The sequence below is a fragment of the Psychroflexus salis genome (assembly GCF_014640175.1).
Lineage (GTDB): Bacteria > Bacteroidota > Bacteroidia > Flavobacteriales > Flavobacteriaceae > Psychroflexus > Psychroflexus salis.
The window spans coordinates 115,343-173,013 of sequence record NZ_BMGL01000007.1; the positions used below are offsets into that span (position 1 = coordinate 115,343).

General features: G+C 33.2%; 51 protein-coding genes and 1 tRNA gene (2 of these 52 running past the window's edge). 14 read left to right on the forward strand and 38 right to left on the reverse strand.

Going from position 1 to position 57,671, the window contains the following annotated elements; genetic code table 11:
* The 4 genes in view from IEV63_RS07055 to IEV63_RS07070 are tightly spaced (at most 18 nt apart) and all read left to right on the forward strand, a layout consistent with a single transcriptional unit that may run on beyond the window.
* A protein-coding gene (locus tag IEV63_RS07055; RefSeq protein ID WP_188406094.1) for an efflux RND transporter permease subunit crosses the window boundary here: on the forward strand, positions 1-2,090 show its 3' portion. Its footprint begins 1,825 nt before the window's first position; only the last 2,090 of its 3,915 coding nucleotides appear in the window; the start codon falls outside the window, past its left edge; it ends in the stop codon at positions 2,088-2,090.
* An 18-nt stretch (positions 2,091-2,108) separates the two neighbouring features.
* Entirely contained in the window at positions 2,109-3,359 is a 1,251-nt protein-coding gene (locus IEV63_RS07060) for a TolC family protein (RefSeq protein ID WP_188406095.1), read from the forward strand.
* A gap of 11 nt (positions 3,360-3,370) precedes the next feature.
* Positions 3,371-4,594, forward strand: coding sequence for a permease (locus IEV63_RS07065; RefSeq protein WP_188406168.1), 1,224 nt, complete (start codon positions 3,371-3,373; stop codon positions 4,592-4,594).
* A gap of 11 nt (positions 4,595-4,605) precedes the next feature.
* Positions 4,606-6,282: an efflux RND transporter periplasmic adaptor subunit gene (locus IEV63_RS07070; RefSeq protein WP_188406096.1), complete on the forward strand. Its 1,677-nt coding sequence runs from the start codon at positions 4,606-4,608 to the stop codon at positions 6,280-6,282.
* 236 nt (positions 6,283-6,518) lie between these two features.
* On the opposite strand, the gene IEV63_RS07075 is transcribed toward IEV63_RS07070, so the two are convergent.
* The gene (locus IEV63_RS07075) at positions 6,519-6,968 is read right to left on the reverse strand and encodes an Lrp/AsnC family transcriptional regulator (RefSeq protein ID WP_188406097.1); all 450 of its coding nucleotides are present in this window, start codon (positions 6,966-6,968) and stop codon (positions 6,519-6,521) included.
* Between the two features lie 115 nt (positions 6,969-7,083).
* Between IEV63_RS07075 and asnB the strand changes: the two genes are divergently transcribed.
* Entirely contained in the window at positions 7,084-8,661 is a 1,578-nt protein-coding gene (gene asnB / locus IEV63_RS07080; protein ID WP_188406098.1) for an asparagine synthase B, read from the forward strand.
* A gap of 87 nt (positions 8,662-8,748) precedes the next feature.
* Here asnB and IEV63_RS07085 read toward each other — a convergent pair whose 3' ends face one another.
* From IEV63_RS07085 to hemF, 8 genes are all read right to left on the reverse strand, one after another.
* A complete protein-coding gene (locus tag IEV63_RS07085) occupies positions 8,749-9,282 on the reverse strand; it encodes a thioredoxin family protein (RefSeq protein WP_188406099.1) in 534 nt (177 codons plus the stop codon).
* 46 nt (positions 9,283-9,328) lie between these two features.
* Positions 9,329-11,431, reverse strand: a complete 2,103-nt coding sequence (locus IEV63_RS07090) for a peptide MFS transporter (RefSeq protein WP_188406100.1) — start codon at positions 11,429-11,431, stop codon at positions 9,329-9,331.
* Between the two features lie 289 nt (positions 11,432-11,720).
* Positions 11,721-13,655, reverse strand: coding sequence for a peptide MFS transporter (locus IEV63_RS07095; protein ID WP_188406101.1), 1,935 nt, complete (start codon positions 13,653-13,655; stop codon positions 11,721-11,723).
* Positions 13,656-13,679: 24 nt separating this feature from the next.
* On the reverse strand, positions 13,680-13,886 hold the full coding sequence (locus IEV63_RS07100) for a hypothetical protein (RefSeq protein ID WP_188406102.1): 207 nt from the start codon (positions 13,884-13,886) through the stop codon (positions 13,680-13,682).
* Positions 13,886-16,060 carry a S9 family peptidase gene (locus IEV63_RS07105; RefSeq protein ID WP_188406103.1) on the reverse strand — a complete coding sequence of 725 codons (2,175 nt, stop codon included), beginning with the start codon at positions 16,058-16,060 and terminating at the stop codon, positions 13,886-13,888. The genes IEV63_RS07100 and IEV63_RS07105 overlap by 1 nt, the downstream gene beginning before the upstream one ends.
* 193 nt (positions 16,061-16,253) lie before the next feature.
* Positions 16,254-17,108, reverse strand: a complete 855-nt coding sequence (rfbD, locus tag IEV63_RS07110; RefSeq protein ID WP_188406104.1) for a dTDP-4-dehydrorhamnose reductase — start codon at positions 17,106-17,108, stop codon at positions 16,254-16,256.
* Between the two features lie 32 nt (positions 17,109-17,140).
* Entirely contained in the window at positions 17,141-17,995 is an 855-nt protein-coding gene (rfbA, locus tag IEV63_RS07115; protein WP_188406105.1) for a glucose-1-phosphate thymidylyltransferase RfbA, read from the reverse strand.
* A gap of 39 nt (positions 17,996-18,034) precedes the next feature.
* Positions 18,035-18,934, reverse strand: coding sequence for an oxygen-dependent coproporphyrinogen oxidase (hemF, locus tag IEV63_RS07120; RefSeq protein WP_188406106.1), 900 nt, complete (start codon positions 18,932-18,934; stop codon positions 18,035-18,037).
* A gap of 138 nt (positions 18,935-19,072) precedes the next feature.
* Here hemF and IEV63_RS07125 point away from each other — a divergent pair, with 138 nt between their 5' ends.
* On the forward strand, positions 19,073-20,215 hold the full coding sequence (locus tag IEV63_RS07125) for a cystathionine gamma-synthase (RefSeq protein WP_188406107.1): 1,143 nt from the start codon (positions 19,073-19,075) through the stop codon (positions 20,213-20,215).
* Positions 20,216-20,289: 74 nt separating this feature from the next.
* On the opposite strand, the gene IEV63_RS07130 is transcribed toward IEV63_RS07125, so the two are convergent.
* Positions 20,290-21,102 (reverse strand): THC0290_0291 family protein, encoded by an 813-nt coding sequence (locus tag IEV63_RS07130; protein ID WP_188406108.1) that lies wholly within the window; start codon positions 21,100-21,102, stop codon positions 20,290-20,292.
* Between the two features lie 242 nt (positions 21,103-21,344).
* Here IEV63_RS07130 and gdhA point away from each other — a divergent pair, with 242 nt between their 5' ends.
* The 3 genes from gdhA (at position 21,345) to recO (ending at position 25,812) form a co-directional block, all read left to right on the forward strand.
* Positions 21,345-22,688 carry an NADP-specific glutamate dehydrogenase gene (gene gdhA, locus IEV63_RS07135; RefSeq protein ID WP_188406109.1) on the forward strand — a complete coding sequence of 448 codons (1,344 nt, stop codon included), beginning with the start codon at positions 21,345-21,347 and terminating at the stop codon, positions 22,686-22,688.
* A gap of 101 nt (positions 22,689-22,789) precedes the next feature.
* Positions 22,790-25,090, forward strand: coding sequence for a type IX secretion system anionic LPS delivery protein PorZ (gene porZ / locus IEV63_RS07140; protein WP_188406110.1), 2,301 nt, complete (start codon positions 22,790-22,792; stop codon positions 25,088-25,090).
* Positions 25,090-25,812 carry a DNA repair protein RecO gene (gene recO, locus IEV63_RS07145; RefSeq protein ID WP_188406111.1) on the forward strand — a complete coding sequence of 241 codons (723 nt, stop codon included), beginning with the start codon at positions 25,090-25,092 and terminating at the stop codon, positions 25,810-25,812. The genes porZ and recO overlap by 1 nt, the downstream gene beginning before the upstream one ends.
* Here recO and IEV63_RS07150 read toward each other — a convergent pair.
* The gene (locus IEV63_RS07150) at positions 25,802-26,491 is read right to left on the reverse strand and encodes a head GIN domain-containing protein (RefSeq protein WP_188406112.1); all 690 of its coding nucleotides are present in this window, start codon (positions 26,489-26,491) and stop codon (positions 25,802-25,804) included. The genes recO and IEV63_RS07150 overlap by 11 nt on opposite strands.
* Before the next feature lie 198 nt (positions 26,492-26,689).
* On the opposite strand from IEV63_RS07150, the gene IEV63_RS07155 reads away from it, so the two are divergent.
* Complete coding sequence (locus IEV63_RS07155; RefSeq protein ID WP_188406113.1) at positions 26,690-27,451, forward strand: UDP-2,3-diacylglucosamine diphosphatase; 762 nt, start codon at positions 26,690-26,692, stop codon at positions 27,449-27,451.
* A 141-nt stretch (positions 27,452-27,592) separates the two neighbouring features.
* On the forward strand, positions 27,593-28,528 hold the full coding sequence (locus IEV63_RS07160) for an SPFH domain-containing protein (RefSeq protein ID WP_188406114.1): 936 nt from the start codon (positions 27,593-27,595) through the stop codon (positions 28,526-28,528).
* A 14-nt stretch (positions 28,529-28,542) separates the two neighbouring features.
* Here the strand turns inward: IEV63_RS07160 and IEV63_RS07165 are convergent, their stop codons facing one another.
* The 11 genes from IEV63_RS07165 to IEV63_RS07215 form a co-directional block, all read right to left on the reverse strand.
* Positions 28,543-28,986 (reverse strand): GNAT family N-acetyltransferase, encoded by a 444-nt coding sequence (locus IEV63_RS07165; protein ID WP_188406115.1) that lies wholly within the window; start codon positions 28,984-28,986, stop codon positions 28,543-28,545.
* Position 28,987: 1 nt separating this feature from the next.
* Positions 28,988-29,887 carry a cation diffusion facilitator family transporter gene (locus tag IEV63_RS07170; protein ID WP_188406116.1) on the reverse strand — a complete coding sequence of 300 codons (900 nt, stop codon included), beginning with the start codon at positions 29,885-29,887 and terminating at the stop codon, positions 28,988-28,990.
* 99 nt (positions 29,888-29,986) lie between these two features.
* Positions 29,987-30,418, reverse strand: coding sequence for a ribose 5-phosphate isomerase B (rpiB, locus tag IEV63_RS07175; RefSeq protein ID WP_188406117.1), 432 nt, complete (start codon positions 30,416-30,418; stop codon positions 29,987-29,989).
* Between the two features lie 136 nt (positions 30,419-30,554).
* Positions 30,555-32,996 carry a ribonucleoside-diphosphate reductase subunit alpha gene (locus tag IEV63_RS07180; RefSeq protein WP_188406118.1) on the reverse strand — a complete coding sequence of 814 codons (2,442 nt, stop codon included), beginning with the start codon at positions 32,994-32,996 and terminating at the stop codon, positions 30,555-30,557.
* Positions 32,997-33,118: 122 nt separating this feature from the next.
* The gene (locus tag IEV63_RS07185) at positions 33,119-34,099 is read right to left on the reverse strand and encodes a ribonucleotide-diphosphate reductase subunit beta (RefSeq protein WP_188406119.1); all 981 of its coding nucleotides are present in this window, start codon (positions 34,097-34,099) and stop codon (positions 33,119-33,121) included.
* Positions 34,100-34,365: 266 nt separating this feature from the next.
* Positions 34,366-35,652, reverse strand: a complete 1,287-nt coding sequence (locus IEV63_RS07190) for a hemolysin family protein (RefSeq protein WP_188406120.1) — start codon at positions 35,650-35,652, stop codon at positions 34,366-34,368.
* A gap of 11 nt (positions 35,653-35,663) precedes the next feature.
* A complete protein-coding gene (locus IEV63_RS07195) occupies positions 35,664-35,861 on the reverse strand; it encodes an LPXTG cell wall anchor domain-containing protein (RefSeq protein WP_188406121.1) in 198 nt (65 codons plus the stop codon).
* The gene (lptC, locus tag IEV63_RS07200) at positions 35,851-36,408 is read right to left on the reverse strand and encodes an LPS export ABC transporter periplasmic protein LptC (protein ID WP_188406122.1); all 558 of its coding nucleotides are present in this window, start codon (positions 36,406-36,408) and stop codon (positions 35,851-35,853) included. Before lptC ends, IEV63_RS07195 begins: the two co-directional genes overlap by 11 nt.
* A 1-nt stretch (position 36,409) precedes the next feature.
* The gene (locus tag IEV63_RS07205; RefSeq protein ID WP_188406123.1) at positions 36,410-37,780 is read right to left on the reverse strand and encodes a tetratricopeptide repeat protein; all 1,371 of its coding nucleotides are present in this window, start codon (positions 37,778-37,780) and stop codon (positions 36,410-36,412) included.
* Between the two features lie 11 nt (positions 37,781-37,791).
* Positions 37,792-39,042, reverse strand: coding sequence for a BamG family beta-barrel-assembly machinery protein (gene bamG, locus IEV63_RS07210; protein WP_188406124.1), 1,251 nt, complete (start codon positions 39,040-39,042; stop codon positions 37,792-37,794).
* Complete coding sequence (locus IEV63_RS07215) at positions 39,026-39,775, reverse strand: type III pantothenate kinase (RefSeq protein WP_188406125.1); 750 nt, start codon at positions 39,773-39,775, stop codon at positions 39,026-39,028. The genes bamG and IEV63_RS07215 overlap by 17 nt, the downstream gene beginning before the upstream one ends.
* Before the next feature lie 94 nt (positions 39,776-39,869).
* On the opposite strand from IEV63_RS07215, the gene IEV63_RS07220 reads away from it, so the two are divergent.
* A tRNA-Phe gene (locus tag IEV63_RS07220) sits at positions 39,870-39,942 on the forward strand.
* Positions 39,943-40,018: 76 nt separating this feature from the next.
* Positions 40,019-40,360 carry a GIY-YIG nuclease family protein gene (locus IEV63_RS07225; protein ID WP_262890057.1) on the forward strand — a complete coding sequence of 114 codons (342 nt, stop codon included), beginning with the start codon at positions 40,019-40,021 and terminating at the stop codon, positions 40,358-40,360.
* Between the two features lie 75 nt (positions 40,361-40,435).
* On the opposite strand, the gene IEV63_RS07230 is transcribed toward IEV63_RS07225, so the two are convergent.
* From IEV63_RS07230 to IEV63_RS07305, 16 genes are all read right to left on the reverse strand, one after another.
* The gene (locus IEV63_RS07230; RefSeq protein WP_188406126.1) at positions 40,436-41,299 is read right to left on the reverse strand and encodes a hypothetical protein; all 864 of its coding nucleotides are present in this window, start codon (positions 41,297-41,299) and stop codon (positions 40,436-40,438) included.
* 179 nt (positions 41,300-41,478) lie between these two features.
* Entirely contained in the window at positions 41,479-43,002 is a 1,524-nt protein-coding gene (locus IEV63_RS07235) for a class I SAM-dependent DNA methyltransferase (protein WP_188406127.1), read from the reverse strand.
* Between the two features lie 2 nt (positions 43,003-43,004).
* Entirely contained in the window at positions 43,005-43,976 is a 972-nt protein-coding gene (locus tag IEV63_RS07240) for a virulence RhuM family protein/type II toxin-antitoxin system death-on-curing family toxin (protein ID WP_188406128.1), read from the reverse strand.
* 38 nt (positions 43,977-44,014) lie between these two features.
* Positions 44,015-45,415: a restriction endonuclease subunit S gene (locus IEV63_RS07245; protein WP_188406129.1), complete on the reverse strand. Its 1,401-nt coding sequence runs from the start codon at positions 45,413-45,415 to the stop codon at positions 44,015-44,017.
* Positions 45,416-45,427: 12 nt separating this feature from the next.
* Positions 45,428-46,258, reverse strand: a complete 831-nt coding sequence (locus IEV63_RS07250; RefSeq protein ID WP_188406130.1) for a DUF8757 domain-containing protein — start codon at positions 46,256-46,258, stop codon at positions 45,428-45,430.
* A gap of 2 nt (positions 46,259-46,260) precedes the next feature.
* Positions 46,261-47,115, reverse strand: coding sequence for a DUF488 domain-containing protein (locus tag IEV63_RS07255; RefSeq protein WP_229737204.1), 855 nt, complete (start codon positions 47,113-47,115; stop codon positions 46,261-46,263).
* A gap of 87 nt (positions 47,116-47,202) precedes the next feature.
* The gene (locus tag IEV63_RS07260; RefSeq protein ID WP_188406132.1) at positions 47,203-50,016 is read right to left on the reverse strand and encodes a type I restriction endonuclease subunit R; all 2,814 of its coding nucleotides are present in this window, start codon (positions 50,014-50,016) and stop codon (positions 47,203-47,205) included.
* A gap of 192 nt (positions 50,017-50,208) precedes the next feature.
* Positions 50,209-50,856, reverse strand: a complete 648-nt coding sequence (locus IEV63_RS07265) for an NUMOD1 domain-containing DNA-binding protein (RefSeq protein WP_188406133.1) — start codon at positions 50,854-50,856, stop codon at positions 50,209-50,211.
* Entirely contained in the window at positions 50,843-52,291 is a 1,449-nt protein-coding gene (locus tag IEV63_RS07270; RefSeq protein WP_188406134.1) for a primase-helicase family protein, read from the reverse strand. The genes IEV63_RS07265 and IEV63_RS07270 overlap by 14 nt, the downstream gene beginning before the upstream one ends.
* A gap of 143 nt (positions 52,292-52,434) precedes the next feature.
* On the reverse strand, positions 52,435-53,190 hold the full coding sequence (locus IEV63_RS07275; RefSeq protein ID WP_188406135.1) for a hypothetical protein: 756 nt from the start codon (positions 53,188-53,190) through the stop codon (positions 52,435-52,437).
* A 171-nt stretch (positions 53,191-53,361) separates the two neighbouring features.
* Positions 53,362-53,607, reverse strand: coding sequence for a hypothetical protein (locus IEV63_RS07280; RefSeq protein WP_188406136.1), 246 nt, complete (start codon positions 53,605-53,607; stop codon positions 53,362-53,364).
* Between the two features lie 43 nt (positions 53,608-53,650).
* Positions 53,651-54,637, reverse strand: coding sequence for a DUF3871 family protein (locus IEV63_RS07285; RefSeq protein WP_188406137.1), 987 nt, complete (start codon positions 54,635-54,637; stop codon positions 53,651-53,653).
* A gap of 9 nt (positions 54,638-54,646) precedes the next feature.
* Positions 54,647-55,492: an AAA family ATPase gene (locus IEV63_RS07290; RefSeq protein ID WP_188406138.1), complete on the reverse strand. Its 846-nt coding sequence runs from the start codon at positions 55,490-55,492 to the stop codon at positions 54,647-54,649.
* Positions 55,493-55,590: 98 nt separating this feature from the next.
* Positions 55,591-55,935, reverse strand: coding sequence for a hypothetical protein (locus IEV63_RS07295; protein ID WP_188406139.1), 345 nt, complete (start codon positions 55,933-55,935; stop codon positions 55,591-55,593).
* A gap of 233 nt (positions 55,936-56,168) precedes the next feature.
* Positions 56,169-56,783, reverse strand: coding sequence for an SH3 domain-containing protein (locus tag IEV63_RS07300; RefSeq protein WP_188406140.1), 615 nt, complete (start codon positions 56,781-56,783; stop codon positions 56,169-56,171).
* Between the two features lie 55 nt (positions 56,784-56,838).
* On the reverse strand, positions 56,839-57,255 hold the full coding sequence (locus tag IEV63_RS07305) for a hypothetical protein (RefSeq protein ID WP_188406141.1): 417 nt from the start codon (positions 57,253-57,255) through the stop codon (positions 56,839-56,841).
* Positions 57,256-57,588: 333 nt separating this feature from the next.
* Between IEV63_RS07305 and IEV63_RS13130 the strand changes: the two genes are divergently transcribed.
* On the forward strand, positions 57,589-57,671 hold the start of the coding sequence (locus tag IEV63_RS13130) for a helix-turn-helix domain-containing protein (protein ID WP_188406142.1). Its footprint extends 148 nt past the window's final position; 83 of the gene's 231 nt are visible here — the first part of the coding sequence; the start codon lies at positions 57,589-57,591; its stop codon lies off the right edge, out of view.

The following is a 57,671-nucleotide window of genomic DNA, read 5'->3' on the forward strand; positions in this document are numbered from 1 at the left end:
TCATTTTTGTGGCTATTTTAGTGGGTGTTTTGTTAGGATTCTACCTTTTGCTACAAAATTATTATGCTCAAATTTTAGCATTTTTCTTGAACCATCTCAAAGGCTTTTTAATTCTTCCAATACTGTCTATTTTAATTGGACTCATGATTTGGTTGGGCTTTTCAAGTGTTTTTAATTGGTCAAAACAAGCAGCTAATGCTGTTGGATTTTCAATTGAAAAAACAGGGATTTGGAACGCTATGGATGAAACATTTCCAGGGATTGGAAAAGAATTTATGCCGAGTTTAGCTGAAGGTAGTTTTATTTTAATGCCAACTAGCATGACGCATTCCGGGATCGAATTCAATAAAGAGAAACTGCAACAAATGGATATGCTGGTGAATCAAATCCCAGAAGTGGAAACCGTGGTTGGTAAATTAGGACGGGTAGAATCTGCTATTGACCCCGCGCCGATTTCGATGTTTGAAAATCTAATTACGTATAAAACAGAATTCATTTTAAATGAAAATGGCAAACGCCAAGCCTTTCAAGTGAACAATAATGGAAACTTTAAAGTACAGGGTTTAAAAATTCAAAATAATCAGGTAGAAATTACCAATACTACGGAAGATGTAATTTGGTTTGATAATGCTGAATTTGTGTTTCAAGATGAAACTGGAAAAGCTTTTTCAGAAGCTATACAGGCTAAAATTTTCTACGAAGTTGATTCTAATTTTGAAGATTTTTTAGTTGAAGATAAAGATGGTAAATACTTTAGAAACTGGCGGAAGCACATCCAATCGCCAGATGATATTTGGAATGAAATTTCTAAAGCTACTAAAATCCCGGGCATCACTTCAGCACCCAAATTACAACCCATCGAAACCCGCCAAGTAATGCTGCAAACTGGTATGCGTGCACCGATGGGTATTAAAGTGTCTGGGCCAGATTTGCAAACCATTGAAGATTTTGGGCAGGAGTTTGAGCGCATTTTAAAACAGGTTTCAGAAATTAAAACTCAGGCGGTGTTTGCCGACAGAGTTGTGGCAAAACCCTATTTGCATTTACAACTTAACCGAAAAAATCTTGCCCGCTACGGATTAAGTATTAACGATGTGCAAAATTTCATTTCGGTGGCAATCGGTGGCCAAGCTTTAACTCAAACCGTAGAAGGTCGAGAACGTTTTAACGTGCTTGTGCGTTACCCGCGAGAATTAAGAAATACGCCAGAAGCTATCGAAAATATGTTGATTTCCACAACTTCTGGTACGCAGATTCCACTAGGTGAATTGGTTAATATAGAGTACGAGCGCGGTCCGCAAATGATTAAAAGAGAAGAAACATTCCTTAATTCCTATGTGTTGTTTGACCGTGCTGATGGTATTGCTGAAGTTACCGCCGTAGAAGCTGCCAGAGATGCTATTTTAACTGAAATTGATAACGGAAGTTTAAAAGTACCAAGCGGTGTAAGTTATCGTTTTGCTGGAAGTTTTGAGAATCAAGTGCGTTCAGAAAAACGCTTGTCGATGATTATTCCTGTGGTGATGCTCGTGATTTTCTTGATTTTATATTTTCAATTTAAATCGGTTCGCATCAGTTTGATGGTGTTTTCATCTATTGCTTTAGCTTTTAGTGGTGGTTTTATTATGATTTGGTTATACGGACAAGATTGGTTTTTGAATTTTAACCTGTTTGGTGAAAATTTACGTGATATTTTTCAATTGAAAACTATTAATTTGAGTGTTGCGGTTTGGGTAGGATTTATTGCTTTGTTTGGTATTGCTACCGATGATGCTGTATTAATGGCAACTTACTTAAAACAGTCGTTTAAAAGGAATCCTACTCAAACCAAAGCCGAACTTCGTGAAGCGGTTATGGAAGGCGGATTAAAACGCATTCGCCCTGCAGTAATGACTTCAGTTACCACAGTTATTGCCTTATTGCCTGTTTTATCTTCTACTGGAAAAGGCTCAGACATTATGGTACCTATGGCAATTCCTGCTTTTGGCGGAATGCTGATGGCCAGTTTAACCTATTTCTTACTGCCGATATTGTTTTATGTAGTGTACAGCAAAGCATTAAAGAATACTGATGAAATTGAATTGAACTAAATTAAATTCAACAAAAGCATGATTAAAGATATATATAAAAACTCAAACTTAATTTTTACTAAATTCATTTTAGTCGGAGTCTCGCTTTGCTTTAACGCAAACGCACAAGAATTAGATAGTTTGAAAATTGAAGCCGCAGAACATAACTTAGAACTCAAAGCTCAATACAAAAGCTTTGAAGCCCAATTAGAAGCTGTAACCCAAGCCAAAGCCTGGCAAGATCCGAATTTAAGTTTTGGCTATTTCATTAGTCCAATCGAAACTCGTGTAGGCCCACAAATTGCCAGATTTTCGTTGACTCAAATGCTACCTTGGTTTGGCACTTATAAAGCCAGAGGCAATATTGCTTCTTATCGAGCCGAAGCTGAATTTGAAAAATTTCAAGATCAGAAGTTGAAATTATTTTTGAAAGTAGCAGAAAAGTACTACGACATCAGTGTTTTAAGGTTTATTGCTGAATTGGAATTAGAACAATTTAAAATTTTAGAAGATTTGAAATCTATTGTAGAGTCAAATTACGAAAATAATAAGGCGAATATGGTAGATATTCTTCGGGTGGAGCTTCAAATAGATAAACAATTGAATGTAATGCAGGTGTTGAAACAACAAGACCAAGTATTGGTAACACAGTTAAATCAATTAATCAATCGTTCATTAAAAACACCTATTTTAATTCTTAATCCACAGCAAATTTTAGAACAAAATAAATTTATAGAAATAGAAGCTATTCATAAAAATCATCCACGGCTAGAAGCAATTCGCAATTTGCAGGAATCTAATCATGCTGAAAAGGATTTAGCTAAAAAACAAGCTTTGCCACAGTTTGGCTTGGGTCTAGACTATGCTATTATTCAAAATCGCAATGTAATGGCAACCGATGCGGGACAAGATGCAATTATGCCAATGTTGTCTGTGACTTTGCCAGTTTTTGGAAAAAAGAATAAATCTAGAAAAAAAGCTGCTGTACTGCAGGGCGAGTCACTTCAATTTAAATTAGAACATGAACAATTGCAATTAGAATCGGAAATTCAAGTAGCAAAATACAAACAAAATGAACTGTTGAGTCTTCTAGGTTTATATAATAAGCAATTGGAACGATTAGCAGATATTTTACAACTATCAGAAGCAGCATTAGCCAACGCTAAAATGAATATTGAAGAAGTTTTACAACTTCATGAAGAGCGATTACTCTACGAAAAACAACGCGCTAAATCCTTGGCAGAAATACAAAAAAACAACGAAACTTTAAATTACCTAACTTCAAATTAAGAATTATGTGGATAGATAATTTTTTAGAAAACTGGGGAAATGCAGCTCAAACAGCCTTAGGCTTTTTTTGGATGGCACTTTGGGCTTTTATTCTGGGGTACGCATTAAGTAGTATGATTCAGGTATTTATTACCAAGAAAAATATGCAAAAAACCATGGGTTCGTCTGATGCTAAATCTGTTCTTTTTGGAACCTTTTTTGGGTTTTTAAGTAGTTCCTGTAGTTTTTCGGCGCTTGCTACTACCAAATCTTTATTCCAAAAGGGAGCAAGTTTTGTATCCTCTATGGCATTTATGTTGGCATCCACCAATTTAGTTATAGAGCTTGGTATAGTGATCTCCATCTTTTTAGGCTGGCAATTTGTAGTTGGAGAATATGTGGGTGGAGTTTTACTCATTCTCATCGTATGGGGTTTGGTTGCTTTGTTTAACTCGAAGTCTATTATTTCAAAAGCAAGAAAAAATCTTGGTGAAGCTGAAAGTGAAGACATTAAATCAACTCCAATTTCAGAAAAAATTCAGAATAAAACCAATTGGGTTAAAATTGGAAAACAATATGGCATGGAGTGGAAAATGGTGTGGAAAGATGTAAGCATTGGCTTTACCATTGCAGGAATTATTTCGGCTTTTGTTCCAGATAGTTTTTTTCAAACCTTGTTTATCAATACTGGAGAAGGGCAGACTTCTTTCGGATTCTTTACACTTTTACAACATGTAATTGTTGGCCCTTTTGCTGCTTTTATGACTTTTATCGGATCTATGGGAAATATTCCACTAGCTGCTTTATTGTTTGGCAAAGGAGTAAGTTTTGCTGGCGTTATGGCGTTTATTTTTAGTGATTTGGTAGTGTTTCCAGTTTTGAGAATTAACGCCAAGTATTATGGTTGGAAAATGGCACTGCTAATACTTTCATTGTTATTTACTGCATTAATTGGCACATCGCTTATCTTGCATTATAGTTTAGATGCATTCCGTTGGTTACCAGATATATCTTCTGCCAACATCGCAGACCAAGACCATTTTCAATTCAATTATACTTTTTTTATTAACATCGGATTTTTGCTGATTTCGGGAGTTTTAGTCTACCTAGGATTTTTTTCAAAACAGAAAGACATTTCGTATATGAAGGAGATGGCACCTAAAAGCCCTTTGTTAGAAAAGGTCTTGAAATACCTAGCCTTTATATGTTATATATGGCTATTGGGAGGAATTTTAGTTAAATACATTATTAATTAATAACATTTAAAATGAAAATAAATTTAAAAACATATAGCATTGGTGGTCTACTTTTTGGCATCGGTATTTTACTAGGTCTTTTCCTTTTTTCTTCAGATGAAAAATCGCAAAATGAACATGCAAACCACAAGCATCATCAAGAAAATGTCGATGCTTCGGAATGGACTTGCTCCATGCATCCGCAAATTCGCCAGGACGAATCTGGAGATTGTCCCATTTGTGGCATGGATTTGATTCCAGCCAGCCAAATGGAAAATGATATAGACCCAGATGCGATTAAAATGAGTAAAACAGCTCGTAAATTAGCTCAGATAGAAACCATTACGATTGAAAATCAAGACCATGAATCAAACATGAATTTTTCTGGTCGTTTAGAAATTAACCAGGATGAAACACAATCTATATCGGCTAATTTTAAGGCTAGAATTGAACGACTTTACGTAAATGAAGATGGAGAACAAGTGCAAAAAGGACAAGTAATTGCCGAGTTGTATGCACCCGAAATTCAAATATTAAAAGAAGAATTGGAGTTGGCTAAACGCCAAGAAAATGAAATGTTGTTGAAAAGCATCACTACTAAAATTGAAAATTTTCAACTTGCTGTTAGTGATGTCAAATCAATAGTAAACGGAAGACTAAAATTGAGATCGCCTAAAACAGGTGTGATTTCAAATTTAAAAGTAAAAGAAGGCGATAATTTAAAAGCCGATCAACAATTAATGCGTATTGCCGATTTGTCGACACTTTGGGCAATTGTAGATGTGTATGAAAACGATTTAAATCGAATTAAAAAAGGCGACGAACTTAACATTCGCATTCCTAATCAAGGGGAGATAACGGGCAAGATTAGTTTTATTTCTCCTGTTTTAGATGCCAATTCAAGATCAGCCAAAGCAAGGTTAGTAATTCAAAACCCAACTAGGAGCTTAAAACCTGGTGTTTTTATTACTGCTGAGTTGATAAATTCAAATTCAGAATTAAAAACAAGCCTAATGATTCCAAAATCGGCAGTGCTTTGGACAGGAAAACGTTCGGTGGTATATCAACAACTGGAAAACGAAAACGGAGTATGTTTTAAAATGAAAGAAGTAGAAACTGGAGCTTCATCTTCAGATTTTGTTGAAATTCTTTCAGGATTACAAATAGGAGACGAAATTGTAATTCACGGAGCTTTTAGTATAGACTCTGAAGCGCAATTAGCGAATAAACCAAGTATGATGAATCCGAAAACAAAAGAAAACACCAAACCCAATATTGCTTGGAAAGAAGTGAGACTTGAACAAGAAAATTTCGGACAAATCATGAAATCTTATTTGGTTTTAAAAGAAGCTTTAGCAGAAGATAAGGAAGAAAAATCTATAAAAATAGCAAAAGAGCTTCATCAAAAACTGAATGTCATGAATTTCGAGAATAAAGAAGCTAAAAAAGCTCTTCAAGAATTAGTAGGTGATGTGCAAAAATCTAAAAATATGGAAGATGCACGCCAGCATTTTCAACATTTATCGGATGCAATGATTGAATTAGCTGAACAACAAAACCCTTTAAATGAAATGCTCTACGTACAATTTTGCCCCATGGCTGATAACGATCAGGGCGCTTTTTGGTTAAGCACCGAGCCAGAAATTAAAAATCCTTATTTTGGAAGCATGATGTTGAAGTGTGGAAATGTAGACCGAGAAATCGAATAACTTATAGCCTATATAATCATATTTTTCCCTTTAGGGATAAATGCTGAAGGCAAAGAAGGTGTTTCAATTTCCTTTTGTTGATACCGCCCCTAAAGGGAGCAATAAGTAATTTACTAGGAATGAAATTTTTAAAAAATCTAGCCATTTACCCTTTAGGGCTAGGGCAAAAATGGCTCTTCGTATAATTTTTGCTAGATCGGCTGAAACCAAAAATTTCTCGAACTAACTTTTTTAATTTAGTTCAATTCAATTTCGCGCTGAAAAGTCTGCTCTAAACAAATAAAGGTTTCTGTTCTTGCAATGCCTTCAATAGTTTGGATTTGGTTACTTAAAATTTCAGTAAGGTGTTTATTATCTCTACACAAAACTTTAATTAATAACGAAAAATTTCCGGTGGTATAACTACACTCAATTACTTCGGGAATGGCATATAAAGCTTTGCTTACTTTTCTATAAATATTAGCGCGGTCAAAATAAACACCAATAAAACTTTGGGTTTGGTAGCCCATTTTAGAATGGTCTAAAATGTATTTTGAACCTGTAATTATACCTTGTTCTTCTAACTTTTTTAAGCGTAAATGTACTCCAGCCGAAGACAAAAAACAGGCATCGCCAATTTGTTTAAGCGATGCTTTTGCATCCTTACTTAATACATTTAAGATTTTACGGTCAGTTTCATCTAACATATAAATTATATTTTCTAAAATTCAAAAATACTAAAATATATCAATTATATGGTCTTTATAGTTGAATACTATTCATATAAATTGCTTATTTGCTTTAAATAATAAACTTATTAGCATGTGTGGAATTTTTGCCAGTATTGACTCAACTTTAGATCAATCTACTTTGTTTGATGCTTTTATGAAGATAAAACATCGCGGTCCAGATTATTCAGAATTTAAAAACATTTCTAAAAATGTTTTTTTTGGTTTTCACCGATTGGCTATAAATGGACTAAGCCCAAAGGGAAATCAGCCGATGTACAAAAATCATTGTTGGTTAATTGCCAATGCAGAAATTTTCAATTATCAGGAACTAGCTAAAAAATACGATATTGTTTTAGAAACGGGTTCAGATTGCGAAATTTTAATCGATTTATACAGAAAAGTAGGTGTGGAGCAGATGCTTAAGGAAGTAGAAGCTGAATTTGCTTTTGTATTGTACGATGAAATTACAAACCAATTTATTGTAGCCCGAGACCATTTAGGAGTTCGTGGTTTGTATTTAGGAAAGGATGAGCTAGGCGCAACTTATTTTGCTTCAGAAAGTAAAAGTTTGTCCTTTTGCACTGCGTTGAAGCAGTTTCCGCCTGCACATTATTGGACATCAAGCACAGGCGAATTCACTCGATACTTTCATCATCATTATGAAGCTTCAACTGCTACAGAAGAAGAATACTTAACACAAATTAATCGTCTTTTAACCGAAGCGGTAGAAAAAAGAATGATGAGCGAACGCCCCGTAGGTTGTTTATTAAGTGGTGGTTTAGACAGTAGTTTAGTGGCAGGAATTTTAGCGCGTGCATACAAAAAACAAGGAAAACAGTTAGAAACTTTTTCCATTGGTTTGCCGGGTAGTCCAGATTTAATAGCAGCCCGAAAAGTAGCCGAACACATAGGTAGTAAGCACCATAGTGTAGAAGCCACCGAAGCAGAATTTTTAGCCGCTTTAGAACACACCGTTTATATGTTAGGAAGTTATGATGTAACCACGATTCGCGCTTCAGTTGGGCATCAACTTATTGCTAAATACGTAAGTGAACATTCTGATGTAAAAGTCCTTTTTTCAGGTGAAACGGCCGATGAGTTTGGTTCGTATTTGTACTTTCAAAACGCACCTAGTGAAATTGCATTTCAAGATGAAGCCATTCGATTATTAGAAGATATTCACTTTTTTGATATGAAACGCGGAGATCGATCCATTTCTAATGCGGGATTAGAAGCAAGAGTTCCTTTTGCAGATCGCGCTTTTGTAGAGTATTACATGAAAATTCCTGCTAAAGACCGCATGTTTGGTTCTGCTAAAATGGAAAAATACTTAATTCGAAAAGCATTTGAAGATGAGCAACTTATACCCGATGAAGTGCTTTGGAGACGTAAAAACGGATTTTCTGATAGTGTAAGCGACTTAAAAAAATCTTGGAGTAGCATTATCCAAACCTACATAGATACCTTAATTACCGATGAAGAGTTTGCCATGCAGAAACATGCTTTCCCAACTTTGCCAGCAAGCAAGGAAGCTTATTTTTATCTAAAAACCTTTCAAAAAAACTATAGAAAACACTTTCAATTAACTCCTTACCAATGGTTGCCTAAGTGGTGTGGAGATGTTAAAGATCCTTCTGCTCGAGTGTTAGCTATTTACGAAGCAGATTAATTTTATACTTAATTTTTCAAAAAAAAATCCTTGCCTAAGCTTTGCAAGGATTTTTTATAATTTACAATTACGATGTATTTAAATAGCTTAAAAAGTAGGCTCGAATTTTTGTTGATATTTTTGCCAAGCTTCTTCGGTGGTTAATTCTTTATAATCATCGTTCACCATCATTTTTAAGTACAACTCTAATTGTTGAGGTGTTTTATAACCAACCACAGGAGCAATTACATTTCCTTTTTCATCAAAAAACACCAAGGTTGGATAGGCCGATATTTTTAATGCATTGGCCAAAAAATGTTGCGCATTTCTACCTTTTCTATTGGGGTCGTGGTTAGGATTGGTATATTCAAAATCCTTGTACATAATTTTTTCAGTACCTTCTGCATTAAATTTCACAGGATAAAAATGCTTATTCAAATAAGCTGCTACTTTGGGATGATTCAATGTTTTCTTGTCTAAAGTTTTACAAGGACCGCACCAATCGGTGTAGGCATCCATAAAAATTTTCTTGGGTTTTTTTTCTTGCGCTGCTAGCGCTTCATTCATGCTCATCCAATTTACGTTTTGGGAAAAAACCCCAATGGTATAAAGCATGGCTATTAAGATTACAAAACTTTTCATTTTTAATTGTCTTTATATACTAACGGGTGTAAATTTAAAATAGTACTTACCGAACCCCATGCATTAATTTTTTCAAAAGTGGGTTTAGCACAATAGCAAGCAAACCTAACGCAGCTGGAACTAAGGTAAAAATTAAGAAGAAGGTAGTCATGCTATATTCAGCTGTAATTTTATCGATTTGTCCACCCAAAGTCCCTGCCAATTTGTTGCCAATAGCTATGGCTATATACCAAATACCAAACATCATAGCAATCATCCTTCCTGGCACCAATTTACTAATGTACGAAAGCGCAACAGGCGACAAACACAATTCTCCTAAGGTATGGAACAGGTAGGCTAAAATTAACCAAATAATACTTACGGAAGCTACCTTTGCACCTTGGTCTATTCCTAACGAACCAAAAGCTAAAGCGGCAAAACCCAAACCGAGTAAAATTAAACCTAAGCCATACTTCATCGCTCCAGACGGATTGCGTTTGCTCTCCCACCATTTCGAAAACAGCGGTGCAAACATAATGATGAAAAGCGAATTGAGAATTAAAAACCAGGTAGCTGGAATTTCAATTTCATTTTCTTTAATTTGCTTAATCTCTGCATTTACTATTCCTGTACTTTCTCCTTGTTCTGTGGCTTCTCGAATTCTATTTTCAGTAGCTTCATTTAGGTAAATAAAATTTCCTTTTTTATCTACATCAATTACTTTCATTTTATCTCCAACTTTAAAGTCAATCGGTTCAATAATGGTTACTTCTTTTTGTATAACCTGATCATCAACACTCAACTCAAAATCTTCAGTTATCGGAATTATTTCTTTTTTAATACTTCCTTCTTTATCTACAAGTGGCTTCCCATTTTTATCGAGCATTGTTTTTTCAACCACTTCATAATTGGCAATGTAAGCTGAAGAATTTAAATCGCGATTAATCATCCAAATCACTAATCCCCAAATTAAAATAAAGCTGATTCCCAAGGTAATATTAGCGATAGGATAATTTTTAAAGGTTTGTTTAAAAAGTAAAATCAACACCCAAGTAATAATACCAATAGGAACAACGGTAATAAGAATATTAGCGATTAAGAAAACCGTGTACCAATTTCCAGCCATAATTCGGTCGGTATAATCTTTAGCAAAAATCGTCATTGATCCACCAGCTTGCTCAAAACACGTCCAGAAACAAACAGTAAATAGCGCAAAGAAAATGATAGCTACCATACGGTCGCGTACTTTTGCTGGATAGCGAATAATTCTTAAGAATAAAACCAATAAAAAGGCAAATAAAGCAGTAAGAGCAGTTGCTGTAGATAAATCGGTTTCTCCAAACATTAAAACACTGTTGTTACCAATTATGGAAACCGGGTCGTTAATGATCCAAACCAATCCTAGCACAACGGCAATTCCGATTAGCAGTTTATCTAAAAAGGTAAACGGATTGAGTTTGTCGCCTTTAAACTCTAATTTAGCAGCCTTATCTTCGTCTGATTCGTCTTCTTCTTTAGTGGGTTTTAGTCCTGCTTTGCCAAAAATATTTCTAGCAAAATAAAACTGAAGCATACCGAAAAGCATAAAAATTCCGGCTAGTCCAAAACCAAAACTCCACCCGATTTTTTCGCCTAAATAGCCACAAAGCAAAATTCCTAAAAAAGCCCCTGCATTTACACCCATGTAAAAAATGGTATATGCACCGTCTTTTTTATCGGGATGTTTTTGGTATAGTTCTGAAATAATAGATGTGATATTGGGTTTAAAAAAACCATTCCCAATAATCAACAAAGCAATTCCTAGATACATGAAAAAATGAGCAAATTCTAGAGCCATAGAAGCATGACCAAGTGTCATAATTATTGCTCCAATAACCACAGCTTTTTGGTAGCCCATGTATTTATCGGCTAAATAGCCACCAAGAATAGGTGTTAAATACACCAACGAAGTATACGTTCCATACAATGCTAAAGCGTGTTCGCGGGGCCAATCCCAGCCACCAAGCCCAAACGAACTGACTAAAAATAAAACTAAAATAGCACGCATTCCATAGTAAGAAAAACGCTCCCACATTTCGGTAAAAAACAACACAAAAAGTCCCGCAGGATGCCCTAAAACTTGTGTATCGAAAAAATTAAACGGTTGTTGGTGTTCAAGGTTGGTTTTCATGATTTTTCAATCTTTATTACAAGTTTGCAAAATAAATCATTTTTGTTAATTATCATCATCTTTTGGGCGTGTCCGTTTTCTAAAACGGGACCGGGCTATCCGCTACAAGTCCTCGCTCGTATCTCGCTGTGGGCTTTTCACTTCTATCCCTCACGCGGAACGCTTGATTTTTCTTAAAAAAGTAAATCTTACAAAAGTTAAACCTCACAAGTTTTTAAAATCTGTGGGGTTTGTCTTGTTTTTTCAATTCTTAAGAAGAATAGGTTTAAATTTGCATAACTACAAATACCTACTTTACTTCATCATCGGCTAATTCAAAGCCTTCGGTTTCAAGTCCTTCAATTTCTTTTTCTTCTGCTCCATGGGTTAAGCGTTTTAATGGTTTTAATAACAAAATTACTAAAACACCAAAAGCAACCGTAAAAATTACGATACCAGCGAATGTTTTAAATTCTAAGTCGGTTTGAAACTGGTCTACATCTACACGGCCATAGTAGGCACCTTCTTTAAAATCGAATTTTAAATAGGTAAGTAATGGATTTTCTTGCGTAGGTTTATACTCTTCAATGCGTTCTCTAAGTATATCTTCTGCATTTTTAGATGAAGATACATACGAAAAAACTGAATTTACTTGCTTACCTGTTGCAGCTTCAATAAAGCTTAATTGATTATTAGCATTTATAAACAATTCAGTTTTTATAGTAAATGCCTTGTTTTCTGAAAAGATTTTATCTGAATTTTCAACAAAAGGACTCAGCTTTTCAGGTGAAGCATCTAGCTTAATTTCGATGCGTTCAGCTTGTGAAGATTCGCCTATTACTCCAGCCACCTTATTTCCTAATCCGGTAGCTGCAAAGTAAAGTCCCATCATTAAAGCACCATAACGTAAGGGAGCTAATTTGGTAATGAAGGATAAGGCTACTGGCGAAGCAGAAAGCTCACCAATGGTATGTAATAAATAAGCAAAAACTAGCCAGTACAAAGCTGCTTCTCCGTTATTTTCATATTCCATGGTAGCAAAAACCATAAATACAAAACCCAGTCCCATAATAATTACGCCAACGGCCATTTTAAAGATAGATGAAGCTTCTTTGCCTTTGTTTTTCATCCAAGACCAAAAGAGTGCAACCGGAATACCAAATAAGATGATATAAGTTGGATTTAAAGACTGAAAGAAGGCTGCAGGAATTTCCCAACCGGATTCAATAGAAGGTAAGAATGTTAGAAATTCGGGTATAATGCGGTCTGTTTTTTGTTCTGCATAAATATTCAATAAACCACCAGCCTGTTCAAAAGCGCCCCAAAACACAATTACAATTAAAAAGGAAAGCAATAAAACCACAAAACGATCTTTTTCAACTTTACCTGTTAAGTCTTGGTAAACTGTCATCATAAAACCAACTACAATCGACAAGAAAATGAAGAATACAATATAGGCTGCAACTTCAGTTTCCATTAATTGAATAGGGGCAAATACAGAAACAGCCAAGAGTAAAATTAAAACAACTAAAGTTTTTTTGGTGTTTAACATTTGGCTAAATATTTCACCAATAGACACCGATTGATCTTGCGTGTTGGTTTTGTCTGGAGCGTTTCCTACATGGGCTAAATATTTTTGGCCAAATACATACACCAATTGTCCTAAGACCATGCCAATGGCAGCTAAGCCAAATCCATAGTGCCAACCGTAAGCATTAGCTACAATACCCACTAAAATGGCAGCTGCAGCGGCACCTATGTTTATACCGATATAAAAAATGGAGAAACCTTTATCTCTTCTAGGGTCGCCTTCTTTGTACAAACCACCTACCATAGTAGAGATGTTGGGTTTTAACATACCAACCCCTAAAACAATTAATCCTAAGCCCGTAAAAAACGCCCAATCTTGTTCTATAGAAAGTACGCCATGACCAGCAACCAAAAGCCAACCGCCAATCATAACTGATTTTTTTTGACCTAAAATTTTATCGGCTATAATTCCGCCAGGAATGGACACTACATATACCAACATGGTATACCAACCGTAAATAGCCAAAGCTTTTCCTTCTTCCCAGCCTAAACCAGGATTTGCTGAGCTTACTTTTGCTAACATGTATAAGGTTAAAATGGCGCGCATACCGTAATACGAAAAACGCTCCCATAATTCAGTAAAAAACAAAATATAGAGACCAGTTGGGTGTCCAAAAAGTTCTCTTTTGTGTGGAGGGATTAGGGTTTGGTTCATGATGTATAGCTTATTTTTTATTTTCTAAGTGTCTTTCAAATCTTTATGAATCAACAAAAAGTTGCCTTTGTTTCTTTCTTCGAAGCTCAATTTACCTTTTGGTGGAAATAAGGTATTAATTTTTCTAGATAGCTTCAAAAACTGCATAAAGCGATCTTCACCAGAAAGTTTTAAAAATGCTTCTTGTTGTAACTTTTTACTTTCTTCTTTGGTTTGAAAACAAATTTCCATTATAAGTTTTCTAAAATAAAATCAGTCATTAAATTATATAAATGCAAGCGTGTGTTACCGCCGTAAATACCGTGATTCTTGTCAGGATAAATTCTCCAATCAAATTGTTTGTTGGCTTGTATTAAAGCTTCAATGAGTTGCATTGAGTTTTGTACGTGTACATTATCGTCTCCGCCACCATGAATTAATAAATACTTGCCTTTTAGTTTGTTTACATGGCTTATGGGTGAATTGTTATCGTAACCTGAAGGATTTTCTTGTGGAGTGGTCATGTAACGTTCAGTATAAATGGTGTCGTAAAAACGCCAGCTGGTCACTGGAGCAACGGCAATGGCTGTAGAAAAAACATCATTGGATTGAAAAATAGCATTCGATGCCATAAACCCACCATAACTCCAACCCCAAATACCAATTCGATTAGCATCTATCCAAGGTTTGTTTCCTAAAATTCGAGCGGCTTCGGTTTGGTCTTCTAATTCAAATTTACCCAATTCCTTTTGCGTAATTTTTTTGAAATCTCTTCCTTTATAGCCTGTTCCGCGTCCGTCTACACAAACTACAATATAACCTTTATTAGCAAGCATTTGAAACCAATAATCGTTACTCCCCATAAAGGTGTTGGATACGGATTGAGAGCCTGGACCTGAATATTGATACATGAACAATGGATATTTTTTACTCGCATCAAAATCTGTTGGTTTTACCATCCACATATTGAGTTCATTTCCGTTGACTTCTATGCTTGAAATTTCTTTTTCTGAAAAATCGTACTGACTAATTTTATTTTTCAATTCGTCATTATTTTCTATCAATCGAATTTGATTTCCATTTTTAGCATCATGTAAAGTGTAAACTGGTGGTTGCTCTACATTTTGATAAGTGTTGATAAAGTAAGTGAAATCTGTTGAAAATGAAGCCGAATTTGTACCTTCTAAAGCAGCTAATTCTTTTTTATACTTACCATTAGTTTTTGTAGAATACACTCCACGGTTTACGCTTCCATTTTCGGTAGACTGATAAAATATGCGTTTGGAATCGGCATCGTACCCGTAATAATTGGTTACTTCCCAATTTCCCTGAGTAATTTGATTTCTTAATTTACCGTCTGCATTGTAGTGATAAATATGGTTCCAACCATCTTTCTCACTCGTCCAAATAAAGCTGTTGTCTGCTAAAAAGGTTAAATCAAAATCTACATCTACATAAGCTTCATCTTTTTCAGATAGTACAATTTCAGATTTGTAATTTTCAGTGTCTACAAAATGTAAGTTTATTTCATTTTGGTGTCTATTGGTAGTTTGCACACTTAAAATTTCAGCATCATTTGTCCATTGCAAACGCGGGATATATTCGTATTCGCCTAAATCGATTGCTTTGATTTTATTTGAAGCTACATCGTAAATGTGTAAACTTACTTTGGCGTTGGCTTCACCAGCTTTTGGATATTTAAAAATTTCTTGGCTCGGGTACAAATCGTTGCCATAGGTACCATACATGTCCATAGAAAATTCGGGCACTTCGGTTTCGTCAAAACGGATAAAAGCTAGTTGACTTCCATCTTTATTCCAATCGAATGCACGTACTAGCGAAAACTCTTCTTCGTACACCCAATCCGTAACTCCGTTGATAATTTCGTTTATTTTTCCATCTTCGGTTACCTGAGTGGTTTTATTTGAAGCTAAATCTTTGTAATATAAGTTGTTGTTTAACACAAAAGCAACTTTTTTGCCATCTGGTGAAAAGTGTGGCGACCGAATTACTTCATTAGCAACTGGCGTTAATTTTTTGGAGTTTAAATTGTATACATGATAAATTCCTTTGGTTGATCTTCTAAAAATACGTTGAATTTGATTTCCTAAAAGGACTTTATCTTCATTTTCACTTAATGTGAAAGTTTGAAAAGCATTTAAACCTTCCATCTCATTTGAAGAAAACAAGGTGCGTACTTTTTCTCCAGTTTTATAATTATAAATTTCTACTTTCATTTCTGCAGAAGCGCGATCGTATTCTTGCACAATGTACTCGGTGCCATTGTTTAAAGATTGTAAGGATTGCATGTAATTAGCTCGAAAAGCTCCGCCCCAAATTTCTTCTAAGCTAACTTGTTTTGTTTGAGCAAAAAGAGAACAGGAAACAATAAAAAGAACGTAAAACCAAACTTGTTTTTTGTACATATTTAAAAAATAAATAATTGAAGTTCAATTTTACTAAAAAAAGCTAAAACAACAGCCTTTAAATTGAATTAATCCTAATCGGCTTAAAATTTTGCTTCGAGATTATTTTTAGGTTTACTTCAAACCTTCACGTAAACCATCAATTTGGTGTTAAAAAAATCCACTAAATACCAATGTTATTTAAAAATATCAACTAAAGACTTTGTTGTAAATCTAACAAGCTTTTTTCCCATTCTTTAATTTCATAATTGAAAGCGGACGAAATTTTATTAGTTTGCATCACGCTAAAAGCAGGACGTTTAGCTGGAGTTTTGTAAAAATCAGTAGAAGATAAATTTACGCTGTCTAGTGCATTTGCATTTTTAAAAATAGCTTGTGCAAAATCGAACCAAGTAGCAGCACCAGAATTGCAGAAATGATAAACTCCAAATGCATCATTGTCGGCAGCAATAATCTTCAAAATTACTTTTGCAAGGTCGTTGGCATTGGTTGGGCAACCCACTTGGTCGGTGGTAATTTTCAACTCCATGCCGCTTCCAATTTTGTTGCACATCGATTTATAAAAATTGTGTCCAAATTGAGAATACAACCACGAAGTACGAATTATATAATGTGCTTGAAGTTGTTTTTGTATGGCTTCTTCTCCTGCTAATTTTGATGCTCCGTAAATGTTTATAGGGTCAGTAGCATCGGTTTCCTTATACGGGTTTTTAGCTGCTCCATTAAATACATAATCAGTTGAAATATGGACTAATTTGGCTTCGTACTCGCTACATAATTTCGCGATAGATTCAACCGCTTCTGCATTTACGGCAAAGGCTTTTTCTTTTTCATGTTCAGCTAAGTCAACTTGCGTATAAGCGGCAGCATTGATTACAAATTGGGGTTGGTGTTTTTTAAAAGTTTCAACTAAATTTTCAATTTGGGTAATATTACACTCTTTTGAGCTTAAAAACACGAAGTTATACTTGCTGAAATGTTTTGCCATTTCTTGCAAGCATTGCCCTAATTGTCCATTTGCACCAAAAACGATGATTTTTTCTTGCATAAATTCAGTAAAAGATAGATGCTATTTCTTCGTTATTTAACTTGTATGTTTTTGCCGTAGCCACTTTTCATTAAAGGTTGGATTATTTCTTTTAATTGCGCTTTAGAAATGTATCCCATTTTGTAGGCTGTATGTTCTGGTGAACCGATTTTTAAACCTTGGCGTTCTTCAATAACTTCAACAAATTGGGCAGCTTGCATTAAAGAAGTAAAAGTTCCTGTATCGAGCCAAGCTGTTCCATGGTCTAAAATACTCACGTTTAGTTTGCCATTTTGTAAATAGGCATTGTTAAGGTCGGTAATTTCTAATTCGCCACGATCGCTTGGTTTAATATTTTTAGCAATTTTTACCACATCGTTATCGTAAAAGTAAATTCCGGGTACTGCGTAGTTCGATTTTGGATGTTTGGGTTTTTCTTCGATAGAAAGTACTTTGCCGTTTTCGTCGAAATCTACAACTCCATATCGGCCTGGATCGTGAACGTGGTAGGCGTAAATTATTCCGCCATCGGGATCGTTGTTTTGTTGAAGTAGTTTATCTAATCCTGAACCATAAAAAATATTATCGCCCAAAATTAAAGCTACCTTGTCTTTACCGATAAATTCTTCACCAATAATAAAAGCTTCTGCAAGTCCATTAGGATTTTCCTGCACTGCATATTCAAATTGGCAACCCAATTTAGAGCCGTCGCCGAGTAATTTTTCAAATAAAGGTAAATCTACTGGTGTTGAAATGATTAATATTTCGCGAATTCCAGCAGACATTAGAGTAGAAAGTGGATAATAAATCATCGGTTTATCATACACGGGCATTAATTGTTTGCTTACTGTTAGCGTTAAAGGATGCAGTCGTGTTCCGCTTCCACCAGCCAAAATAATTCCTTTCATATTCGTATAAGATTAATTAGTTACTTCAAATGTATAATTTTAAACCCAATCTTGTGGGTTTTGTAAGATTTTTATCAACTTTTCTTCATCAGCATTTTTTGGCTTGTGGTCGTACTTCCACTGAACATGTGGAGGTAAACTCATTAAAATACTTTCAATTCTGCCGTTGGTTTTAAGTCCAAACAAGGTTCCTTTATCGTGCACTAAATTAAATTCAACATATCTGCCACGGCGTATTTCTTGCCAATTTCGCTGCTCTTTTGTATAGTTTAGTTTTTTTCTTTTTTCAACAATGGGTAAGTAGGCTTCAAGAAATTGATTGCCTACTTGCGTTACAAAGTTGTACCAATCTTTCATGCTTTTGTTTTCTGTTGCTTTGCAATAATCAAAAAATAAGCCTCCAATTCCACGGGCTTCATCGCGATGTGAATTCCAGAAATATTCGTCGCATTTATTCTTATATTTCGGGTAGAAAGATTGGTCGTGTGCATCGCAAGCCTTTTTACACACTTGATGAAAATGCGTAGCATCTTCTTCAAAAATGTAATACGGAGTTAAATCTAAACCCCCGCCAAACCATTGGTCTACGATGTTTTGATTTTGGTCGTACATTTCAAAATATCTAAAATTGGCATGTACGGTAGGTACTAGTGGAGATGTTGGATGTAAAACCAAACTGATGCCGCAGGCAAAAAAATCGCAGTCTTTTACCTTAAAGTAATTTTGCATGGATTGAGGTAAAGCACCATGAACAGCAGAAATATTAACACCACCTTTTTCAAAAACATTTCCATTTTCAATGACGCGAGTTCTGCCTCCACCACCTTCATTTCTTTCCCAAACGTCTTCTTTAAATTTTGCTTTTCCGTCTGATTTTTCGATTGCAGAGGTTATTTCTTCTTGTAATTTTTGTATGTAGGCGTAAAATTCTTTTTTCATTTTTAAATTTTAAACAAATATATCATTCTTTATGCACACCAAAAGAATGACTGCCTAGTGTTAAAGCTATGGTAAAGCATTTTAAATTTGAAGGTCAGCCTTTTTATAAACTTTACATTTGTTACAAAATATTTACTAATGAAATTTAATACAAAAACTATACACGGTGGCCAACATAACATAGATCCAGCTTACGGAGCTGTAATGCCGCCTATTTACCAAACTTCTACTTACTCGCAAACGAGTCCTGGAGCACACAAAGGCTTTGAATATTCTAGAAGTGCTAACCCAACACGAACGGCTTTAGAAAACTCATTAGCCAGTATTGAAAATGGGAAATTTGGACTTGCCTTTGGTTCTGGCCTTGCTGCTATCGATGCCGTTTTAAAATTATTGAAACCTGGAGACGAAGTGATTTCTACTAACGATTTGTATGGTGGGTCGTATCGTTTATTTACTTCTATTTTTGAAGATTTAGGTATAAAGTTTCATTTTGTAGGAATGGAAAATACGAAAGCAGTTGAAGCTAAAATTAACTCCAATACAAAGTTAATTTGGGCAGAAACGCCAACTAATCCTATGATGAATGTAATAGATATTGAAGCTCTAGCTAAGCTATCTAAAAAACACAATTTACTTTTAGCAGTAGACAATACTTTTGCTACTGCCTATTTACAACAACCTTTAAATTTAGGTGCAGATCTTGTAATGCACAGTGCAACTAAGTATTTAGGTGGTCACAGCGATGTAGTTATGGGGTCGCTTGTAGTAAAAGATAAAGCTTTGGCCGATAAGTTATATTTTATTCAAAATGCAAGTGGTGCCATAGCTGGACCTATGGATAGTTTCTTGGTTTTACGTGGAATTAAAACGTTGCATTTGCGTATGCAGCGCCATTCTGAAAATGGAAGAGCAGTTGCTGAATATTTAAATACACACCCAAAAGTTGAAAAAGTTTATTGGCCAGGATTAGAAAATCATCCTAATCATGCAATTGCTAAAAAACAAATGAAAGATTTTGGCGGAATGGTTTCGTTTACCACTAAGGGAAATAATTATGAAGACGCTATCAAATTCACAGAAAAAGTAAAGGTGTTTACCTTAGCAGAATCACTTGGTGGTGTAGAATCTTTGGCAGGCCATCCTGCAAGCATGACGCATGCAAGTATTCCTAAAGAAGAACGAGAAAAAACAGGAGTTGTAGATTCTTTAATTCGTTTAAGTGTTGGAATAGAAGATGAAACCGATTTAATTGAAGACTTAAAACAAGCTTTAGGCTAGGCTTAGTTTATGGTGGATATTATAAAAAAGGCGTGATTTTGTTTAATCACGCCTTTTTTTAAACTATTTAAACCTTAATCAAAATAATAAGCAAAGCCAACTTTTAAGAAAAACATCCAATCGTTGACTTTGTTATTAGGATTTCTAGGATTTAATCCATCTACAAAATCTGAAAAGTAATAATGCCATCTTGCTTCAATAAACAAATCTACATCTTCATTTACACGATAGCGAGTACCTGTTTGAAAGTTTACAGCTGCAGTTAATTCAGAAGAATTTGAAATACGCTCTTTACCTCCGTTTGGACCAGGTAAAAATGTGCCCCAAGTATTTCTAATAGATCCTATTCTACCAGGAAGACTTGTGTCCACTTCTGGATTAAAATAAACTAAGTTAATTCCAAAACCAGCATAAGGTTGAAATATTTCTACTTGGCGTTCGTAGTCGCGTATGGTATTCCAGTTCCAATCTAAACCTGTACCAATTTCGATAACTGTAGCTTTACCAGACATGTTTTCTAGGGTAGGGCCTATTCTTGGATCACTTGGATCTATAGTTTGTTCTAAAAAAGCTTGGGATTCATTTCTAACCCATCTTCCGAAATGGTTTAGGTTAGTTTGGTGTAATGTAAATTGGTTTCTTAATTTAAAATGTTTGTGAAAATATTTGTAAGAGTTTCTACCGTAAGCAAAATTAGCAAAATGAACTGCAGTTACACCAAAGCCGGTGTTTCCTAAGTTTGAACTCGAATCTCCACGCTCGCCCCAATCACCTCTAAAGTTGACGGGCCCAACTCCAAAACCAACTTCATGGTAAACTTGCTGTGCAAAAACTGGTGAATTGAGAAATATAATTAACAGCAGTATGTAATTAAACCTGATTTTCATATTGTTAGTTATCTAGTAAGCAAATATATAAAAACATAGTTAGCAAAGAAATTATTTTTCAAACTTGACCTATAAAAGTAGTTTTTTTGAAAAAATTCTACTTTTTAAATCATAAAAGACTTAATTATTAAGTTTTTTTATTTTGAGCATTTAATAATTTTAGGCTTAAAATCGATTATATTATTGCGATATCTTGAATTATAAATTTTATATTTGTAAAATACTTAAACAAGTTATAAAATATGGAAGTAAACATTAAGTCTTTCTTAGCTAAGGTTGAACAGGCAAATCCGCATCAACCTGAATTTCTTCAAGCGGTAGAAGAAGTTGCAGAAACTATTATTCCGTTTATTGAAGAAAATAAAAAATATCAAAACCATTGTTTGTTAGAACGAATGGTAGAACCTGAACGTGTAATTATGTTCCGAGTAACCTGGATAGACGACCAAGGAAGTATACAGGTAAATCGTGGCTATCGTATTCAAATGAATTCAGCCATTGGTCCATATAAAGGTGGTTTACGGTTTCACCCATCGGTTAATTTAAGTATCTTAAAGTTTTTAGCTTTCGAACAAGTTTTCAAAAATAGTTTAACAACACTTCCAATGGGAGGTGGCAAAGGTGGATCAGACTTCAATCCAAAAGGAAAATCGGATAGTGAAGTGATGCGTTTCTGCCAAAGTTTTATTACAGAATTGTACAGACATATTGGTCCCAATACCGATGTTCCAGCTGGAGATATTGGTGTTGGTGCTCGAGAAGTAGGTTATATGTTTGGTCAATACAAGCGTATACAAAATGAATTTACAGGAATTTTAACTGGCAAAGGCTTGTCTTTCGGTGGTTCTTTAGTTCGCCCTGAAGCCACAGGTTATGGCAATGTATACTTTGCACAATGCATGTTAGAACGTAAAGGAGATAGTTTACAGGGAAAATCTGTATTAATTTCTGGCTCAGGAAACGTTGCTCAGTATGCAGCAGAAAAAGCTACAGAACTAGGTGCTAAAGTTATTACCATGTCAGATTCTAGTGGTTATATAGTAGACCAAGAAGGTATTGATGAAGAGAAGTTGGCATTTATTATGGAAATTAAAAACGAAAGACGTGGTCGAATAAATGAATATGTAGATCAATATCCTAATGCCACTTTCCATGAAGGCAAAACACCTTGGGGAGAAAAAGGCGATATTGCTATGCCTTGTGCTACACAAAATGAATTGTTTAAAGAAGATGCACAAAAACTAGTAGATAATGGTTGTATTTTAGTGGGCGAAGGTGCAAATATGCCTTGTACACCCGATGCAGTTGAAGTATTTCAAAAATCTAAGATTTTATTTTCGCCAGGGAAAGCTTCAAATGCTGGAGGAGTAGCTACTTCTGGTTTAGAAATGTCTCAAAATTCTTTACGTTTAAATTGGCCAGCCGAAAAAGTAGACGACAAATTGAAAACCATTATGAAAGATATTCACGATGCTTGTGTGCAATATGGCCAAACTACCGATGGATATGTAGATTACGTAAAAGGAGCAAATATTGCAGGTTTTGTAAAAGTAGCCGATGCAATGATTGCTCAAGGAGCGGTATAAAATATTTTATTCTAAATACAGTTTAAAAGCTTGGATTCACTTCCAAGCTTTTATTTTTGGTATATATTTGAATAATAATTTTAAATAGCATATATATTTTTATGAAAAAGATTAACTTATTCCTTTTGCTATTTGCCTGCTCATTCAGCATAATTGCTCAAGAGTTTCCGGCATGGCAAGGTCACTTCTCATATTTAAATATCGGTGGTTTATCTCAAGGAAATGGTAAAATAGTGGCATCGGCAGAAAACGCTTTTTTTAATTATGAACCTAATTTAGATTTTACTACTACATTTAATAGTGTTAATGGTTTGTCTGGAAAGGCAATATCAGCCATTCATTATTCTGAAGAATTTGAGTTAACTATTATCGGTTTCGAAAATGGTTTATTGCAAATAGTAAGAGATCATCGTAGCCGCATACTTAACTTTGTAGACATTGTAAACCGAGTAACCATAGCTCCAAACCAAAAACAAATTAATCATATATTAGAGCATAATGGAGTTGCTTATTTGTCAACCGATTTTGGTGTTGTAACTTTTAATTTGTCTAATCGAGAGTTTGGCGACACCTATTTTATTGGGGATGGCGGTACACAGTTGGCGGTTAATCAAACTACCGTTAATAATAATATTATTTATGCTGCAACAAACTTGGGATTGTTTGCAGGAAATTTAAATAACCCAAATCTAATTGATTTTAACAACTGGTTACAGATAGATTCTACTACATTTAGAACCATTACATCTTTTAATAACCAAGTTTTTTTAACTAATTCGGCTAATTCACTTTTTGTTTTAAGCGAGTTAAATAACACACTTAACTTTGTTAATTCATTTAGTACAAACATTCGTGATTTACGCGTTTCTGCAAATCAACTTTTAGTTGTTACTCGCAATCAGGTTTTTTCGTACGATGAGAACTTAAACGAAGAAATCCCTGTTTTTGAAATCGACAACTTAGCGCTAAATCTTAATACAGCTATTGTATTTAATGAAACTTTTTATTTAGCAGATGCTAATTTAGGTTTATTAGAGTTTAACGCGAATTCGGGTATTCCAACAGCAGAATTTTTAAGCCCGAATGGTCCGTTACTTAATCGTGTTTTTAGTTTAGCTGCAAGTACAAATCAGTTATGGGTTACGTATGGAGAATACAACGAACTCTTTAATCCATTTCCTTTAAATACCCGAGGTGTAAGTCATTTAGTTGAAGAAAATTGGACGAACATACAAGCATCTGATTTAGACAATGCAAGGGTGTTAACCCACACGAGCATTGACCCTAATAATCCAAATCGAGCATATATTAGTAGCTATATTGATGGTTTATTGATTGTAGAAAATGAAACATTAGTAACTCGATTAAGTCAAGCTAACTCTGGAATTGAAGGTGTTGGTGGAAATTTAAGCGATAACCGAATTGGAGCTTCTGTCTTTACTCCTAATGGAGATTTATATTTTTCTAATTCCATTACAGAAAACCCACTAAAAAAACTAACCCCAGATGGAAGTGTAGAAACAATTAATTTGTCTTCGGTAATTACCAATCCAACTTCTTTTAGTTCGGCAAAAATTGCTACCGACGCTCAAGGCAATGTATACTTAGGCACTCGTCCTGCTGGAGTTTTAGCTTATCAGCCATCTACCAACACAGCTGGAAGAATTAGCAGTGAAATTACTGGAGTAGATTTTCCAGAAGTAACCAATGCCAACCCTGCTATAAATGCATTAGCCGTAGACAATTCTAACCGTTTATGGATTGGTACTTCAGATGGTTTGCGAGTAATGTTTAATCCCGCTTCTTTGTTTACTTCTAACACAAACATAAATGTATCACCTATTATTATTGTAGAAGACGATGGAGTAGCACAAGAATTGCTTTTTGAACAAGCCATAACCGATATTGTTGTAGATGGCGCAAATAATAAATGGATTGGCACCGCCGATTCTGGAATTTTTCAAGTTTCATCAAATGGGCAAGATGTGTTAAATCAATTCACCATTGCTAATTCACCTTTGCCTAGCAATAATATAACCAGTATAGCAATCGATGGAAGTAATGGAGAAGTTTACATAGGCACAACCAACGGTTTGGTTTCTTTTAATAGTAAAATTACCGATGCCAATGAAGACCTATCCGATGTTCGTGTTTTTCCAAATCCTGTACGGCCTAATTATACAGGCGAAGTTACTGTAGATGGGTTAACCGAAAATGCGAATGTTAAAATAACCGATATTACAGGTAATTTAGTTTTTGAGCAATTTGCTAGTGGCGGGAGTATTCGTTGGGACACTTCTGCTTTCGGAAAACACAAAGTAGCTTCGGGTGTGTACCTTGTGTTAATTACCGGGAGTGACGAAGTAGAAACTGAAGTCAAAAAAATAATGATTGTACGCTAATGTACACTAAAACCCAAGCTTTTGTTATTTCAACAATAAAATATGCGGATGCCGACTTAATTGTAAAATGTTACACCAACAGTCACGGCATGTTAAGTTTTATGCTCAAAGGAATTCGGAAGCAAAAGCGGGGAAAATTAAACGTTTCTTTTTTTCAAGCTTTAAGCTACTTAGACGTAGAATTTACGTACAGAGCGAACAAAAATTTATTGTTTTTTAACGAAGTTCGTGTCCGTGATCCGTTCAATGCACTACAACGTAATATTTATAAATCTACCCTCAGTCTTTTTTTAGCTGAAGTACTTCAAGCCTGTATACAAGAAGAAGAAGCTAACAAAGATCTTTTTTATTTTATTGAAACCAGCTTAACACATTTAAATGAAACTGAAAAGTTTGGACATTTTCATATTTTGTTTTTGCTTCAACTGAGTAAACATTTAGGTTTTTATCCAAATATGGACAAACAAGCTTTTGGTTATTTTAATTTAGTAGACGGAGTTTTTCAACTAAAAGAAACCAATCGGTATTGTTTCTCTGGAAAAGAAATAGAAAATTTAAAATTGTTATTGAAGCATTCTTACAAAACACAAGCTGAACTTAGCTTAAAAAAACATGAACGCACACAATTGTTAGAGTTGCTTTTGCTGTATTTTGAAATTCAAATACAAGGCTTTAAAAAGCCCATGTCTTATCAGGTATTACAAGATGTATTTACTTATTAACGACCACTCGTTTTACAATTCCTCCTAATTTGGTAGTTTCTTCTAAAGAAGCTGGATTTCCAAAAACACTCACTTCTCCACCTGCTATAACGGTTGCTGTACAAGACTCCGAAGCAAAGACCTCGGCTATGCCCTTGTAGCTAATTTCTACATTTGTGGTTTTTGTTTTTAATAATTCACCATAATATTCAGCACCTGTTTTAATAATAACATGTTGCACTTTAGCTTTACCATGTAAACGGATGCTTCCGCCAGTTAAAAGGTATAATTCAAGTTTTTCAACATCAATTTCGGCATCTATACTTGCCATTTCTACGGCTTTCATAGAAATTTTATTTTGATTTATAAGTCCTTTAATTTGTAACTCTGCACTGCTGGTAGCTTCAATCTCTTGTATAGATTTTACATAAATATCTATTTGTGTATCTGAGTTCGAAAACAAATGGTTTAGAGGTAAACTAACGCGTAATTCATCCCTTCTAAACCGCACATCTACTTCTGTTTTGTCTAAGCCGTCAATTACAACTTTATTTTCGTTTGCATTTATATGGATGTTGGCTATAATATTGCTAGAAACCTTTATTTTATTAAAATCTTCTTCAATTTTTTCAATGCGTTTCTGCGCATAAATATGCGTTGAAAAGAGCAAGATAAACAAAAACATAAAAGGCTTACGCATGCCAAAATTATTTGGGTGTAAATGTATTTAATATTTTCAAAGATATCTATAATTTACTGAATAGTATCCTTATAAAGCATTCCTATAAAACTAATTTTCCTTTCTAGATAAGTGTTTTCATAAGTTTTAATAAACAATAGCCATGCCTAATACAAGGTTTTACGCAAAAATGTATATTTGGCGTACTAATAATTCAGCATGAAAATTCCTGAAGGAAAAAAAGTTTACTTTGCGAGCGATAATCACTTAGGTGCGCCTACGCAAAAAGAAAGCTTGGCGCGAGAGAAAAAGTTTGTACGCTGGTTAGCTTCTATAGAAAATGATGCAGCTGCTATTTTTTTATTAGGCGATTTATTCGACTTTTGGTTTGAATATAAACAAGTAGTCCCAAAGGGTTTTGTGCGAATATTAGGGAAATTAGCTCAGCTTACCGATGCAGGAATTCCTATTTATTTTTTTGTTGGAAATCACGATTTGTGGATGCATTCTTATTTTCAAGAAGAATTAAATATTCCTGTTTTTCATCAACCTAAAGTTTTTCAGTTTAACGACAAACAATTTTTTATTGGTCATGGCGACGGCTTAGGCCCACACGACAAAGGGTATAAACGCATGAAAAAAGTTTTTGTGCATCCTTTTTCTAAGTGGCTGTACCGTTGGTTACATCCCGATATTGGCGTTAAATTAGCTAAGCATCTTTCAGTTAAAAACAAATTAATTTCTGGAGACGAAGATGCTAAATTTTTAGGTGAAGAAAACGAATGGCTTGTGCAGTATGCCAAACGTAAATTAGAAAAACAACACTACGATTATTTTTTGTTTGGGCATCGACATTTACCGATGGAAATTCAATTGAATGAAAAGTCGGTTTACATTAATACGGGTGATTGGATTACATATTTTACCTATGCTGTTTTTGATGGTTTAGAACTTAATTTAAAAACCTATAAGGAAACTTAAAAAACACAAATTCTTAATTTATTAGCCTAGTAAGCTTTTTTAATTTGAAGCTCTATTTCTAAAACAGTCTTCATAATAAAACTTTTTTCTATCTACACACCAATTTATTTCGTATTTTTAGAAAGTAATAAAATAAACATCATGGGAAGTATTTTAAGCGTTGTAGCAATAATCTTAGTAGTGCTATTTATCATTTCATCAGTTTTTGTTGTAAAGCAGCAAACATCTGCTATTTTAGAACGTTTTGGGCGTTATTTAAGCATACGTAATTCGGGTTTGCAATTTAAAATTCCATTGGTAGATAAAGTTGCTGGACGTATTAATTTAAAGGTGCAACAACTAGATGTTTTTGTTGAAACTAAAACCAAAGATGATGTCTTTGTGGGTTTAAAAGTTTCTGTACAATACCAAGTAGTTAGAGATCGAGTTTACGATGCTTTTTACAAGTTAGAAAGTCCGAGTGCGCAAATTACTTCGTATGTGTTTGATGTTGTTCGAGCTGAGGTTCCTAAAATGAAACTCGACGATGTTTTTGAGCGTAAAGATGATATTGCCAATGCTGTAAAAGCTGAACTAAATGATGCAATGCAAGATTATGGATACGATATTATTAAAACCTTAGTAACGGATATTGACCCAGACGAGCAAGTTAAAGAAGCCATGAATAGAATTAATGCTTCTGAACGTGAAAAAGTTGCAGCCGAGTTTGAAGCTGAAGCAGAACGTATTAAAATTGTTGCTAAAGCTCGCGCTGAAGCTGAAAGTAAGCGATTACAAGGACAAGGTATTGCCGACCAACGTAGAGAAATTGCTCGCGGTTTAGAAGAAAGTGTAGATGTTTTAAACAATGTGGGAATTAACTCTCAAGAAGCTTCTGCTTTAATTGTAGTAACACAACATTACGACACCTTACAATCCATAGGAGGCGAATCGAATTCTAACTTAATTTTATTACCTAATTCTCCACAGGCTGGAAGTGAAATGCTGAACAATATGATTGCGTCTTTTACAGCATCAAGCCAAATTGGTGAACAAATGAAAAAACAAAACGAGAAAAAAGAACTCGATAAAAAATAGATTTTTAGTAAGATTTAGTTTTTTAAAATCATGTTTACATGCGGAATACCATCTTCTAAATAGCCTTGACCATCAACCTTAAAACCGTGTTTTTGGTAGAAAGCTATTAAATATTGCTGTGCAGAAATACGTATATTTTTCTCTTTTAGCGTAAAGTTGATGTAATTGATAGAATAGTCTAGTAATCGGTGTCCTACATCTTTTTTTCTATATTCAGCCTTTACAATAATTCTTCCAATACTAGCTTCTTTAAAATAATCACCTTTATTAAAAATTCGTGCGTAGGCTATAAGTTTGTTTTTTTCAAAACCCAAAACATGATATGCAAGTTGGTCTTTGCCGTCAATGTCTTGATAAACACAATCTTGCTCTACAACAAAAACTTCAGAACGCAGTTGTAGTAAACTATATAATTCGTTTAGTGTAAGTTGTTTGTATGTTTTTACTTTCCATTCCATTTTAATCTTGTACAATTATGTTTTTGTTATCGGGTTTTTGGTACTCCGGCTGAATGTTAATATGGTTAATACCATAATCTTTAACGGCAATAGCTTCAATTTGTTCTAAAATATCATCAAATTCAGATAAAGCAATATCTTCTTCAAAATCTACATGTGCTTCTAAATGTACTTCATTATCGTTCAATTGCCAAATATGTACATGGTGCATGTGTTTAACTTTAGGTAGTTTGTTTACTTTTAAAAGTAAATCATCTAAGTCAATATCGCTTGGTTTAAAAAGCATTAACACTTCAAAAGCTTTTTTTACCAATTGAAAACCCACAATTAGTAAATAAATGGCGATAATTAAAGTTAGCACTCCATCCACCCAGTAAATACCAAAAAAATACATAAGGAGTCCGCCAATTAGTACAGCAAACGAGCCGAGCAAATCGGTAAGTAAATGAAGATAAGACGACCGAATATTCATATTGTTTTTTGCGTCTGAATGTAAAATCCAGACACTAATCCCATTTCCTAAGATTGCTATGATTGAAAGCCAAATGACTAAACTAGCATCGATAATTTCAGGCTTAAAAAAGCGTTCTGTAGCTTCGATAATTAAAAAAACACCGATGACTAAAAGTGTAATTGCATTTACAAATGCAGCTATAATTTCAGCTCTTTTATAGCCAAAGGTTTTATTTTCTGAAGCTTTTTTGTTAGAAAGAAAAGATGCGATGTAACTAATAAAAAGCGAAACCACATCCGAAAAATTATGCAATGCATCTGAAAGTAACGCCAAACTCCCACTGATTATTCCGCCTATAATTTGCGCTAAGGTTATGAGCACATTCAAAATAATGGTAAGCAGCAAATTTTTTTGTTTGCTTTTGTATGTAGTGTGGGTGTGACTCAAATTGAATTATTTATGTCCCGTTTTAATTTTTGCTATTTTCTCTCATCTTGAGAAAGTTTAATGGAGTGATAACTGCAATTGAAGAATGTCTATAATCTTTTATGTGCAACTTATTTTATTCACTCTGTTTTGGTGTCTGCCGCCTTCAAAATCTGTGTTTAAGAAAACATCTACAAATTTTAAAGCATCTTCTTCGCTTACAAACCGAGCAGGAATACTTAAAATGTTGGCATTGTTGTGTTGCCGAGCTAAAGCCACAATTTCTGAGTTCCAGCACAAGGCAGAACGAATTTCTTGGTGTTTGTTTGCGGTCATGTTTGCCCCATTACCAGAGCCACAAATAATAATTCCAAAACTCGCTTTACCATCGCTCACATCTTTTGCTACGGGATGAATAAAATCGGGATAGTCTACACTTTCATTACTATCTGTACCGTGATTGATAACTGTATGTCCTGCTGCTTCTAGTTTTTTTGTAATTTTTTCTTTGTATTCGGTACCAGCGTGGTCGTTTCCTATTGCTATTTGCATTTTATTGTTGGGATTTAAGTTGTACTACAAAATTAAGTTTTTAGACGGCTTAATTAACTTGTTTTTAAAATAAAAAAAGCCTGTACAATAAAAATTACACAGGCTTGTTTAATTGGGTTGGTTGGTTTATGATTTATTAAGAACCGCACATTAAACAGTCGTCACCTTCCGCATCTTTAGATTGTTGAATAAGTGCTTTCAATTCTTCTGGTGATAACGAAGTATCGTCTGATATTTTAGCAGCTTTTACTTCCTGCATTTTTTGTGCATTTTTAGCAGGCAAGCTTTCTGCTGGAGTTTCTTGCTTTGCTTCTTTTTTTAAAGTAAACTTGATAGCATCTACAGCAGATTTGGTACGCAGATAATACATTCCTGTTTTTAAGCCACTCTTCCAAGCATAAAAATGCATAGAAGTAAGTTTTGCAAACGTAGCTCCTTCCATAAATAAGTTTAAAGATTGCGATTGATCGATAAAATAACCACGGTGTCTAGACATGTCTATAATATCTTTCATAGACAATTCCCAAACTGTTTTGTACAATTCTTTAATATCGTCTGGAATAATATCGATGTTTTGTACAGAACCATTGGCACGTAAAATAGCATCTTTTACATCGTCAGTCCATAAGTTACGTTCTACTAAATCTTCTAGTAAATGCTTATTAACTACAATAAATTCTCCAGATAGCACTCGGCGTGTATAAATGTTAGAAGTATACGGCTCAAATGCTTCATTATTACCTAAAATTTGAGAAGTAGAAGCTGTTGGCATTGGTGCGAGTAACAAAGAGTTTCTTACACCATGTTTTACTACATCTTCACGAAGTTTAGCCCAATTCCATCTTCCGCTTAAATCTTCATCTTTCAATCCCCACATATTGTATTGAAATTCTCCTTGGCTAATTGGAGAACCTTCAAAAGTAGAGTATGGGCCTTCCGTTTGTGCTAATTCCATTGAAGCAGTAACAGATGCAAAATATAAAGTTTCAAAAATTTCTTGATTTACTTTTTTTGCTTCATCGCAGGTAAATGGTAAGCGCATTTTAATAAACGTATCTGCTAAGCCTTGTATTCCTAAACCAACTGGACGATGGCGCATATTTGAATTTTCAGCTTCTTTTACTGGATAATAATTGCGATCGATTACTTTGTTTAAATTTTTAATTACTCTTTTGGTAATTTTATATAATTCTTTGTGATCGAATTCTTGGTTTTTTACAAATTTTGGCAGCGCAATAGATGCTAAATTGCATACTGCAATTTCATCTGGGCTTGTATATTCTAAAATTTCAGTACATAAGTTAGAAGAACGAATAGTTCCTAAATTCTTTTGATTCGATTTACGGTTGGCTGCATCTTTATACAACATGTATGGTGTACCCGTTTCAATTTGCGATTCTAAGATTTTTTCCCAAAGTTGTCTTGCCTTTATGGTTTTTCTTCCTTTACCTTCCGCTTCGTATTTTTCGTAGGTTTTATCGAATTCTTCGCCATACATATCGAATAATCCAGGACATTCGTTAGGACACATTAAGGTCCATTCTGCATTTTGTTCAACTCGTTTCATGAATAAATCTGGAATCCACATAGCGTAGAACAGATCTCTTGCTCTTAATTCTTCTGCTCCGTGATTTTTTTTCAAATCTAAAAAGCTCATAATATCCGCATGCCAAGGTTCTACATACATGGCAAACGAACCCTTTCTTTTCCCGCCGCCTTGGTCTACATAGCGTGCTGTATCGTTAAATACTTTTAGCATGGGTACAATTCCGTTAGAAGTACCGTTTGTACCAGCAATATAAGATCCTGTTGAGCGAATATTGTGGATAGACAATCCAATTCCACCCGCAGATTGAGAAATTTTAGCAGTTTGTTTTAAGGTATCGTAAATGCCGTCGATGCTATCGTCTTTCATGGTTAATAAAAAGCAAGATGACATTTGTGGCTTTGGTGTACCCGAATTAAATAGTGTTGGCGTAGCGTGAGTAAACATCATTTTAGACATGAGCTCATAAGTTTCGAGTGCACTTTCTAAGTCGTCTACGTGTATACCAACTGCAACACGCATAAGCATGTGTTGTGGTCTTTCGGCTACTTCACCATTTAATTTTAACAGATAAGAGCGCTCTAAAGTTTTGAATCCAAAATAGTCGTAATTAAAATCACGGCTATAAATTATTCTAGAATCTAATAAGTCTTTGTTTTCAATAATTACATTATAAACATCGTCTGCTAATAATGGGGCTTTCTTGCCCGTTCTTGGATTTACATATTCATATAAATCGGTCATTACTTCACTAAATGTTTTTTTGGTGTTTTTATGTAAATTCGAAACTGAAATTCGGGCAGCTAAGTGTGCATAATCTGGGTGAGTTGTAGTCATGGTTGCAGCAACTTCTGCAGCTAGATTGTCTAATTCACTTGTGGTAACTCCATCGTATAAACCTTCAATAACGCGCATGGCTACTTTGGTAGGAACGACCAACGGATTTAAACCGTAACAAAGTTTACGAACTCTTGCTGTTATTTTATCGAACATTACGGGCTCTTTATGGCCATCTCTTTTTACTACGTACATAATCTAAAAGTTTATTTTGTGAATTCTATGGTTGCTGTTGTTTCTGATTTCAGTCCTAAAGTAATAGTAGTGACTTAGCGTAAATAGCATTTATAATCAAAGTTTGTATTAAAAATTTTCGATTAAAAATCGGCGTCAAAACTAATTTTATTGTCTTTTTCTTTGTCCTTGTTCATTACTCCAGCCTTTTGGTATTCGCCTACGCGTTTTTCGAAAAAGTTAGTTTTTCCTTGTAGGTTAATCATATCCATAAAATCGAATGGATTAGAAACGTTGTATTCTTTTTCACAATCTAATTCGACTAAGAGTCGATCGGTTACAAATTCTAAATACTGCGTCATTAAAGTAGAATTCATTCCGATTAAACTAGCTGGAAGCGATTCAGTTATAAATTCGCGTTCTATGTTTAATGCATCGACAATAATTTCTTTAATTCGTTCTTTAGGAACTTTATTTACTAAATGATTGTTATGCAAGTGAACGGCATAATCGCAATGCAAGCCTTCATCGCGAGAAATTAATTCATTACTAAAAGTCAATCCCGGCATTAGTCCACGTTTTTTTAACCAAAAAATAGAGCAAAATGCACCTGAAAAGAATATTCCTTCTACGGCAGCAAAGGCAATAAGACGTTCAGCAAAACTAGGACTTTCAATCCACTTTAATGCCCAATCTGCCTTCTTCTTAATGGCAGGGAAATTTTCAATAGCTTTAAAAAGCACATTTTTTTCTTCTTCATCTTTTACATAGGTATCTATTAATAAAGAGTAGGTTTCCGAATGAATATTTTCCATCATGATTTGGAAACCGTAGAAAAATTTAGCTTCGGTATATTGTACTTCATTTACAAAATTTTCAGCTAGATTTTCGTTAACAATTCCATCTGAAGCTGCAAAAAACGCAAGAATATGTTTTATGAAATATTGTTCGTCTGCACTTAATTTATTTTCCCAATCACTTGTGTCTTGATGCAAATCGATTTCTTCGGCCGTCCAAAAACTGGCTTCTTGTTTTTTGTACCATTCCCAAAGGTCTTGATGTTTTATTGGGAATACTACAAATCGGTCTTTGTTTTCTTCTAAAATGGGTTCTTGTTGTGCCATATTATGCTGTTTTTTTGGAGTTAAAAGTTTGTTTTTGGGACTAACAAATATGTAAAATTATTCAGCATGATTTCGAAAAATTCGTCAAAGGTTTTCAACATAGTTTTCAACAGTCTTGAAAGCTAGGCTAACAGGGCGATTCCGGTAACCCTTTGGCATCCAGTTTTTTATATGTTATTCAACATTAAAAACCCTTTAAAATGGGGTGTTTCAAAAGATGTGTAGGATGTGTTTTGTTGGGGTGAGAATTTAAAATTAAGAAGTGTTTAATCTTCGATTAATTTTAATTCTACTGTTTCAATTTTAGTATTAGAAGTTTTTAGGATTTTAATTAAGAATTGTTCAATTTCTAACCGTTCGCCTTCTACGGGTATTTCTTCCGTAAAGTTTACAATAAAGCCACCTAAAGTTTCATATTGTTCGCTTTTAGGAATATTTAGTTTATAGGTTTCATTGAGGTAATCAACTTCTAGTCTAGCCGAAAAAATAAAGGTGTTGCTGTTTATTTGTTTTTCGTTAAGTTGAACAGGATCGTGCTCGTCTTCAATTTCTCCAAAGAGTTCTTCAACAATATCTTCTACAGTCATCATTCCGCTCGTGCCTCCGTATTCATCAATTACTACAGCAATGCTTTTTCTTTTTTTAATTAGCATATTAAGCACATCTTTAACTCTTGCAGATTCTGGCACATACACTACCGAGTGTAAGATATCTTTAATTTTTTCTGGCTTTTTAAACATGTCGAAGGAGTGCACATATCCAATAATATCATCTCTATTTTCTTTATAAACTAGCAATTTAGAAAAGCCAGTCTCTGAAAATAGTTGGATAAGTTGGTCTAGGTTTTCTTCTTCTTCAACAGCAATAATTTCATTTCTAGGTATCATTGCTTCTCTAGATTTTACATCTGAAAAATCTAAAGCGTTCTGAAAAAGCTGAATTTCGGAGTCAATCTCTTCATTTTCTTCTGCCACTTCCATTTGTTCGTTTATGTAGTTCCCTAGCTCTACTTTGCTAAAGGAAAGCTGAACTTGGTCGCCTTGAATTTTAAAAAACTTATTTAAAACTAAATCGGAAATCCACATTACAAAGCTGGAAAGAAAACTAAAAACGATATAGAAGAAATAGGCTGGGATGGAAAATATTTTAACTAAATTATTGGCATAGATTTGAAAAAACACTTTAGGAAAAAATTCTGCTGTAAATAAAATAATTAGTGTGGATATGAGTGTTTGTGTAAAGAGTTTAGCTTCGTCGAAAAAAAAATTAATTAGACCAAAGTCTGGATTTGCAAAGCTATTAAGTTTAAACATTAAAAAATCTCCCATGTAAAAACCGTATACAACTAGTGCAATATTGTTGCCAATAAGCATGGTTGCAATAAATTTTGATGGTTTTTTGGTAATTAGCCTTAGGACTTTTGCAATTAGATTATTTTGTTTTTTTTCTAATTCTATATATACTTTGTTGGCCGAAATAAAGGCGATTTCCATGCCTGAAAAAAAGGCAGAAAAAATAAGCGTTAAAACAATAACAAGTAGTTGGTTGTCCATTTATTGACTTTTTAGTCTTCTCTTTTTTTACGAAACCTTCTTTTAAAAACGAACATGAATAAGGCTGCTAGTGCAAGCCCCAGCATTAACCAAACTTTGCTAGATTGTTCTTGATAAGCAAGATAAGCTTCAACTATAAACAAGGCACATATTACAAGGTAAGCATATTCAAAAAATTGTAAAAATTTTGGGGGCTTATTATTTTTCATCGATGTATTGTATTCCTGTGTTTGTTCTCGAGTTGAAGGTATCAAAATTTTGATTAGCATCAAAACTTTCACCATCATTAACAGCACCATTTGGCATTTGTATGGTGTATGGTTGGTCTGTAAAAAGCCATCCTTCGCTTTCATCCCAATACAATTGTTGTGAGTTTAAGACGGCAGAATCGGCGGTTACTATTTTTACATTACCCCGTAAATCGATGATATCGGTTAATGTATAGATAATGGCATAGTCTGAAATTATTGTGTTTTTGGTAGAATCTTTTTTAAAGAAATCTACTTCAACTCCAATAGGAAACTCTCTGTACGGAAAAGTTTCGTTCGAAAAATCCAGCATTTTTGGGCTTTTTAAGTTGGCTTGTACCTTTCCACTATCGGTGTAAAATAAATTGATATCCTTGGTGGTGGATTGTGGACCAGAAAGCTCATTATTCATTTGCTTTACTTCGTCTAGGTTTCCATCACAAGCAAAAAGCATTGCTGTAAAAATGAATACAGCAATGCTTTTAAAAAGAATATGTTTTACTTTCATATTAAATGCTAGGTACGGTAACGCTTTCACCAATCCAGCATGAGTTATAAGTAATTTTTTCACCTTGTCTTCCAGATTGGAATACATCTTTAGTTTGCGGTGCTCTTCCTCTATAACTTTTAGCGGTTTGATTTGCGTTTTCTTTTAAAGCTGGAGAAACTCTTCCTGCTCTTTCGGCATAATCTGCAGCTAACCAATACACGGCTTGCTTTTCGAATAAATCAGCTCCACAATTGTTGGCAGAGTTTGCATACATGTCGGCAATTTTTAAATAAGCACGACCTAAAGAAGGTTGATTATCGAGTGCTTTTCTGTAATATGTTCTAGCATTTGAATAACTGTTTTTTGCTTTGTATGAATTAGCAATATTATAGTATACTTTTGCTTTATCTGCTGGTTTGGTTTCAAGTTCAGCCGATTGCTTATAATATTCTAAAGCTTTATTCAAGTCTCCAGAACGTTCTGCTAAACGTCCGATGTAAAGGGCAGATTTAGCAGATGGTTCTAACTCGTGTTGTTGCTCAACCAATTTCACAAATAATTCAGTGTCTGTACATTCTTTGGAGTATAACCTTCCGGCCGCTCTTTTAACCCATTCAATATCTCCTTTATTTTGTTCGTAATCTTTTTCAAATAATGGCACTAAATTATCGCAATCTGCGCGTGTACCAATTACCCCATTAACTGCACCTCGAATTACGTCGTAATTTTTAAGTCTTAATTCTGCATTTTTTAATAAACGTTGTTCCTTTTTACTTAATTCTTCTTTAGCTTCTTGTCTCTCGATAAGTGGTGCTGCTACCTTTGCTTGGTCATTTTCTAAATTTTCGATGTGTAGCAATACTTCATCATATTTTTCAAATACACTTTGTAAGCTTACTTTTTCGTTATCTAACAAGTTTACCATTAATAAAAAATACTCATAAATGGCTTTTGGATTGGTAAAGTTTTCTTGGTCTTCTGTCCAAGCTTCGTCAAATAAATTGAATTGATCTTCAACGCTTCCGAGTTTTGCATCATACATAACCATTGCGTTTGCAGACTTTATAGATCCTACATCAGTTTTTTCAGGGAAAAACTCGAGTCTTGCATTGTTATTGGCAATTAACTTTTTAGCAATTTCTTTTTGTTTTTCGGGGTCTGTTTCTTTTTCTAGAAGATCGTCAAACATAATGGCACCGCGTTGATATAATGCTATAGATGCATCTTTACAGTTTTCTATTAAGTCCTTGTAATGAATCATTGCTTCGTCGTAGTTTTTAACCTTAGCTGCTTCAGCAAAAAAAGATAATGAACGGCTACAGTCTTGAGCTAAAGATGAACTTATGCTAGTAAATAATGCGACCGTAAAAACTAAAAATTTAAATTTCATAATGTTTTTTTTTAATTGAATCTTCTTTCTACAAACCATTTATCGTTAAATGAGAAACTTATAAATATACTTAAAAAGTCTTCTTGAATAAGTGAGTTAGCTTTCGTTCCTCTTCTACCATACTCAATACCAAAGTTGGCATTAGTAAAGTATCGGCCTGCAGGAACACCTACTCCAAAAGATATGCCAAACTCATCAATGGTTTGACCGTTAATGCGCATATTGGTGTCTTGGTAACGCAATCCGGCTCGATAAGTTAAGCGGTTATAAAAGCCGCGAGGCGAATTGTATCTTGGTGTAAAAAAGCCACCAATTTTAAACTCATTAGCATCTTCGTAACTTACATTGTTTGGGACATTAAAATTTAAAGCTGTAAAATCTGGCGCAGTCCTAATGTTGTATTCGGCTCCAACAAACCACTTGAGTTGCTCTCCAAAACCAACACCAATAGATGTTGTTCCTGCTAGATTTACATCTGCATTAATGTCATTAATAATAATTTCATCGACTGCAATTTCAGTACCATCACTAGCTATTACAATGCTAGACGCACTCCGCGTACTTTCTGCGCTTAAAGCTGAGCCTGTTTGATGTCTTGCAGAAAGTCGGATATATTTATGCTTACTAATATAATAATCATACAATCCGCCAAAATCGAATGAAAAACCATTAATATTACTTTCGTTAAAATCTCTTGAACCATATTGCACTTGGCTTCTAAAAACCAAAGATTTATTTTCTATCGTACCAAAATTATAATTAGCCGTAGCACCAATCTTCAAGTTTTTTATTAATTCGTAACCCCAGCTTAAGTAAGTTGTATTTAAGCCACCACGACCTTGGAGAACAGAATTTTGATTTTCTAAGCTTTCGCTTATTTCATAGCCTACAGCAGTAGTTGGTCTTAAACCAATTCCAAATCCACCAATTTTTGTTGGAATTCCAATAGCAAAATAATCTATGGTTGTGTATCTATAATTGTCGCTTTGATTTTCGGATGCATAATCTACACTATTTACAGTAATTCCACCTGTAAATGTGGTAAGTTTTAAATCGCCATATGCAGCAGGGTTTTGTAAATTTAAGTGAATACTATCTGAGTAAACGCTTAAGCCAGCCATAGATCGATTTTCTGCAGTTGCTTTAAAGCTTTGTGAACCAACGCCATAAAAGGAATAAGGTGAATATGTGCCTCGTTGTGCATTTACAGAAAGGCTAATAAAAACAACGATTATAAGTGCAAGACTACTTTTTATGTGCATTTGAATTATAAATAAGTATTTGATGTAAACCAAACAACTGAAAATTTGAGTTGGCAAAGATGCTATTTTTTACTCGCTCAGCCAAAACTTGTGCGTTACCTCCTGTTAAAACTAGTGTTAAATCTTTATAATCAGCTATATACTGATTGTAAAATCCTTCAATTTCATGAACTACAGCTTGAAAAACACCAATTTTTAAAGATTCTTCAGTTGTTTGTCCTATATAATTTTGTGGAATACGATCCAACATAGTAATTAACGGTAATTTTTCTGTAAAATTATGCATGGCTTTAAATCGCATATCAATTCCAGCTGAAATTGCACCACCTAAATACACGCCAGACTGCAATATAAAATCGTAGGTAATGCAAGTTCCTAAGTCTACAATTAAACAATTTTTTTTAGGATAAATAAAGTTTGCGGCTACTGCAAGTGCAATCCGATCCACTCCTAAACTATGTTTAGTTTGGTACTGATTCTGTATTGGAATTGCTGTCTTATGGCTAAATTCTATACAATTGGTATTTTTATTTAACAGGCTTAACCAATTGATGTCGACTTTTCCTGATGCAGAAACAATCGAATTTTGAATTTTAGGATATGCTTCAAAGATATGATCAAGTTGCTTTTTAAAAAGTTGATGTGACTCTGCTTTGCTGACTATTAGTTTTTTAGACTCATTAAATAGAGCATATTTAACTTTTGTATTTCCAACATCAATTACTAAATCCATAGATATAAATAAAAACGAAATTACAAAATTGAAATTTTTACTAGTTATTTTTGGTTAATAAATAAATGAGATTATATTTGCAGCCGCAATCAACGGTGCCTTAGCTCAGTTGGTAGAGCAAAGGACTGAAAATCCTTGTGTCCCTGGTTCGATTCCTGGAGGCACCACATTGCAAGCCGCATCCTTACAAGGTTGCGGCTTTTCTATTTAATTAAAATTCAATTTTTTGAAGACTCATATTATTTGTACATCATTTTAAGCAAGGTGTTGGATAAATATTTAGTAAGTGAATCTAAAAACAAGAGCAGAAGATTACAGCTTCATAATGAGCATTATTTTAAAAAATCATACACTAAATCTGCAACTGATTGGGTTTTGAAACTAGTGTTTGAATGTGAAAACAAACTCAAAGCTCAGAAATTAGAAAGGTTTGTTAAGCGAATGAAATCAAGAACGTTTATTGAAAAAGTAGCACTGAAATTCAGAAACAAAAAATCCCGATGCTTTTGCATCAGGATTTTGTTGGCTCCCCCTCAAAGACTCGAACTTTTTTACTTAATATATTCATTTTTAAATAGTTGTTGACTCGTTAACTTAATTGGTTACCGAATTGTATACCTTTTAATTAATTTATTTAAAATTTTATTTTTCAGTTTATATCTATTTGTAACCGAATGACCTTGTTAATTTCTCTTTATTGAACTTGTCATTAAAAACCTTTATTTTTCCTTTGAGTTTTACTTTTGAAAAATCAAAATTGTCTAACTGACTTTTAGAAACTAATATATTACCACCAACTTTTTTTAATGATGACACATCATGACAAGTAGTCTTTCGTAAGTTTAGATTGCCTTTAACTTCTTCCAAAGATGCTAAAGATACATGTGTGTTCTTTAAATTTAAATCTCCATAAACTTTATTTAATGGATTAATGGAATTTAAATTTTCTTGATACACGTGATTAGAAAACCATAAATCTCCAATCACTTCGGTTAAGCTACCAAAGTCATTTAATTGAGTATCAATTCCTAGAGTACCTTTAATTTTTTTTATTTGTCCAAATGATTTAATAAAATTTTCTTGTAATAACCCATTACGATTATGGTATTTATCTCTAACAATTATGTTACCATGGATAATTTGAGTTGCGAGCACTAAAAAATATTTTTTATTGTCTCTTTCAACCTGCAATAAAAAAGGATTTCTGTTCAATTCTGGTAATTCGAAAAGTGTTTTAAATTCTTCAACTATATAACCTGTGGTATCTTTTAGCCAGTTAATGGCAATTTCTTCCTGAGCTTTTTGAGTTAGATTAAACTTACTAGGAAAATCAGGTACTTTTACATCAGGATGTTTGTGAGTAGATATTATCAGCTCTCCTTTTTTTATGATTTTGTCTGTTGTTTCGTCAGCTTCAATCTCTAATCTTTTTAAAATATCATCTTCTTGAACTCTAACTGAAATATTTGTAAGTGTTTTAAAAGGAATACCGTTTTGATCTATGTAGTTGTAAATTTTAAACATCTAGGTTATTTAAAGTATTCAACATACTAGATAATATTTTTTATAATTTCTTACTCATTATAATATTCAAAAGCATCAACTCTTTTTTTAAAAGGAAACTTTAAACAATTTTCTATAATAAAAAATGACTTATAGTTTTAGTACTATGAATATTGAGCTCCAACTAGTCGTATTTTATTTTACTTTTTATCTTCTTGAATTACATCAACAATGCTTCTAAAGCTATTTAGTCCAGATTCTAGGTTTTCCATAATCTCATTGGCTAAAATATCGGGGTCAGGTAAATTTTCTAAATCAGTTAAGCTTTTATCTCTCAACCAAAATATGTCTAGGCTTGTCTTATCTCTGGCAATGACTTCGTCGTAAGTATATTTTTTCCATCTACCATCTTGATTATCTTCGCTCCAAGTTTCTTCCCTTTTAGCAATATTTTTTCCATTATAGAGCTCAACAAATTCTTTCAGATGCTCTTCACGCATTGGACTTTTCTTTGGGGTATGATGTACGTTTGTTCTGTAATCATAAAACCAGATTTCTTTTGTCCAAGCTTCTTTACTTGCTGGTTTATTAGTAAAAAACAACACATTGGCTTTCACGCCTTGTGCATAAAAAATCCCAGTTGGTAGTCTTAGTATGGTATGTAAGTTAGTTGTTTTTAATAATTGCTTTCTCACTTCCTCACCAGCACCTCCCTCAAACAATACATTATCAGGAAGAACAACAGCTGCTTCGCCATTAATTTTTAATTGTGTTTTTATGTGCTGTAAAAAGTTTAGTTGTTTATTTGAAGTAGTCTCCCAAAAATCCTGACGATTATAACTTAAATCTTCTTTTTCAACATCACCCTGCTCATTCGTAGAAGTCATGGTGCTTTTCTTTCCAAAAGGTGGATTAGCTAGTACATAATCATATCGAGTGCCATCATCTGATACAAGAGCATCATTTGGACTTATAAATGATTCTCCGTCAATCTCTCCAATGTTATGTAAATACATATTCATTAAACACATTCTACGGGTGTTGGCAACTATTTCGTTACCATAAAAAGTTTTGTTTTTAATGAATTCTTTTTCTTCTCGGTCTAGGCTGTGATTCTCTACTATCCAGTCATAAGCAGCTAAAAAGAAACCACCTGTACCACATGCGGGATCTGATATGGTTTTTAAAGGTTTAGGCTGAACACAGGCTACCATTGTTCTTATCAATGCTCTAGGGGTAAAGTATTGACCTGCGCCACTTTTAGTGTCTTCTGCATTTTTCTCTAGAAGTCCTTCATAGATTTTCCCTTTTATGTCAGCTCCCATCATCGACCAATCTTCCTTGTCTATAAGATTGATGACTTTTAAAAGTTTAGCTGGGTCTTGTATCTTATTTTGACTTTTGGTAAAAATCTGCCCTAATGTTCCTTTTTCTGTAGATAAAGTCCTTAGTAATTGAACATAAAAAGATTCTAGCTCTGCTCCTCGTTTGCTAGATAGGGTTTCCCAATTAGCAACTTCTGCGTCTTCAACTTCATTGCCTTCTACATCTTTTAGCTTAGGAAACTCTAAACCCTTATTGTATGGTGGCTTGTTGAGTTCATCTGCCATCTTTAGAAATAACAAATAGGTAATTTGCTCTAAGTAATCTCCATAGCCTACACCATCGTCACGTAGTACGCTGGCAAGGTTCCATATTTTTGATATTATTGTTGAGTCTGTCATCTTTATTTATTTCTATTTAATACGCTAATTACTAACCGTTTTACGATTTCCATTTCTTCTGATTTGCTTGAAGCTATAAAAAGGGTTAAACTGGCTAGTGTATCATTACTAATTATAGGTTGATTTTTTGTGTTGAAAAGCATGTGATTTTGTTGTAAAAACTTAAGAAAACAGGCGGCTGCAATTCTTTTATTACCATCTACAAATGAATGGTTTTTTACAATTAAATATAAAAGCATTGCTGCTTTTTCTTCTAAGCTTGGATAAAAGTCAACTTCACCAAAGCCTTTGGTAATTTGCGCTACAGAACTTTGAAAGCCTTTATCTTTTTCTTTGCCAAATACATCAGTGTCAAATTCGGTGAGCATTTGACGAATTAGCTTTTCATAATCGTCTAAACTTGGGTATTTGGCTTCTTTGGTTGTGAGTCCTTGCGTGTCTAGTTGTTCGTGGTCGTAATCGTCTAACAAACTTAAACCTTTAGAAAATTTTGTTAGCCATTCATTATCTGCTGCTTTCTCTTCAATGGCTCTGCTTAAGATTTGAATGCCACTTTTTAGTAGCTGAACTTCTTGTTCTTTTTGCGCCAAACGTTTTTCGTTAACGGCATATCCTTTTACCAAATAGTCTTTTAAAACACGATTTGCCCAGATTCGAAATTGTGTTGCACGTTTAGATTTTACACGGTAACCCACCGAGATTATGGAATCTAAGTTATAGTGTAGCTGCTTTCGTTTTACGGTTCTTGTTCCTTCTTTTCGAACTTGTAAGAAATCCTTACAAGTTGCTTTTTCATCCAATTCTTGGTCTTTGTACACACTTTTTAGATGCATTGTAATATTTTGAGGTGTAGTCTCAAAAAGTTCTGCCATTTGTGCTTGAGTAAGCCAAACCGTATCCTGCTCAAATTGTACGTTAATTTGAGTAGTACCATCATTGGCTTTGTAAATCTCTATTTGGTTTTGTTTATCCATTTATTTTTTTCCAACTATTGCAATTTTTACACAAGTTGCTACTTCTTTTTCTCTTTTTTTATTTTTTCCAACAACACACTAGCTGGCTCATAATCGGGCTGAGCTTTGCATTGAGCAATTTCTTCTTCACTTAACAATTTACCTTCAAAAGCTTTTTTAAGAATGCTCTGGCGCAAGGCTTTAGCTTTTTCCAAGCTCTCACTAATATTTTGCTCTACAGCATCACAAACCGATAAACGAGATTCTATTTCTTTGACGATTTGGTGTTGTTCTGTCATTGTTGGAACTTGTATTGGATAAAGTGCAATTTGGTCAAATTTAACTCGCGGTTTGTCTCCAGCGGATTGGTTATTTGACCAATGAACAAAATCTTGCTGATGTAATATAAGTTTTAAATAATTAGGATTAAAACCTTTAATCGTTTCTAAAATTATAAATTCCCCTGAAGCAACACCTTCATATTCTGCTTGATAAACTTTGTTTAGGTAAGGTCTTAAACGACCATATAAAACGTGATTCGTATTGAACCAATTTCCTGCACTTTTAAATTCCTTGAATTTGTATGTAAAATAAGGTTTAAGAGCATTTTTTTCTAAACAGTCCATACCAATAAACGGAAATTCTGGTGCTTCTTCAGGCATCATTTTGTTTGAAATTTGGAAAACTAATTCACCCAAGTTTAAAATAGGTAATGTGCTTGATTGTTCAATTTCTGGGTAATCAATGAGCTTTTTAGGTTTCTTTGGCTTTATTCCTACTTCTTGATTTTTCTCCCAAGCTTTAACAGCTTCTTTCCAAACAGTTAATTGTTGTTCATAGTGCTTTTGTCGTTCTTCTTTTATCTTATCTAACAATTCTTCAGCAGAAGGTAAGTTTGTTTGTTTTTCTCTCCATTCTTTCGTCAACTCCCCCTCAAACGCTTTTTTCAACACCGCTTGTCTATAAATTTTGAGTTGCTCTTGTGCTTTTTTAAGGTCGGCTATGCCATGGTCTAAATCTGAAAATAAGGCTTCTATTTTTTTGACGATTGCTTTTTGGATGGGAACAGATTTTAATGGAAAGTATTCTTTTTCAATATGTTGATAATGTCTTGCATATCCATTATCCTTTATTTTGAATACTAAAACTTCTGTTATATAAGATAAATATTTGGGTGATATATGCTTTTTTGGTTGTAAAACTTTTGTTCCATCTGCTCCTGGTGCAAAGGGAAAACTAACAAGTTTTACATTTTTTGTGTGGTCTCCAAATACAATTACTGGTAATTTACATTCGAGAATTTTATCTTTATCATTAGTATATCCTCCTATAACATTTTGACCTTGGTCAATAACAGGTATTTCTCCAATCTTCAAATACTCTTTCTGCTTTAATTTTTGTTTTGTAGTGGAAATTTTAAAAACAGCATCTTTATAATTTATTAGGCAATCTTCTTCCATTATGCTGCTTATTTAAAATAATTTAGTTTGAATATCTTTTTTAGGGTAAAATACGCCTATAATGACAAAAGGATTTTTTGACCTTCGGGTGTGCCACTCTTTGGTAGTTCCCAAGAATAGGTAGATGTCTTTGTTGTTGATAAAGTTGGTTTCGTATTGTTGGCGTACTTTTTCTAAAGCAATGGTTTCATCATTATTGGAATTTTTTAAGCAATTCCAATAGAGCTGCCCAATTTCCCAATCTTCTATCATCAAATTTCGTTTTTTACCTGTTTCATCTTCAAATTCGTACTTAAACTTATAAGGCACTTTTGGGAAAGCTTTTTCAGGTGTTTGCTTTTCATCTGCAAACAAATCCATTTGGTTTTGCAGTGCTTGCCACACAGGTTTCCATTCGGATTCGTCTTTTTCTATAAGTAAACGATGAATTTTTGCAGGTTTAAATGTAGCTAAGGATTTGTTTTGGGGAGCTTTGCTTTCTTCAATTAATGTATTCATGTTGGTATATACATTATTGAGACAATAGTTTTTTCGCAACTGCCAATTTTGTTTTGTATCTAAGGTTTCACCTACTGCTAAATCTTGAAACTCATAATCTTTAGGAGAATAACTTTCTGGTCTAAAATCGTCTGTACGTTTTTTTAAATCAAGTTCAATCCAGGTGTATTTTGTTTGTTTTACTTTTCCTTCTTTTTTTAAACCTTTCAGAAAACTTAAAGGCATAGGATAAATTCTTATCCATTCACCATTCTCTAAAACTCCTGCTGTACAAACCAGTTCATCATAACTTCTTGAAGGAAGTGGGTAAGTGGTTACGGTGAGCAAGACTTTTTTTACTGGCATTTTTACAGATGGATTAATTCGTATTTAAATTCTGGCAACCCACAGATGGCTTCAGCTAAATGTTTTCGGTGACATTGGCAGATGTCTTTTTCAAAACAAGTAATGGCAACACGGTCATGTTTTTTAATTAAGTCATGAATTTGTTCTTGTTGACTTATCGTTTTTGGAATCACAGTTTTTTTGTACTCTTCAAATAAAATATCGTAGTCTTTTTGGGTATTTAGTTCTTTTCTTTTATCAGAAAGAATCCCCACTTCTGGAACATGTAGAAACTGAATCCCTACGCCTTCACAAGCCATTTTTAACTGAGATTTATTGAATCCGTATTTCATGCTAAACGAATTCTTCCTTACATCACATAGAACTTTCACATCAGCTTTCAACAATTTATTGATATATTGTTCAATGCTTATTCCTTCATAACCAATTGTAAAAAGCGCATTTTTCGAAGATTTTGGAATTTGCTTTTTCACCTTTTTCAATTCATCACTATTTAATACTTGATGAGCTATTTTACTATTAATAGCGTAATAAGGAAAGTTACGGTATGTGTGTTTTATTAAATATTCAGATGATTTATCAGTAAAATGTTTTTTTAGCTCAATCAATGCTAATTTGTCATTTTGTTTTAATTCATTGATGTAGGATTGCGTTGTAGTTCTTTTCCATGATTTAACATCTTCAGTTACCCATTCATATTTACGCATGGTAGATAAATCTGCATTAGCTTGAAATGAAAAGCAACCATATTTATAGGGTACAAAATAGTAACTTGGTTTTTCTTGTTGCAAACCTAAAAGCATCAATAGTTTTTGAAGCTGAAATTTTTCAAGTTCATCATCAAATAATTCAAGCATTGACAATATAATTTTTCTTCTATAAAACATTTTCTAATTTTAAGTAATATGCAAAAATAACAATTTGTTATGTGCATATCATGATACCTAAGCTACTAATACTTTATTCAATTCATCGATTACTATTTCCATGTCATTTCCAAACAGTTGATACATTTTACCTCTGCCACCTTGGTTATCGAAAGGCGTATAATCTAAATCGTCAATCTCGATATGATAACTACTCACAATATGGTCTTTTATCATTCGTAACCATTGCATTTGCTCTTTGTTGAATCTATTGTGTTTTCCTGCATTTTGTTTAAAAATCCAGTTTTTAAAGTTTTCATCGATAGTTTTATCAAAGGCTACAAGTTTACTGTCAATTCCGCATGCTCTTCTAATTAAAGATACTAGGGCAGTGAGTTCATCTTTAGGCTGCTTGCTTTTCACCTCTTCAATTTGTGAATAGGCATCCCAAACATAATCTGGTGCTAATAAAGGTTTTTCCAACTTCATTTTTTCCATTACCTCTTTAATCATTTTGAAGGTGATTTCCCTTCTGTTATAAGGTTGATTATAAAAGATGCTCAAGGCTTTTATTTCATCTTTGTTGGCTTCTAAATACGCATTAAAATCTTTAATTACTGCTTTGGCTTTATCTACAGAATTGGTGTCCCATTCACTTTTAGTCACCGTATCTATATTGACATGGTCAATAATTTGTTCGTGAATTTTTCTAACATTTTCAAGGTAGTCATTAAATTCTCCATTAAACGTTTTGCTGGCTTCATTTATTAATTCTTCCTGAGCTTTCTTTTTGGTTTCTTCAACTCGTGTTGGTGTTCTGTCCTCAATAGGAATTTTATCAATTTTAGTTTGGGCTTTCTCATTAATGGCGTCCTGGTCAAAAGCTGTGATGAGCTCTTTTGTAATTTGCTTTAGGTTTTTACCTTTAGATAATTCAAGAATTTTATCTTTCTCTTTATCTGTAATTTGCTTTTCCAGACGTATCAAACGATTGGCTAAAGACAAAAACAAATCTTCTTCTGCCACACCCATTGTAATGGCGCCAAGTAAATCCTTCATCGCAACACTTGGTTGGCGTTCTAAGGGTCTGCTATCTGTTTTCTTGGATTTGGTGGCACCTACAGCATCTACAATAACAAAGTGTGTTTTACTATTTGCCGTTCGGGATACCAATTGTAGTGAATCTTTATTAATGGTTCTAGTTCCTCTCCCTTTCATCTGCTCAAAGTAGTTGACACTTTTTACATCACGCATAAAGAGCAGTACTTCTAAAGGCTTTACATCTGTTCCTGTAGCTATCATATCTACTGTCACTGCAATACGTGGATGATAAGAATTTCTAAATCTATTTAAGACTGACTTGGGATCTTCTTCAATTTTATAAGTTACTTTTTTACAAAAATCATTGCCTTCATCAAATTCTTCACGGATGATTTTTATAATGTCATCTGCATGACTATCGGTTTTGGCAAAAACTAAAGTTTTTGGTACTTCATAGTCTCCGTTTTCATCACTTCTATTTGGGAAAATTGTGGTTTTTAAAGCTCTTTTATATTCACGTATTATATTCCTGATCTGACTAGGATTGACTACTTTTTTATCTAAATCGTTGCGTTTATACTCGGTATCTTCATCTTCTTGTTGCCACCTTTTCTTTCTAGTTAGCTTATCCCGCCTATCTACAAACCAACCTGCTTTAACAGTCTCTCCCTTTTGAGAAATTTCAGTTTCAATTGTATAGACATCATAGGGTACATTTACTCCATCAGTCACAGATTCTTCATAAGTATATTGGCTTACTACATTTTCATTGAAGAATCCAAACGTTCTTTTATCAGGAGTAGCGGTTAATCCTATAAGGAATGCATCAAAATAATCTAAGACTTGCTTCCATAAATTATAAATGGAACGGTGAGCTTCATCTATTACAATAAAGTCAAATTGTTCAATAGGCACTCTTGGCGTATATTCCACAGGAATAGCCTTCTTTTCAGACATTTTACTTTTCAGCCAACTACTTTCATTAGGATTATCTTGTTCAGCACTTTCTTCTAGTTCTTCTCCCTTTAAGATAGAATATAGGCGTTGTATGGTAGAAATAGAGACTTGGCTATCAGTCGCTATATAACTTGAAGTTAATCGCTGTACGTTGTATAATTCAGTAAATTTTCGGTTATCATCATTGGGCTGAAAAGTCATAAATTCTTGCTCAGCTTGTTCACCTAAATTTTTGGTATCTACCAAAAACAAGATTCGTTTAGCATCTGCATGCTTCAGCAATCTATATACAAAAGTAGCAGCTGTAAATGTTTTCCCAGCTCCTGTAGCCATCTGGATAAGAGCTTTTGGTCTGTTTTTTTTGAAAGAATGCTCAAGGTTATTTATAGCAACTATTTGAGCAGGTCTTAATCCAGTTTCATCCAAGGCAGGCATTGAGCGCAATCTCGCTCTAAGGCTTTTCTCTTTTTTAAGCCATTCTGCAATTGTTTCAGGCTTATGAAACCAAAATACTGCTCTACCTCTGGGTTTTGGGTCTCTATAATCCGTAAAACGAGTTATAGTACCAGTGCTTTCGTACACAAAAGGCAAAGGGTCGTTGTTTAAATATTTTAGTTTTGCGTTTGCGTATTTAGAAGATTGTTCCTCAACAACTGTAAATCTATGTCCTTCATCTTCTCTTTTGGCTTCAATTATACCAACAGGCTTCTTATCTACAAAAAGCACATAGTCAGCAGGTCCAACATCAGTTTGATATTCTCTAACTGCTACACCTTTACCTGCAAATAAATCTATTTCATTTTTAGATTGAACCAACCATCCAGAATGAACTAACATTTTATCGATTCTATCTCTCGCTATTTGTTCAGGGTTTTGGTTTATATTTATGGACATTGCTTTCTGGTTATTGTATTTGCAAAATACATAAATTAAATGAAATGTTTATTTAGGCAAAGCTTAGGATTTTAAACTAATGTAGTTTTAAAGTAAATATCGATTAAATCTAACTAAGAATAACCAATGTCCAACAACAAAAAAGGCTAGCAAATCAATGCTAACCTTCTTTTTTAATCTATTTATTAGGTATTATTTAAAAATCCATTTATACCCCCCTGCAGATTTACGCTCATTTCTGCATACTTTGGCAATACAGGATTTGTTTATTCCAGTTGATCTAGAAGCTTCAGCAATAGATTCAAAGATTTCTACTCCATAACCATCAAGTGTTAATTGTATTATTTTCTTTTTTCTTGAATCTTCTCTCTGTAAAACTTCATATAAATCATATGACCAATAAAAATCTCCTGCTGTATTAGCATAACCTAAGCAAGCGTTGCTTATAGCATTCTTAGTTAATCCAACTGATGCTGCTGCAGCTTCTAATGATTTAAATTGACTTACTAATTCTCCTGTTTTAATATTGTATTGATAGACGGATTTTTTTATACCGCCACCCCTATCTGAATTATAACCGTTCTCAACGCAATTGTACTCTAATATGTACTTTGATTCTTTTCTAGCAAGTTCATCTACTGAGCTTGCTGTATCAATGGTTTCCCATTCAAATGCATCTTCTCCATAAGTTGCAATAGCTTCATAAAATTTACCATCTTCGTTTCTATTAGCTCTTTCTGTATGGTCTAGCTTTCTCTGTTCTACTGAATAAGTAGTAGCTCCAATATAGCTTTCGTTAGTAAACTTGTTTGTTGTTTTGTAAATTTTAAATTTTCTCATTTGCTTGGGTTTTAATAAAAAATTTTCTATAATTAGGTAGAAAATTAATTTTACTAATAATCGAGAATTTATTAACTCCACCAGAAGACGTGGAAATATATTTGTATTTATTGCCTAAATATTCTGAATAATTTTTTAAAAATTTATGGAACATACTTGTTGAGATTTCACTACCACTTTCTAGTGTTTTATTGTATTTGTCCTTCAACTTGTTTTTATCATAAATAGTTCCTATTTTGATATTTCGCATCGCAAAATTAGGGAAATTATGGCTTGTCTTATCTTTTAAAATACTTAACGCCAAATTATCATCCTTAAATTCAAGTCTGCCGTTTTTCAAATAGCTAGAAACACATTTCATCATAAACACATAAAATAAATTCCATTCTTTACTACTCCAGTGATCTTCAAAAAATAAATTACCAAATTCATCTTCAGGTGTATATTTATCATCAAAATAATTTTCAAGCTCAAACTCCCATCTCCTTCTTCTGTCCGATGATCCGCCTGTTCCGTTTACGTAATGATTTGATGAAATCAGCATTTTAGGAGCCAAATGCTTAGGTATTATGAACGCGGATTTACGCTTCTTTTCTACTTCTATATCTCCAGTGATTACAGAGAAAAAATCATTTAAATTAACCCCTTTCTTTAGGTCATCATATATGATTATATCTGATGTAATATCAAGTCTTTGATTTTTAAAGAAACTTCCTTTTTTAATTTCCTTACCATCGAATTGAATAGCTTGTCTGCATTTTCCAATTGCATCTTGAATTAAAGATTTACCAGAACCACCATTTGCAAGATTATTCTCTCTCATTTTAGCGTCATAAAAAATCACACATCTTCCCGCTTCTTTTCTTCGGTTTCTATGCATTAAATAACCGAGAATAGTCTGAAAAGAATTGAATTTTTTTTCTATTTCACCTGATATTTTTTTACAAAACTTCTCAAATTGACCAATTTCTTGAGTTTTTAAATAATCACTTTTAAATTCATGTTTAATAAGTCTACTTTTCCATATGCAAAATTTCAATTCAGCATATTTTTTAAATACTATTTCGTTTTTATCAATTTCACAAAAACCATTTAAAAAGAAAAATCTAGAATTATATATTTCATCTCTATCTGAATTTATTTTTACAGGTTTAAGAAAATTCAGTTTACTTTTATTAATATATGATCCTATTCCTTCTATTAATTTTTGAAGTACTTCTTCTTCATTAATTGCTGTTAGGTGCTCTCTTAAAAAATAGGTAATCTCTTCTATACTAGAAGCATTAATAAGGTTATTATCTATTCTTACAATTTCTTCATTTATAACTTTATCTGAACACCTGTAAAATCCATTTAATTCTAAAAAATTTATAAGCTTCATATTGTTAATTTTGATTTTTCCTTGGGTTTTCTCCCAAAATTTAATTTTTTTCATTTTTAAATTTTTTATTTTGCCCATTTATCAGCAGGGCTTTAACTGTTGTGCTCCTAATTTCTTCGGATAAATTGAAACACAACACAAAAATACCACAACAACAGACAGTTAGAAGGGGTCAAAAAAAGTCCCCTACTATTCAATCACCGAAATAAAGCTTCGTAAAAGTCATCTTCCTTAAAAATTTCCTTTAACCTTGTGTAAGCTTTTTCAAAAGATCTAGAAGAGTTCTTAATTTCTCCTATTTTTTTTCTTGAGTTTTTGTAGGCTTGATGTTCACCGTTTTTAGAATTATAATAAGAAAAATTTTCGTCAATAATTAATCCTAATTCTGCATCTGTGATACTCGGATCAATATGCTTATTTTCTCTTAGTAGAGTCATTAAAATTAAAAAATCTGATTTACGCCATTTTAGAACAATCCTTTTTTTAAGCATTATTGAATTTGTCATTCTTTTTGACGAATAGTAGTCTATAACACTATTAAGTTCATTTTTTAGTAAGGCTTTTACATCTGTTGGAAGGTGTTGAGATGTTTCTAATTTTAATAACAAGCCTTGGTAATACTTGATTTTTTGTTCAGAATATTTTTCCAAAGATTCATCACCATATATTCCATTAAGTTTAATTTTTGATTTATCAGTTTCAATGTAATATGCACTGAGTTTTTTTAATTTAGGTTTTAAAAAATCTTTGTAAAAGAACTTTTCAACATATTGATCTTTTGAACTATCTTCAAAATTTGGCTTTTTAATAATGGTAGAAAATTCTACTAAAATAGGTTTAGTCAATTTTGTATATTTATCTCTTTCGCTTAACATGTAAAAGTCTTCTTGAACTCTTATAAATTTTTTTTCATTGATTAACTTTTGCAAATTAAGTTTTACTGCATGTATCATATTTCTATATTTTGTTGACTTGTTAACTTATTTTTCAAAAATAATAAGCCTTACCTATAATTATAGTAAGGCTTTTTACTTCTTACCATTTTCAGTGGTTTTTTTAAGGCTAAAAACCGTCTCAAAAGGTTTGCACCAAAATACAGCATAAAACCTAATATTATATAGCTATTAGATGATTTCAAAGTGATAATAGTAATAGGGCTTTCCATTAATAATAAAAACAGTGATAAAGCTTTCAGTAACTTTTACTGATTCAACTATGACCAATTGATTTTTTTTTAAGCTGTTTATATCTCTTTTTACTTTTACTTTAAATGGGCAGATTCTAGTATCAAGTTGATTTGTTTCATCTACAATATAAATTTGATTAGGCGAGCAAAACTTCAAAATAAAGGCTAGTCTTTTCTTTTTCATTTAGGTGGATATAAAGTATTACAATCAATAAACAGCTATATTATTAATTTGGTAAGTACCAAGAAAACTCATCAAATTGCTCTGAATTTGCGATATGCCTTATTATCTCATAAGCATTTACGTTTCGTTCAATATTGTTATCTATATAGGTGGTCTTATTTGCTTCTGTAAAAAGATTGTACAAGTTCCACAACGAAATATTATTATTTGCATCTCTTTTGAAATTTGGACACTCATAATATTGTTTTACCGCATGGTTTATTTGCCCATCGTTTAAAAGCATCGGATGTATTCTTGCCTTATCTTTTTTTGATAAATGCTGATACATCCTTGCCTTACCAATAAAATGAGCAAAAGATTCTTCATCTAACTGAAGTTTAGAAAAACTTTCTAAGGTTGTTAAGTGTTGGTCTTTATCATAAGATTGAAAAAGTTCTATCATTTTATTTTCTAAATCATCAACTGAACCAACTCTTATTTCATTTGAAAACCCATCTGTTGAAACACAAAGATTTAAGCACACTTTATTTTGAAAACCTATAAAGATTTTGAATTTTTCTAAGTTCTTTCTACTGTATAGATTTTCTTGATTGTAAGCTCTTACTCCACCTATTGACAAGGTTAGTGGATTACCTGAAATACTTTCTTCAATTTGAGTTAGCTCCATTAAAAAAGCACAACGTTCATAATAGATAGTTTTTTCATGCTCCTGGAGCTCTTTTACTGGCTTTCCAATAGCTGTTGGAACTCTTCCTTTGATTTGATGAGAAACTCTAATATTTGGCTCTGAAACATCAAATCCATTAAACAAATCTGCTATAACATCTTTAGCTTTTTTAATAAATTGATAATGTGAAATGGTGGTTTCATTATCTTTTGAAAACACAGGAATTATACAATCATTTTTTAAATGATTAAGCTCTACACTTCTTGTTCTTCCACCTATAAATTCACTTTTATTTTTAGTTGGGTTGGAATGATTTTCTAAAGCTATATTGGGTGTTTCTTTTTCTACTTTAATTAACTCCATAATATCTAGTTATTTTACAATTTGACCTTGTTCTACAATTTGTTCTATTTCATTTTTTTTCTCCATAATAAATGGCTGTATTTGGGATCTTAATCCTGAATATTTTTTGTAAATACTTCTAAGTTCTTCTAGAGTTTTACAAGTATCTATTTCATTTTCTACATCTTCAAGAGAAATTCCTTCACTGCACCATTCAATTAATTTTTTACCTGTTGATTGATTGATTACAAACTCTGGCTGATTCATAAATAAACCTGTTCTATCCTTGGATGCCTTAGCTAAATGATTGTCATTAATCAATTCAAAATTTACCGTAAGCTCATATTCATAGCCTTCTCTGGTAACTTCTTTAGTTCCATGTTTAATTACTCTAGTTTTTCCACCCATATTAGAATCTAGTGAGTAGTCTATTTTTCTTCTAACTGTAGTAATTAAATGAGCCTTAGAATTAATAATTTTATCTATAAAAGAATTGTGAAGTGGTGTAACTTTAGCCCAATCTTGAAATCTACCACCTAGTTTTTCATGTATTTCTAAACATCCACCCTTACCAGACCACTCGTGTGTAATGCTATCTACAATTATTACTTTCATACCTGCTTTCTCACAGGTTTCTATTGCTTTAATATATCTTTCAGGACTAAATGGCTCTCTGATACTTAAAACATTAAAATCTCCTAGATGTGCATATAAGTTGGCGCTGTTGTTTTCAGTATCAATTATTGCTATTTTAGACCAGTCATTTGTCATACCATATGCCAAAAGCAATGCACTGTACGATTTTCCAAAACCACTTGCTCCACTTAAACCTACTCTTAGTTTGACTTGATGTCTTTTTGCTTTTTGTAATTCCATAGTTAAATATTAAGGGTTATCATTTTAAAAATTATAAAGTGTAATCTTGATTATTAATTAAAAAAAGGGAACTCATTTAAGAATTCCCTTTGCAAGTTCTAAGCAACTGATTGCTGTTCTACAACTTGATCTTTAATTACTGCATCTTCTTCGTCTAGGTAGCGCCAACTGTAATTCATTTCGATAACTTCACCTGTACTAGGCACAATATACTCGTAAGGTTCAACTTGAACTTTACTAACTTCACCAGGTAACTCCGTACCCACTAAACCTTTACAAGTTATTTCATCAAAAGTACATGCTACCCTAGCTTTTCTTACCGTTAAATAGCTTCTTCCTGTTTCTTTACTAGTTACTTTTTCAACTCCACCTTGAACAATTAGTGAACAAAACTCTTCTCCTTTGTTGTTTTCGTTTACAACATAATCTACAATTTTAACCATAGTTTTATAAATTTTTTAGATTAAACAATAAGGGGTATATCCCCAAAACTCAAAAAGAGTGGGGGTTGATAGTTAATTATAGAGCATAACCGTTTAAAAAAAAATTCTGAAAAAATTCTGAAAAAAAAATTCAAAGCTTACTCAAAAAAAAAGGCAGAGATAAAATCTCTACCTTTAATTGTTTGTAAGATGGGTAATATGTTAACCCAAATTTCTATATAAGTAATTCATAATTAATCAATAATTAAAAAAGCCTTTGATATAAATCCAGTATAATCTTTAATCTTAACTTTGTAGTAATGATCAGATACCTTTTTTAAGACCTGAACTTTTTCTCCGTCATTTGGCTCATATATCACATCCGCTTTAACAGTAGGTTTGTTTCTAAGTTTTGGTTTTATTGCTTCTTGTTTAATGAAGGTCGTAAACATGGCATCACCAGATTTTTCTCTAATATATTTATTACCAATTTCTTCTTGAACTTGATTATAAATACTAATAATTTCATTCAAAAATTCTGTAGTTTTATTTTCACTCATAAAGACCCTATCATCGTAATTGGAAATAAAATCTCTATACCTTTTCTCAAAAACATATAGTATTTCGTCTCTCAAGTTTTCATCACTAACACTATTTGCATGATTTACTATCTTATCAATTAACCTACTGAAGCGAGCAGAATTTCGATCTTGATAATCTTGATTCTCTTTTGCTTGTTTAGCAACATTCATCATCTCATTTAGAGATCTAGATTTGTATTGACTAGGTTCTATATTTGTATTTTGATTGACTGTCTGAGAATAATTTAATATTGGAAATATTAGAAAGATTAATATTGATTTTTTCATTTTATTAGTTTTATTAGTAGTTTTATTGGTTGCTATTGTACAGTTAATAGCCTTTTCAGTATTTGTTCGGATAGTAAACTAATTTACCATTATAGTCTTTTTTATAAGTGCCTAAAATATTTCCGTATTCGTCCTTCTTTACAATATTGCCGTTAAAGTCTTTAGATAAAGTGTATAAAATATTTCCATATTTATCCTTAACAACCTCATTACCATTAAAATCAGTCGATTGTGTGCTTTGGGTATTACCATAATTATCTTTTGAAACCTTATTCCCATTAAAGTCTTTTGATTCTGTTTTAATAACATTTCCGTATTTGTCTTTCCATACGAAGTTCCCGTTGAAGTCTTCTGAACCTGTTGCTACTATGTTCCCATATTGATCTTTTGCAATTGTATTTCCATTATAGTCCTTTGAATAGCTAATTTGCTGTGAAGAACATAAAGTCGTAATAAAGGTAAATACTAGCAAGAATAATAATTTTTTCATTTTATTTAGATTTTAATTTGCTTACTCTGAATCAGTTTTCAGCATCCCTGTTTTATTAAAGTTTTAAGCATTGGTTTTTTTATACTATAGATTAATTAAATTTATTTTGTCATTTCTTGTTTAGCTTGTTTCTAAATGGGTCGATATAGTACTTACCAAAAGAGTATTTTCCATAAAAATTATTTTTCCCATCTAAAATCAAGAATTTTTATCCGATTTATTTCAAATTAAAAATGACATAATTAATGATAAATTTTAACAAATATAAGCATATATGCTTATATAGTATCATTAATTGTTACGGTATTTTGTTTTGTGGCAAATATTTCAAACAAAGAATTCCTTAAAAATTTTGGTAACAGACTTAGAAAGCATAGAGTTTTGAATGGTTTCACTCA

What these genes read in the sequence shown, in the direction of transcription:
- IEV63_RS07060 (WP_188406095.1), top strand. Translation starts at nt 2,109, where the DNA reads ATGATTAAAGATATATATAAAAACTCAAACTTAATTTTTACTAAATTC.
- IEV63_RS07070 (WP_188406096.1), top strand. Translation starts at nt 4,606, where the DNA reads ATGAAAATAAATTTAAAAACATATAGCATTGGTGGTCTACTTTTTGGC.
- IEV63_RS07075 (WP_188406097.1), bottom strand. Translation starts at nt 6,968, where the DNA reads ATGTTAGATGAAACTGACCGTAAAATCTTAAATGTATTAAGTAAGGAT.
- asnB (WP_188406098.1), top strand. Translation starts at nt 7,084, where the DNA reads ATGTGTGGAATTTTTGCCAGTATTGACTCAACTTTAGATCAATCTACT.
- IEV63_RS07085 (WP_188406099.1), bottom strand. Translation starts at nt 9,282, where the DNA reads ATGAAAAGTTTTGTAATCTTAATAGCCATGCTTTATACCATTGGGGTT.
- IEV63_RS07090 (WP_188406100.1), bottom strand. Translation starts at nt 11,431, where the DNA reads ATGAAAACCAACCTTGAACACCAACAACCGTTTAATTTTTTCGATACA.
- IEV63_RS07095 (WP_188406101.1), bottom strand. Translation starts at nt 13,655, where the DNA reads ATGAACCAAACCCTAATCCCTCCACACAAAAGAGAACTTTTTGGACAC.
- IEV63_RS07100 (WP_188406102.1), bottom strand. Translation starts at nt 13,886, where the DNA reads ATGGAAATTTGTTTTCAAACCAAAGAAGAAAGTAAAAAGTTACAACAA.
- IEV63_RS07105 (WP_188406103.1), bottom strand. Translation starts at nt 16,060, where the DNA reads ATGTACAAAAAACAAGTTTGGTTTTACGTTCTTTTTATTGTTTCCTGT.
- rfbD (WP_188406104.1), bottom strand. Translation starts at nt 17,108, where the DNA reads ATGCAAGAAAAAATCATCGTTTTTGGTGCAAATGGACAATTAGGGCAA.
- rfbA (WP_188406105.1), bottom strand. Translation starts at nt 17,995, where the DNA reads ATGAAAGGAATTATTTTGGCTGGTGGAAGCGGAACACGACTGCATCCT.
- hemF (WP_188406106.1), bottom strand. Translation starts at nt 18,934, where the DNA reads ATGAAAAAAGAATTTTACGCCTACATACAAAAATTACAAGAAGAAATA.
- IEV63_RS07125 (WP_188406107.1), top strand. Translation starts at nt 19,073, where the DNA reads ATGAAATTTAATACAAAAACTATACACGGTGGCCAACATAACATAGAT.
- IEV63_RS07130 (WP_188406108.1), bottom strand. Translation starts at nt 21,102, where the DNA reads ATGAAAATCAGGTTTAATTACATACTGCTGTTAATTATATTTCTCAAT.
- gdhA (WP_188406109.1), top strand. Translation starts at nt 21,345, where the DNA reads ATGGAAGTAAACATTAAGTCTTTCTTAGCTAAGGTTGAACAGGCAAAT.
- porZ (WP_188406110.1), top strand. Translation starts at nt 22,790, where the DNA reads ATGAAAAAGATTAACTTATTCCTTTTGCTATTTGCCTGCTCATTCAGC.
- recO (WP_188406111.1), top strand. Translation starts at nt 25,090, where the DNA reads ATGTACACTAAAACCCAAGCTTTTGTTATTTCAACAATAAAATATGCG.
- IEV63_RS07150 (WP_188406112.1), bottom strand. Translation starts at nt 26,491, where the DNA reads ATGCGTAAGCCTTTTATGTTTTTGTTTATCTTGCTCTTTTCAACGCAT.
- IEV63_RS07155 (WP_188406113.1), top strand. Translation starts at nt 26,690, where the DNA reads ATGAAAATTCCTGAAGGAAAAAAAGTTTACTTTGCGAGCGATAATCAC.
- IEV63_RS07160 (WP_188406114.1), top strand. Translation starts at nt 27,593, where the DNA reads ATGGGAAGTATTTTAAGCGTTGTAGCAATAATCTTAGTAGTGCTATTT.
- IEV63_RS07165 (WP_188406115.1), bottom strand. Translation starts at nt 28,986, where the DNA reads ATGGAATGGAAAGTAAAAACATACAAACAACTTACACTAAACGAATTA.
- rpiB (WP_188406117.1), bottom strand. Translation starts at nt 30,418, where the DNA reads ATGCAAATAGCAATAGGAAACGACCACGCTGGTACCGAATACAAAGAA.
- IEV63_RS07180 (WP_188406118.1), bottom strand. Translation starts at nt 32,996, where the DNA reads ATGTACGTAGTAAAAAGAGATGGCCATAAAGAGCCCGTAATGTTCGAT.
- IEV63_RS07185 (WP_188406119.1), bottom strand. Translation starts at nt 34,099, where the DNA reads ATGGCACAACAAGAACCCATTTTAGAAGAAAACAAAGACCGATTTGTA.
- IEV63_RS07190 (WP_188406120.1), bottom strand. Translation starts at nt 35,652, where the DNA reads ATGGACAACCAACTACTTGTTATTGTTTTAACGCTTATTTTTTCTGCC.
- IEV63_RS07195 (WP_188406121.1), bottom strand. Translation starts at nt 35,861, where the DNA reads ATGAAAAATAATAAGCCCCCAAAATTTTTACAATTTTTTGAATATGCT.
- lptC (WP_188406122.1), bottom strand. Translation starts at nt 36,408, where the DNA reads ATGAAAGTAAAACATATTCTTTTTAAAAGCATTGCTGTATTCATTTTT.
- IEV63_RS07205 (WP_188406123.1), bottom strand. Translation starts at nt 37,780, where the DNA reads ATGAAATTTAAATTTTTAGTTTTTACGGTCGCATTATTTACTAGCATA.
- bamG (WP_188406124.1), bottom strand. Translation starts at nt 39,042, where the DNA reads ATGCACATAAAAAGTAGTCTTGCACTTATAATCGTTGTTTTTATTAGC.
- IEV63_RS07215 (WP_188406125.1), bottom strand. Translation starts at nt 39,775, where the DNA reads ATGGATTTAGTAATTGATGTTGGAAATACAAAAGTTAAATATGCTCTA.
- IEV63_RS07230 (WP_188406126.1), bottom strand. Translation starts at nt 41,299, where the DNA reads ATGTTTAAAATTTACAACTACATAGATCAAAACGGTATTCCTTTTAAA.
- IEV63_RS07235 (WP_188406127.1), bottom strand. Translation starts at nt 43,002, where the DNA reads ATGACAGACTCAACAATAATATCAAAAATATGGAACCTTGCCAGCGTA.
- IEV63_RS07240 (WP_188406128.1), bottom strand. Translation starts at nt 43,976, where the DNA reads ATGGATAAACAAAACCAAATAGAGATTTACAAAGCCAATGATGGTACT.
- IEV63_RS07245 (WP_188406129.1), bottom strand. Translation starts at nt 45,415, where the DNA reads ATGGAAGAAGATTGCCTAATAAATTATAAAGATGCTGTTTTTAAAATT.
- IEV63_RS07250 (WP_188406130.1), bottom strand. Translation starts at nt 46,258, where the DNA reads ATGCCAGTAAAAAAAGTCTTGCTCACCGTAACCACTTACCCACTTCCT.
- IEV63_RS07255 (WP_229737204.1), bottom strand. Translation starts at nt 47,115, where the DNA reads ATGCTTGAATTATTTGATGATGAACTTGAAAAATTTCAGCTTCAAAAA.
- IEV63_RS07260 (WP_188406132.1), bottom strand. Translation starts at nt 50,016, where the DNA reads ATGTCCATAAATATAAACCAAAACCCTGAACAAATAGCGAGAGATAGA.
- IEV63_RS07265 (WP_188406133.1), bottom strand. Translation starts at nt 50,856, where the DNA reads ATGAGAAAATTTAAAATTTACAAAACAACAAACAAGTTTACTAACGAA.
- IEV63_RS07270 (WP_188406134.1), bottom strand. Translation starts at nt 52,291, where the DNA reads ATGAAAAAAATTAAATTTTGGGAGAAAACCCAAGGAAAAATCAAAATT.
- IEV63_RS07275 (WP_188406135.1), bottom strand. Translation starts at nt 53,190, where the DNA reads ATGATACATGCAGTAAAACTTAATTTGCAAAAGTTAATCAATGAAAAA.
- IEV63_RS07280 (WP_188406136.1), bottom strand. Translation starts at nt 53,607, where the DNA reads ATGAAAAAGAAAAGACTAGCCTTTATTTTGAAGTTTTGCTCGCCTAAT.
- IEV63_RS07285 (WP_188406137.1), bottom strand. Translation starts at nt 54,637, where the DNA reads ATGGAGTTAATTAAAGTAGAAAAAGAAACACCCAATATAGCTTTAGAA.
- IEV63_RS07290 (WP_188406138.1), bottom strand. Translation starts at nt 55,492, where the DNA reads ATGGAATTACAAAAAGCAAAAAGACATCAAGTCAAACTAAGAGTAGGT.
- IEV63_RS07295 (WP_188406139.1), bottom strand. Translation starts at nt 55,935, where the DNA reads ATGGTTAAAATTGTAGATTATGTTGTAAACGAAAACAACAAAGGAGAA.
- IEV63_RS07300 (WP_188406140.1), bottom strand. Translation starts at nt 56,783, where the DNA reads ATGAAAAAATCAATATTAATCTTTCTAATATTTCCAATATTAAATTAT.